Raw genomic sequence first — 57419 nt, forward strand, 5'->3', positions numbered from 1 at the left:
CCTGCATCTTCTATTTCTAAAAGTTCTGGAATAGTCACAAAGCGATAGCCTTGCTTTCTAAAGTTGCTAATAATTTCTGGTAAAGCTTGTACAGTTCGAGAACGGTTCCCACCACCATCATGCATTAGCACAATACCACCAGGTTTTGAATCTTTAATTACGTTATCGATCAACTTTGGTACAGTCGGTAATTTGTAGTCTGTTGAGTCAGCCGACCACATGATCACAGCATACTTCTGTCCTCTAGCATAAGCAGACAATCCATTGTGCAGATTCCCACCAGGCGGTCGGAAGAGATTTGTTTTAGCGCCTGTGATTTGATAGATTAGGTCTGTTGTGCGATCAATTTCAAAAGCTGCTGCTTGTTGATTAAAAAAGTGATACCAGTGATGCCAAGTATGGTTAGCAATGACATGACCTTCTGTTACAATTTTTTTTCCTATTTCTGGATAATTTTTTAGGTTCTGTCCAACAACAAAAAACGTTCCTTTGATATTATTTGATTTCAGAATATCTAGCACTTGCTCTGTAGTGTCAGGCCAAGGGCCATCATCAAAGGTCAGAGCAATCACTTTTTCACCCTGAGTTAGTTTTGCCTCTTCAATTATTGCCCCTTGAAAACGTGATGGCAAAGCGTAGGATAGCCCTTTTGTTTGTGCTTCTTGCTGCCAACTTGTAAACATCGCCGCTTTTAATTTCTCAATGCGCTGCTGAGTTCCTACATTTGCAGCCACATCCTTGACATCGATATTTTGTCTACTCTGAGCCTCTGAGGTATTTGGTCTGAGAAGCATCATGAAAGCAAGGCTAAAAACACCACCTAAAGCAAGCAGTGCAATTAATATTCCTTCTGGCCACAGAAACGACTTATTGTTTTCCACCTCATAGCTCCTTCAAAGATCCAACCATCAACCACGGTTATGACGGTACGTTATAGCACATTTTTTTTAGATGTCTTAAATACCAGTTAGTTACTGGTAAATTCTGAAAATTGGAATTGGGGCTAACGAAGATTCACAATAGACTATATGGCTTTAACTGAACCTACATACTTGAGATTTCAATGAGAATGAATGCTTACACAGTACCAAGTATTGTGTAATATCAACCTATTCATAAAAGGCAAGGTCTGCATTTCCACATTCTTACCTCTAGTTCTAAGAAGGAGTACAATTAGATAATTAGCCACACCCCAAAATCCTCTTAACAGGAGTTATGAATTAGTTTCTGTCTTTCACTTCACAGCGAAGACAGCATTATCATTTCAAGTTTTATAGCTTTACAAATAAGATGAGCTAGACTGTCGCGTATAAAATTTGCAGTTTTCGCGGACTGAAGTTGTTATCTTCAGATATTCGGACAGGAAAGTTGTAAATTATACAACTTAGTGAATTATTTGATTAACATACAAAACTACTTACAAGGGGCGGGGTATCTTTCAAAAATGAGTCTAGCAAACTGTTAGTTCTATTGTTGATAAGATATATTCTACTGCCTGCTGCTATTGCTTCTTTTTTAAGAAAAAGTTAAATTTTCAACTGACAGAATATTACCTTGTATTTTTTAGGAAATAGATTAGACGAAAATCGATTCAATATAGTTTCTCATTGCCAAGGGGCAGTTATTCGTTAATTTAGATACTTTTGACCAATTTAGCAAAAATAATTTTATCGGCAGTTTAATTCTATTTTTAATGCTGATAATTTAGACTAAATTGCTAATGACTTTTGTCGATTAATGTTTTTCCCGATAATGATGGATATTTATATCTTATTAATAGTACACTTTAATATCTACTGTCACCGTGTAATTACGGAAAAATTTGCATATTACAGGCTAAGTTATTAAAATCATCATAATATTAGGAATTCGCTTCGATTTCTGAGATTTCTGAATTTACCTGTATACGTAGGCAATAGTCAATAGGAAAGAAGGCTTTGTCAGCTGTACTGAGTCTTTGAAAAATCAAATATGAGTTTTAAATAGCATTTATACTATTGAATTCTACATTTAAATGTAATATTTTTTACTGCTATCACTTGTTAAGGCTGTAATTCTGTGTTTAAAATTACATTGTAATAGTAGTTAATTTTATGTAATATGACTTAATAATACATATCAAATATATTTAATTTTAACTCAACTACTAAGACTGACCTTGGCCTTTTTTCACTGAAGTGAAGCACATACTGTCAGATATGTCGTAAGCAGTTTTGCTACTTAACGACCAATTGTCTGCTCAAATAAAAACCGACTGTATGTATAGCTTTATCAATTGATAACTAGCTTTTTTAGCAGAAGGCAATAAAACTGAAAATTATCTAATAACTTGCCTTATATTATAATTGCAGCAATTAGAATTAGGATTCTTAAATTATCGAGGAATCTTAATCATTAACTTAATATTGCCTTAAAGAGGTCATAGTTTATTTACAGCACTTTGACTTGTGTTTGGTAGATGTAATAACTGTATTGTTTAATATATGTATGGGTTTATGCAGAACCTAGATTGTTTATAAGTATACCTTTTGAGTCAAAATAATCAAGGTATTTGTCCCACTTCTGAAACTGGCTACAAATTTTTATGATTCCTCACGAAAGTGATGCAAAAGAAGAACGTGCTTCGTCAAAAGTATGGCGTAGTTGGCAAGAAAATCTGATTTTAATTGCGATCGCATTATGTTTAGCATTTCTAATCAGAACTTTTATCGCCGAACCTCGCTATATCCCTTCGGATTCCATGCTGCCAACCTTACATACTGGCGATCGCTTGGTAGTTGAAAAAATATCCTACCATTTTCACCCTCCCATAACTGGAGATATTATTGTTTTTCAGCCACCCGCAGAACTACAACGTCGGGGATATCCTAAAGACCAAGCTTTTATCAAGCGGGTTATTGGCCAGCCTGGTGAGGTAATTAGTGTTGATTCTGGCAAAGTCTATCTCAACGGTCAACCCTTAACAGAAGACTACATTGCTGAACCACCAAATCAACCATACCAAGCAGTGAAAGTCCCAAAAGACGAATTTTTTGTCATGGGAGATAACCGCAATGATAGTAATGACTCTCGCTATTGGGGCTTTTTACCGAGAGAAAATGTCATTGGTCGAGCAACGTTTCGTTTTTGGCCTCTCGATCGCATTGGGTTCATTTAATTAATTTTGGATTTTGGATTTTAGATTTTTCTTTCAATCCAAGTTGCGCTGTAAGCGCACCAAAGGTTCGACTCAAAATCTAAAATTAGCAGAGTTAGAAGTTTTAAAATAACTTCTAACTTAAAATCTTAAATAATACATCAGTTGAGCGATCGCATCACCAGGTAACTCTAGCCGTCGTTGAAAATCAGCTAGGTTACGGTAAGGCCCGGCTGATTGCCGATTTTGAACCACTGCTTGCGCTAAAGATAAATCTATAAATGGAATTTGTGCTAACTTTTCGACTGTTGCTGTATTCGGATTGACTAAATGCGTAGCACTTTCTAAAGATTCATGGTCATAGTAAATAAAATTCAGCAGAGGCTTTAATGGCTCCAGGCGCGGCGCTGGTATAGCCAAAGCCGCAGCGATGTCTTCAATACAGTAAAATTTAACACCAGAATGGGAAAGTTCTACAAGCGATCGCGCTTGGTGAATTGACAACCCTGGTAAGCGTAACCAATCGTCTACAGTGGCTTGATTAGCATCAATGCGAATACCTAACTTGGCCGCTATCTGAATTTCTTCCCCAGATTGTAGGCGATAGTAGGGATCGTTGAGGAGCTTGGCGCGGAGTTTTTGCAACCTGGGGTTCAAAGGTAGCCAGTTATTCATGTCGCTTACTTTAACCTATATTTGGGTCAAGTCCCCATCCCATAAGGGTTAATTCTAATGCGATGGGGGTTGAAATCCCCTTTTCGCTTACATAATTACGAATTACGAATTACGAATTATTTAAGAAATCTGGTCTAGCAATTGGCGGCGCTTTTGCTCAAACTCATACTCTGAAATCAGTCCATCCTGACGCAAAGCATCTAATTCTCGCATTGCGTCAGCCATCGCTCCTACTTGATTACTTACCTTTTGTGAGTTCCTTGTCGCTGACTTGCCTAGATTAAAATTACGATCAAAAGCTTCTTCGTCTTGAGCTAAATACCAAACTCCCTCAATAGCACTAGCTACCTTGGGGATAGGTGTCCAGGAAAGTAATACATACAAAACACCCCAAAAAGGCTGTCCCAGATAGAATTTATGTAATCCTGAAATTGTCAGCGTGCCAGAAAAAGCTAAAACAGCAGCAACGCTTCGACTTTTGCGCTTAGTTAACATATTTCTAATAAATCTACCAATACCACAGTTCCTACAATCAGACAGTCAACTACCCTGGCTTGCCCTTCAGACTTTTGAAATTTCCCACACAATTTTAGTATTTGAAGAAATTTGAGTAAGTTTCACATGACTGTGCATTGAGCTTTGATGCTAATTTTAAGTTTTTAACAGCTTTATTACTACTATGTCACAGACCTTACTACCGCCAGGATGGCTTGAAAAGCTTTGTGATCCTTACGCTGTGCTAGGAATTTCTGTAATTGCTGATGATCGCCAGATTTTCAAACGCTATCACACTTTAGCGAAGCTGCTACATCCCGATCGCCATGCCAAAAACTGCAATCCAGACCAAAAGTTAGCAACGGCAATATTTAGCCATTTAATCAACCCAGCTTATCAACAACTGAAACATCGACAGAAACGCTTGATTGCGATCGCTATGCTGCGATCGGATGCAAGAGTTTTAGAGCAGAAGCCTTTGTCTTCTCAAAGTGCCATAGCTCAGGAAATTATGAAAATGTCTACACCCGAAGCAGAATTGTTTTATGAAGAAGCGATTGCCTGTTATGCAGAAGCTCAATACAAATCACTAGATCAGTTTTATCAGGTGACGCAACAAATTACTATACTGAATTTAGTATACTTACGGTTCCATAAACCAGACCTCTTCCTACCGCAAAAGGCTGTTCCCATAATCTCTGAAGTAAAAGTTAACCCAGTTGAATTGACATTAACTGATGTCAAACCAGTTTTGACAAACTACGCTCAACGTCACTACCAGCGAGCTATTGAATACGTCAGGCTAGGAAAGTGGCCCCTAGCCGTGCAAGAACTGCGCGATGCCATCAAGTTAGAGCCAAATAACAGCGACTATTATGCCTTATTAGGTTTGGTGCATCTCAAACAGAAATTTATGGGGATGGCTAGAGTTTACATCTGTCAAGCATTAAAACTTAACCCAAAAAATTCACTAGCTTTAAAATACGCTCCCGAACTGAAAATTCAACTAGGTGAAAACACCAATCCTAAATCAATGGCTAAAGCTATGAGTATTGCGGCTTTATTAAGTCGCTTTACACAGCGAAAAAGTTCTCAAGTCAAGTGTTGAAATTTCGGTAACAAACCGTACTAAAACCGAAGCTTCGTCACTAGATTACTCACCTAGACTAAAATAATAAATAGAAGTAAAACTATTAAGCTACTGAGTCTGGGCGCTCAGTTTAATATAAGCAATATGGGATTCTTCGATTCTGAGATAGTTCAGCAAGAAGCAAAACAACTTTTTGAAGATTATCAAGCGCTAATCAAGCTTGGTAACAACTACGGCAAATTTGACCGGGATGGCAAAAAGCTGTTTATTGAGCAAATGGAAGCCATGATGGATCGGTATCGCATCTTTATGAAGCGCTTCGAGCTATCAGAAGATTTTATGGCACAAATGACGGTAGAACAACTGAAAACGCAATTAGGTCAATTCGGTGTCACCCCGCAACAAATGTTTGACCAAATGCACCTGACTTTAGAACGGATGAAAGCCGAGCTAGAAAAACAGGCTTAGTAAATTTTAGATTTTGGATTAATTGCCAATCCAAAATCCAAAATTCAAAATCTCAAACTATTGTGATTTGGGGCGAGAAAACTGGGAAGGTGGTTTGAAGTTTTCCACTGGTACATTCTTAAGTGCCTTCTCCATAAAATCTTTCCAGATGGGAGCAACCATACCGCCACCCGTGGCCCGGCTAGCTAGTTGTCTGTTGTCGTCTCTCCCTACCCAAACAGCAGTGGTTAGTTGTGGCACAGTGCCCACATACCAGATATCCTTTTCTGAAGAAGTTGTACCCGTCTTCCCAGCGCTTGGACGAGCGATCGCAGCACCTTTACCTGTACCATTAGTCACCACGGTTCGCATCACATCGATAATGGCTGCCGATGCCCAAGGATCTAGAACTAGCTGGGGTTTCGGGGTATTATCCAATAACACGTTACCACTACTATCGGTGACACGGGCAATTACAGTGGGTGGAGATTGCCAGCCATAATTAGCAAAGGTAGCATAAGCACTAGCCATTTCTAGGGGAGTGACACCAATCGCACCAAGAGGCAGAGAGGTAACAGGTTCCATCGGACTCATGATCCCCAAAGTACGGCAAGTTTCGATCACTCGATTCATGCCAACAGCCTTACCAATCTTAATCACAGGAATGTTGCGCGACTGGGCTAAAGCCGTGCGAATTGGCATAGGGCCGCTAAAACCCCCATCATAATTTCTGGGAAAGTACCGACCATTACCATCTTGATAGCTGACTGGAGAATCTACCACCGTTGAGTCTGGCGCATATTTACCAGTAGCGAAAGCAGTATAGTAGACAAACGGTTTAAAGGAAGATCCGGGCTGACGTTGAGATTGGGTTGCACGATTAAATTCACTGATTTTAGGATCTACACCACCCACCAGTGCTTTAATAAAATGTGTGCGCGGATCAATTGCTACCAAGGCGATTTGATTCTTAGATAATCCCTGCCCAAGAAGTGATTTATGCCACTTAACAACAGTTTCCTCTGCCATAGTTTGGAAGTTGGCATCAACTGTAGTTTGTACGCGCATTCCGCCTTTGAGTAATGTCTCACGCCCAAACTTCTTAGCCAACTCCTGCGCTACGGTATTGGTTATATAAGGTAGGGCACTACCTTGAAAGGATTTGATTCTACCAAGTTTGATTTCTTGTTTGAGGGCATTGTCATACTCTGACTGGTTGATCCAGTTTAAATCCAGCATCCGCCCCAGCACTTCTTTTTGTTTCTGTTTTGCCAGCTTCATGCTCACAAAGGGGCTGAATTCTTCTGGTGCTTGGATCAAACCCGCCATCATTGCTGACTCACCCAAGCTTAAATATTCTGATGACTTATTAAAGTAACTGCGGGCTGCCGTTTGTACACCATAATTGTTATGACCCCAATAAACTTGATTGAGGTACATTTCTAAAATTTGGTCTTTAGTGAGAATTTGCTCTAACCTGATTGCCAGCACTGCCTCCGCTAATTTCCGGGTAAAGGCACGCTTTTGAGACAAAAACAGGTTTTTGACCAATTGCATAGTAACAGTAGAGCCACCCTCTTTGACTCCACCTGCTACAGCGTTAACTACTATAGCCCGACCAACACCACTGGGGTTGATACCGTGGTGATCGTAGAAGTGGCTATCTTCACTTGCTAATACCGCCCGTTTTAAGTTCGGAGAAATTCTATCCAGGGGTACGACTTCCCGGTTGGCTTCCCCGTGGATACTCGTTAAAAGTTTACCCTTAACGTCATAGATGTAAGTTGTTTCTGAGGGAAAGAAGTTACGTAGCTGTCTGACATCTGGCAAATTACGGAAACTAATGGCTAAACCAACCAGTCCTCCGGCTACAATGGAACTTGCCAACATGGTAATTGAGAGGAGAGTACCCCCAGTTACCTGACCAACTCCTTTCAAAAACTCAAAACCTGATGAAGCCCGACGTTGTGGCTGTTTATCTTCAAAAGTCCTAGAAGACGACACGGCGATTTCACTTCCTCACTTATAAATTTAACTGTAATTGATTGGACGAAGCAAGGCGGTTAATTTTTTGCAATTATAGTAGTTTGGCAGATGAGAAAGTGGATAAATTGCAAGTGTTTATAACCAACTTAACTTCTAGTGTGCAAAACATAGCTAACAGTGGATTTTCTAGTATGACGCAAGATTTTGCTTGGCTGCGTCGTGGTGTTGTAGAAGTTTTTCCACAACCAGTTGATGTTAACAGTGAAAGTCTAGAAAAGCTTTTGGCAACTACAAATAAACCTTTGAGGATAAAGTTGGGCATTGACCCTACTGGTACTGATATTCATCTAGGTCATAGCATACCAGTACGAAAACTGCGAGCGTTTCAAGATGCAGGCCATATAGCAGTTCTAATTATTGGCGATTTTACAGCACGCATTGGCGATCCGACTGGAAAATCTGAGGTGCGCCGCCAGCTTACAGAAGCAGATGTTGCCCAAAATGCCCAGACTTATCTTGACCAAGTACGTCCTATCTTGGATTTTGACACACCAGGAAGGCTAGAGGTACGTTATAACTCCGAATGGCTTTCTAAGCTCAACTTAGAGAAAATTTTAGAGTTACTCTCGACGATGACAGTGGGGCAGATGTTGGCGAAAGAAGGATTTGCCGATCGCTATAAAAAAGAGAATCCGATTTTTATCCATGAGTTCCTATACCCGTTAATGCAAGGTTTCGATTCCGTTGCCGTGGAAGCAGATGTGGAATTAGGAGGGACTGATCAGAAATTTAACATCGCTGTGGGTAGAGATTTACAGCGTCATTTTGGTCAAAAGCCCCAGTTTGGGATGCTGCTGCCTATTTTGATTGGTACAGATGGGGTGCAAAAAATGTCCAAGTCTCTAGGTAATTATATTGGGTTGTCAGAACATCCGGGTCAAAAATATCAGAAGTTGCAAGGGGTTCCAGATAATCTGCTGTCACAATATTTTGAACTGCTGACGGATTTACCTTTGGACAATCTGCCAGAAAATCCCCGCGATCGCCAAACACTTTTAGCTTATGAAGTTGTTAAGCAGTACCACGGCGAAACAGCCGCCCAAGAAGCCAAAGAAGCAGCCCAAAGTGGCGGAAAGGAAGGTGCAGTTCCCGAATTTTCTCTAGCTGAGATATCGCATCCCGCTAAATTAGCTTATATTCTCAATGTCACTGGCTTATGCAAAAGTACAGGGGAAGGTAAGCGGAAAATTCAAGAAGGTGGAGTGCGTATAGATGGCGATCGCATTACCGATGTTGACACTACTTTTGCTGATTCTGCCCAGTTACAAGGTAAGGTTTTACAAGTTGGGAAAAATAAGTTTGTGCGTTTAGTGCCTTAAATGGGGAGTAGGGAATGGGGAATAGGGAACAGGTAGAACAGCGAGTTATTGTGGCATTGGATGTACCAGATGAACAAAGTGCGATCGCTCTTATAGATCAACTTCCGCAAGTCGGTTTTTGGAAAGTCGGCTTAGAGTTGTTTACCAGCACTGGCCCCAAAATTCTGGAAGTCCTAAAGTCTAAGGAAAAGCGCATTTTCTTAGATTTAAAGTTTGATGATATCCCCAACACTGTTGCTGGTGCTTGCCGGAGTGCAGCTAGATATGGAGTGGATTTGCTGACGATTCATGCTACCTGTGGTAGAGATGCCCTGAAAGCCGCAATTGGAGCGGCACACGAAGGGGCAGCCCAAGCGGGTGTACAACCACCAAAGTTAATTGCTATTACCCTGCTGACGAGCATTTCTGCTAGGCAGTTGGCGTTTGATTTAAAAATACCCCTTGAATTGCCAGAATATGCTCTAGAAATGGCCCTGCTGGCTCAAGAATGTGGTTTGAATGGGGTAGTTTGTTCGCCTCAAGAGGTGGCACAGCTACGAGAGACTTGTGGAGATCACTTTTTGCTAGTTTGTCCCGGCGTTAGACCAACTTGGGCGGATAATGCAGATCAAAAGCGATCGCTCACTCCAGCACAAGCCATAAAAGCTGGTGCAGATTATTTAGTAATTGGCCGTCCCATTACTACTGCTACTGAGCCAGAGTTAGCCTGGAAGAGGATTTCTGAGGAGTTAACCACAGTGGCATGAAGCTAACAGTCAGCGAGAGACAGGGAGACAGAGTGGAGGGTGTAGGGGAGAAAAATATTGCCTCTTCACTCAAGAAGAAAAATTATAGTTGGCTTTTAGCTTGTGGCTTTTGGATTTTAGTATCAAATAGCCTTATTTACCCAGCGTTCTCGAAAAGCCTCACCCCTAACTCCTCGGCGCTAGCAGAAAGGGAAAATATCAACGATGGGGCGAAGTCTTTCTGTTCCAATCAAAATTTAGAAACATTAACTCCACAGCTACTTCAAGATTTACCTAGTTATACTAATCGCGCCAGTCAACGCGCCCGTCGCCTCAGCAGAAGCAGTGATATTTACAGTTATATGCTAGTTGCAGGAAGACCTGAATTTACTCCTCTGCCCCTTAACCTTGAAGAATATAGTGCAGATGCGTCTAAAAGCTCTGCATCAGGAGTTGAGCAAGTTTTCTTTACTACCTTGGAGCGGCAATATATAGGAAAGAAAGCAATCGAATTGCAGGAATTCCACTGGCTATTGTTGACTAAAACTACAACTGGTTGGCATTTAGTAATGATGTTTTCTCAAACTGGTTCCAATTCAGCACAGCAGCCATTATCCCCACCACGCAATAGTAGTAATGGCACTGTTGCCCAAGCAGTGAATACTTGGTTACGCGATTGCCAAGCAGGAAGTGTCCGAGGGATGCGTGCTGTGAATGGTGGACAATAATCCTGCCCAAAACTGAAGTTATGAGTTGATAGCCAAAGTCCACTTAAGTGGACTGAATTCATCTGATCATTTATAGGACTTATGCACAAGTTACGGGATAACGAAATAACGTAGACGCGTAGCAGCTTCCCGCAGGCTAACGCAGAGAAGCCAGTGCGTTGGGTGGGTTGCCCGACTTCTCTAGCGAGACGCTACACGTAGCTTGCTTCGACTTAGGAGTATGCGGTTCGTTCTTCTTTCTTCTTTCTTTCTTGTACTTAAATTAGGTTTAGCGCATCTTCTATACAGAATTGTTATAAGTGTCGACTTCAGTTATGAGACTCGAAATTCATCCCGAGGGAGGATGACAACCAGTACGAGATTTCAAAGATATGGCTGTGGAATTCTTGTGTTTACACTGTAGCCTTTTAGCAGAGAGAGCAGAGTTTATTGCATACAAACGAAAAGTACTAAAAATAGCTCTTGCAGAAAGGAGAAAGAGATTTTTATTACCCTTTTCCCTTTTCTCTACTTCTGCAAACAGTTGATTTTGCTCTCCATCAATTTCCGAGCTAGATACTTGTTTCAAACAAAATAAATGTACATCATCCAACTAGCTTGTATCAGTGTAATTGCGCCTATGTCTTTGGGAAGATTTTCAGCAATTTTAGCCAATAAACAGCGAAAAAAAGCAGACATTATTTAATAACAAAGGCTGGCTTGAATTTATGCGTTGTAACTCCTGTTTTTTGGCGATAACATAGAAATAAGTTTATTTCCAGCTTCTCAAACCGCCTTTGGCGTGAGTTTTTTTTATGGAGATTCAATTAATCAACATCGGCTTTGGTAACATTGTGTCTGCTAACCGAGTAGTTGCAATTGTCAGTCCAGAGTCTGCCCCGATTAAGCGGATTATTACCGATGCGCGGGACAGAGGTCAACTGATTGATGCAACTTACGGTCGTCGGACTAGGGCTGTAATTATCACCGATTCCAGCCACGTAATTCTGTCAGCAATTCAGCCGGAAACGGTAGCGAATCGCTTTGTAATTTCCCGCGATCACCAAACTGTAGATAATTAACACTAAATTATTCCTACTCCTCTTTGTACCGTATCAGCAGTACGATGTGAATTAGATAAGTTTTCTGTCACCCATGCTACAAATTCCTTAGTCACTAGTGGACTTGGCCGGGAACACAAGACTAATGAATAATATCTATTGATTGATTCACAGGTTGAGGGGATAATGCCAGTTTTACCCATACAGAGTAGTGCTACCACAGAAGAATGCTTAGATTTAGGCAGGTTGATTGTTTTGACTGGCCCTAGCGGGGTTGGTAAAGGCACTTTAATGCGATCGCTCCTACAACGTCATCCAGAACTTTATTTTTCCGTATCTGCAACGACTCGTTCTGCCCGTCCAGGAGAAATCGATGGCAAAAATTATTATTTTGTCAGCCTTAGTAAATTTGAACAATTAGTGGCTGAAGGTGAGTTTTTAGAATGGGCAGAATTTGCTGGTAACTATTACGGCACTCCCCGTGAAGCTGTACTTAACCAAATTCAATCTGGCAAGTTGGTAGTGCTGGAAATTGAGTTAGAAGGCGCAAGACAAATTCGTGCTTCCTTCCCCAGTGCCCTCAGCATTTTTATCTTACCGCCTTCTTTTGATGAACTGGAGAAACGGATACGCTCTCGCGCCCAAGACTCTGAAGAAGCGATCGCCCGTCGTTTACTCCGCGCCCAAGAAGAAATTCAAGCCGCAGATGAATTTGATATTCAAATCGTTAATGACGATTTTGAAACTGCTTTAAATGACATTGAAACGGTTTTGTTTAAATAAGTTTGGAGAGACGCGATTAATCGCGTCTCTACGGGAGTTAGAAGTTATGAATTTTAAATCCCAACTCTTAACTCCTAACTCTTCATTTCTAAATTAACCAAATAAACCTTGAATTAGCCCTAGATTGCTAGTCAAAAAGTAAGCAACTACTGCACCACCAATACCACCAATCAAGAAAGAACTGGCAAAATTGTTCCAGCTTTCTTTAGAGTTAAAAGCATCTACCGGGGGATTGGGTACGGTAACACTGACAAGCGCTTTCGGAGGATTGCTATTCGCATAGAGGGATAGACCCGCTGTCAGAAGAACAACCAAGCCAATCGCTGCTAATAAACCAGCTAAATTCGCATTATCTGTATCCCGCAGGGGGCCCAATTTGGCAAAGGGGCCAAATATCCAGTAACCATGAGCCATGCCAACTTCTAAACCGCGTCTAGCAGGAGACAGACCTGGGCGATAGGCAGGTAAGTTATTAATGAACCACTTGCTCAAGGGAGAAGCATTAACCGGGGTTTCTAGGTTTCCCAGTTGCGGATCGCGAAATGCAGGGAAAACAACTTCCCGATTTCTGGGATCGCTGGGGAGATTCTTTGATGCATCTACAGCTTGTGCCATATTTTATGTTCGCCTCTAAATTTAAAATGGTGGCATTTTTATATTAATAATAATTGTAGCTAAAGATGTCTTTTGGCTAAGAAGTTTAGAAAAATTAATTTAGCTACTTTTAATAGTGTGAAACTCGCGATCTGTAAACAGGATCACGAGTTTCAAAAAACTCTTTGTGCTGCCTATTTTGGTGATAATTCTGCTTAACTAAGCTGAATACATCAACTACATAATTTTAGGAAAAACACAAGAAATTCAACTATGCTAAATTCCATTTTCCACTTATGGCAGTGGGTGGAAAAGTAAGTCGGGGAAAAAGCGGTTGAATTCAATCAAGATACCTGCTGTGATTGTCAGCCAGAGGGTAGCTGCCACAGGTGCTGTGGAAATAAACTTAATCAAATATGATGATTGCTCGCCTTTGTCTGCCATGAATTTATTCTCCAAAACAAATGAATTAATTAAGCTGATTTAGCGTGGGGAAATAGGGATTTCTGAATCCTTCGCTGTTAATTTTCCAGAGAGTAATTCTTGGAGTGCTGCGACTGGCCAAGTAAAGCCTGACGCAATTATAGGGAGTGCCAAACCAAGATCGATTTGGATTTCTTTTAATTCAGTGTCAGATTCCTTTTTGACCGCTTGCAGATAGGAACGACCTACCCAGCCAATCCAACCAGCAATATATAGAAACAGAATGCTGGGGATCAAAAAGTCACCAGCCCGATCTAGACGACCATCAACAATTAAGTGGGGATAGCCTTCAGGGCCGCAGAGCGCCTGAGAATAACGCTCAAACCGCTTTTTCCCTGATTGGGGGTCAGCGGTTGTATTACGGGCATTAGCTGCTAGCTCTTGAAAAGCGGGATTGTCCTTGCACGGTGTCAAATTAGCCCCTAAAGCTTGTGCTGGGGAGGCAAAATTGAACCAAAGACAAATCGCTAACATCAAAGCAAACAATCGTCGCATAGAGTTGTTTCCTTTTATTACAAAACAAGAAGTTCTTTGTACAAAACGAAGCGGCTTGTACAGCTGTTTATTTGCATAACTAGGAAGTCATCATACTCTTGGGTGGGAACCGAGTAAAGTTTAAGTAAATAAAAGTTAAAGCTTCTCAACCAAAATAGAGTGTGAAGTCTTGAGTGCTGAGTATAAGAATTCTTGTTGTAGGGTAGTAAAGAAGCAAAATTTTCTCTTGATTACTCTGGACTTCAGACTCAGCACTCATTACTTTAAATGACAACCGTTTTAGCAATAGAAACCAGTTGTGATGAAACTGCCGTCGCAATTGTTAACAATCGTAAAGTTTGTAGCAGTATTGTCGCCTCGCAAATTCCAGTCCATCAACAGTATGGTGGGGTAGTGCCGGAAGTTGCATCTCGCCAGCACTTGGAAACGATAAATGTTGCGATCGCACAAGCCTTAGAGCAAGCCCAGCTAGACTGGGGACAAATTGACGCAATTGCCGCCACTTGTGCGCCTGGACTTGTAGGAGCGCTCTTGGTGGGGTTAACTGCTGCCAAAACCTTAGCGATGGTACACAACAAGCCATTTTTGGGAGTTCATCACCTCGAAGGTCACATTTATGCAACTTACTTGAGCGAATCAAGTCTAAATCCCCCTTTCTTGAGTTTATTAGTTTCTGGCGGACATACAAGCTTGATTTTCGTCAAAGATTGTGGTACATACGAAACACTGGGGCAAACCCGTGATGATGCTGCGGGTGAAGCCTTTGATAAAGTAGCGCGATTATTAAAGCTAGGTTATCCCGGTGGGCCAGTAATTGACAAGTTGGCACAACAAGGAAATCCCCAAGCCTTTCCTCTCCCAGAAGGAAAAGTTTCTTTACCTGGTGGGGGGTTTCATCGTTATGATGCGAGTTTTAGTGGGTTAAAAACGGCTGTATTGCGTTTAGTGCAGCAACTAGAAAAAGATGGTGGACAAGTGCCAGTGGCAGATGTAGCAGCTAGCTTTCAGGAAACTGTAGCGCGATCGCTAACCAAAAGAGCGATCGCCTGTGCCCTAGACTATGGTCTAGATACAATTGCCATTGGTGGCGGTGTAGCAGCTAATAGTGGGTTGAGAAAAAACCTCCAAGCTGCCGCCGTTAAACATAACCTCCGCGTCCTATTCCCGCCTCTGAAATTCTGTACCGATAACGCCGCTATGATCGGCTGTGCCGCCGCCGATCATCTATCTCATGGTCATACGTCGCCTCTTACACTAGGCGTTGAGTCTAGATTAGCGCTGACCCAAGTGATGAAGTTATATCAACCTCTTGAGTAGTTATTTGTCCCTTGTCCTTTGTCATTTGTCCTTTTGTAACCTACCAATGACCAATGACCAATGACTAATGACCAATGACTATCGACCGAATGCGATCGGCTACTTCATCCGGCTGTTCCAACATAGCCAGATGTCCGCAATTAGGAATTTCCAGAACATTGTCACCACAGTATTGGAACAGTCTGTGAAAGCTAGCTAAATGGCGTACATACTTGGGTTCCATAACCTTATCTTCAGCACCAGCCAAAAAATAAACTGGCTGCTTTAGGTGGGATACTAGCTCAGGTAAACGATTGATTTCTTCCTCCGTTGTGGAATCTAACAGAGTTCCTAACGCTGCTTCTGGATCAGCCACAACGAAATCAATCAGCCTCTGACGTGCCCAATGGCGGTCTAAAGGACGCACTACACTGGCTCTCGTAAACAGCAAATCAATCAAAGGCACTTGGGAGAGCCAACGTGGGCGGACTTGCAAAAATTTCTGGCCCGCCGAGCGAAACTGCTCAAAAGCTTCTTTCAGGTAAATACCACCGCCAGCATTAATACAGATAACTCCCTTGATACAATCAGGTATTTGATCTGCTCCCCAAAGAGCGATCGTACCTCCCAAGGAGTGACCAATTAGCCAAGCACTAGTAATATTCAGCTGTTTTAGGAGAATGGCTAAATCCTGAGCATAAGCAACCGGAGTATAAAGAGAATCGATTGGTGAACCAAGCGCACTATTCGAGATGGGCATCAGACTTAGAGACGCTTGTGCCCGACTAAAATCGGTTTGTACCTGGGACTGAGATTCACCAAAACCCCGCAAATCATAGGAAAGGCACTGTAAATCATCTGATAAGCGGGAAATCACAGGTTGCCAATATCCACGGCTATTGAGCCAACCGTGGATAAATACTAAAGCGTGGGGGCAGGAAGTGGGAGCCGTTAGCTCGTATGCGTGTGGAACGCCCAAGATTTCGATAGTTGCCATGTTTATATCGTACCCCGAAGGGCGGGTGCGACTAAATAGGGAATAGAAAGAGAGACGTGATTAATCGCGTCTTTACAGGAGTTAAGAGTTAGAAATTTTTAATTACGAATTACGAATTATTTAACTCATAACTCCTCACTTTTCTCATTTCCCCAGCAACCTCTGTCGCACTCCTTCGGCAATTTTGTGACCGAGATATTCAGGAATAAGGCTTTCATTTGGCCCCAATAAGTAGAGAATTAGCCGTGTACGTCCACGCCAAACCAATAAATTGGCATTGACTACTAGCAGGTCTTCCTGCCAGATGGCGTACATCACTTTGTAGAATAATCCTGGTTGATTATCGGCTTCAATCACCAAGGCAGGGAGATGAAAGACCGGATCGACATAGAACTCAGTTTGTACCTGCTCTAAGCCAGTATCAAGATTAAATTCTACAGCCAGCATCTCTTCTACCTCAAACCGACCTCCTAAAGCCTCTCTGATGGCACGACAGACATTTTCTGCGGTTTTCTCGGTCAAGGCTTTACTACCACGAGATACCAACAATTTGATAAAAACTAACATTGGTGGACGGATCTGACCGTATAGGCTCAGACCGTGAATAGTCAACCCATAAGCTGCTAGTACACCAAAAATATCGCTGAGGAGAAAAGACTGGTTACGGTAAGCAAAATGCAAAGCACTTTTACTACCTTCCGGTTTCAGTTCAATCACAGCGCGTCTAGTTTTATACAGACGGTAGGCTAGGCGCAAATTTTGCAGTTGAATCTCACTGCTGACGAATTGCTCATAAAACTGGGGAAACGCTCGGTTAAAGCGCTTTAGAAGTTCCAGTGTTGAAGATTTTAAACCAGAAGCCATTGTTAAGGGTAAGACTCGCTTGCTTTCATCACCTGGGGACTAGGGGCTGGGTGTTGGGGACTAGGGAAGGATTTTCCCAAATACTCAATCTCTTGTATACAATTCACTCCTAAGCTAACCTGCATTTAAGCTCTATACGAGCAATTATCAGGATTTGGTTTTCCATATTAAATTTTGCATTCTAAGCAGAGACTTCTGACCATCATAACTTCGGTGTCCAATTCCTTTAGCCAACAAGAGGATGAGTGAATAGGGAGTGATTTTGAATTTTGAATTAGTTTATATCCTTACTTTTGGGGAAATTCTCCTAGCCTTTACAACAAAATGCTAAAGTTGAAAATGATTGGTGTGAAACACGCTCTAAATAGCTGTTACCATTGCAAATCCCGAAAACAACCGAAAAATTTTGAGTGTAAGGGGTAGCAAATGGAGGTAGCTATGTTAAACGTGAATCAACACTCCTGAGAGTGGAAACCAATTTAGTTATACTACCCGAACCACGTTGGCATGGGTTTTTGGAAAACTTGGTTTAGTACTCCTGAATCTGTAGCGACAACTAGGACAAACCCTTTTGAGGAACGTGTCGATGCTGCGGGCAACTCCAACTCCAGCAGCATTAGCGAAGCTTCTTCAAAGGAAACTCGCATCGTCTTCAGTACGGAGCGAGATATTGACCTGTATGAGCTAGAAGAACTCTGTGATGCAGTTGGTTGGTCGCGTCGTCCTCTAAGAAAAGTGAAAAAAGCTATTGAGCATAGTTTTCTTGTCGCCTCAATGTGGCAGGTGAGAGGAAACCAAAAGCGGCTCATTGGTTTTGCCCGCGCTACCTCAGATCACGCGTTTAATGCCACTATTTGGGATGTCGTGGTTCACCCAGACTTTCAAAGTCAAGGACTGGGTAAAGCACTGATGAAATACGTTCTCAAAAAACTCAGAAGTGAAGAAATTAGTAATGTCACTCTCTTTGCAGATCCCCATGTTGTAGATTTCTACCGGACTATGGGGTTTATGGCTGATCCAGAAGGCATTAAAGGCATGTTCTGGTATCCTCACTAGCGATCAATCAAAATAAAACCCGATTTGCATTAAGAAAATCTATTATTTTGATATAGTTTTGAAAGGTTCAGCCGACAAGGGCGCAAGTATATATCTTGTAGAACTTAAGTCGGCATAAACCTTTATCGGTGTAAAAATCTAAAATCTAATCTATCTTGTTCTTGGCAAAGGAAAAAAGATTAGGCATAAGCCATTATGATGTGATATAGTGACCTTAATGCTTTTGGTAAAGCGCAATCGCTTTAATGGGATAAAACCAAACTCCCAAAAGTAGATGAGTATAAACGGGATGTAGCGCAGCTTGGTAGCGCGCCTGCTTTGGGAGCAGGATGCCGCAGGTTCAAATCCTGTCATCCCGATTTAAGTGATATGTTTAACAGCTAAAGTAAATTGACAAAGTTTACTCGCAATTAAATTGGATATTTTTACGGAAAATAGCAATTTGCCTGTTATAGTTTTGGGTTAAATGTTGAAGCCTAACAAGCAAATTTTACCCTGAAGCAGTAAGATATTGCTGATAATGGACTTTATATCGATTTGAGAAGATATTAAAACAAGCACGATGGAACGATTGATTAAGTGATAGCGTCACCCGATCTTAGAGAAAGCCGATAGAATGGCGTTTATCATATCTAAGGTTGAGAGACTAAGAAACTTTTCACCGTTTGAGAAGACATATACTAGGCATCTACAGCATTTCGTGGTGAATAGCGAACCGAAATTGAGAAGAACACAACTTTAGTACTGTCAATTTGTGAAAACGATACCATAGCAACCCTCAATAGCTGGGGAATATTGGATTTTGACCGTTGATGCTTAACACTAAACCTCAACGCGCACAATGAATTTTTCCCAACTGAAATAGATTGCTATATAACTAAAGCTAGTTGGTGCTGTGCAAATCCAACCATTTGTTTAATTTAATTAGATTATTGATGCGAGGAGCAGTCATGAAATCATTTATTCGCTTAGGCGCAACATTGGGTATAGCTGGCAGTGTATTTTTAGCGGGACTTTCAGGAATAGGCAATCTACCGGGAATAGGCAATCTAGAGGCGGTAGCGTTGCCACAAGATCAGATAGTGAAAAAGCTTCAAGAAGTACCTGTATTCACCCTTACTAATCCTAAAGGCGAATTCGTAGTTCTTTCGAGGAAAAACAACGCGTCCAAGCCGATCTCACAAGTAGGATTTTTTATTAGCAAGCAAGATGCTCAAAAATTCCTTGATAATCGGCTCAAAAAAGAAAATCCCCAATTGGCAAGCACTTTACAGGTGAGACCTTTATCCCTGGCAGACTACTATAAAATAGTCCAAGAAAGCAAAAAGAAATCAGACTCTGTAATTTATACTTTAGTCCCGACGCAAGCACAGGTAGCTTCAGCAACCAGTATGCTGAATCAAAATGGTAAAAAAGGGGAGCAATTCAATGGGATTCCCTTATTTGTACCCAAATTTAAGAAAGATAATAGCTATTTGACCATTCCCCTGGCAAAAGGCAACGAGCGATTCATCCCATTCTTCTTTGAAAAAGAGCAAGCAGTGGCTCTGTTAGACCAATTCAAAAAAGCCGTGCCCAAGGAAGCAGAGAACACTGAAATTCAGGTAGTAGATTTGTACGGTGTTATGGAGGCTCTCAATAGCAGCAGCGACCCTAGTATCAATAAAATTGTTCTGTATCCATCACGGGAGTCCATCAATTTTATTCGCTCACTTGCGCCGAATCAATCGCCTGCTGCTGCGCCCGCTCCGAAAAAATAACGGTTATGCACTCCAAGGTTGAGGCATGGGGGAGAAGCATCTGATAGTTTCTGGTTTACAACTTTGGCAGTGGCGAAATGCAGCCCTTGAAGCAGCGATCGCCACTGATGTCCCAATAATCGAGGTAGATTGGCTACTCTTAGAAGTTGCTGGGTTAGACCGCTTGGCACTGCGTTTGGAGTCTTTTAAAAACTGGCCGCAAATTCAGCTGCAATTACCTCTAGAAAAGTTAGACCAGCTATGGCAGAGGCGATTAAACGATCGCTTACCAGTGCAGTATATTGCCGGAGTGACACCTTGGCGTAACTTTCAAATCTCGGTGTCAAGTGCCGTTTTGATTCCCAGACCAGAGACAGAGAGCTTAATTGATTTAGCTTTAGCAGCAGCTAGCGGTGTCTCAGGACATTGGGCAGATTTAGGTACTGGGAGTGGAGCGATCGCCATCGGATTAGCAGATGTCTTGCCAAAAGCAACAATTCATGCTGTTGATTATAGTTTAGAAGCTCTAGCGATCGCCCGAACCAACGCTGCTAATTTGGGTTTTGTTGACCGGATTAAATTTTATCAAGGTTCTTGGTGGGAGCCACTAGCATTTCTCAAAGGTCAGTTTAGTGGTATGGTGTCGAATCCTCCTTACATACCCACCAGCACTTTACCTACACTGCAACCAGAAGTAGTTAACCATGAACCACATCTAGCTTTAGATGGTGGCGGTGATGGCTTAGATTGCATTCGCCATTTGATAGAAATTTCTCCCAGTTATTTACAATCTGGCGGTGTCTGGTTAATTGAAATGATGGCAGGACAGGCGGATGCAGTGCGAGAACTTTTGCAAAATCAAGGTAGCTATTGTAAGATTCAAATTCACGCTGATTTAGCTGGAATTGAACGCTTTGCCCTTGCCTATAAAAGTTAGGAAATAGGGTATGGGGTATGGAGCATGGGGCATAGCGCATAGGTAAAATGCTCCATGCTCTATATCTGTACCCATAAAAATGACACAAGTTTCTTTAACAAATCTAATAGCTGGCGCACAGGCTGGTCTTTTGGTAAGCTTTCCTACTGATACTGTTCCTGCACTTGCGGCGATACCAGAAAAAGCCGGGTTAATTTTTGCGGCGAAGCAACGCAGTCAAGATAAACCTTTGATTTTGATGGCTGCTAGTGCTGAAGATTTGTGGCTCTATGTTAAAGGTAGTGAAAACGAGTATAAAGTTTGGCAAGAACTAGTTGAGAAACATTGGCCAGGAGGGCTGACATTAGTTTTGCCAGCAAGTGAACGATTGCCAAAAGTCATGAACCCTGTTGATCCAACGACAATTGGTATTCGAGTCCCAAACAGTGCGATCGCTCGAACTATTTTGGCGCAAACAGGCCCCCTTGCTACAACTAGCGCTAATTTTTCTGGTCAGCCACCTTTGCAAACGATGGCAGAAATTGAGACTCAGTTTCCCCAGGTTTTGACTCTAGCAACTACAGAATGTCAGGGTGAAACAGCAGCAATGGGCATACCTTCCACCGTTGCTAAATGGACAGGCATAAATTGGCAGATTTTACGACAAGGTGCGATAAAGTTAGATTTTTCGAGTGATAAATAGATACAGGTAGTTATAATGTTGTTTTCCTGATTTTCACAACAGAGAAATCTGGAACTTTAGTTTGCGCTGTTGTGGTCAATTAACAAGTTAATAATTGCCAAATTATGAATTGGAACAACTGGATATATCTAGGAGCAGGACTTGCACTAGGTATGGTTTTCGATCGGTTATTTGTGCGATGGTTACGCCCGCCGCAGGCATCAGCAAATTTTTCATCTAGCTCATCCCTAATAGCGCCATTAGATCAAGAGGAGATGCCACCGATATCACAACAGCTACAGCAAACGCAGCTGGCATACTTTATGGCAAGGGAAATGAGCCAGTTTAAAGCTGGTTTTTTGGCACGAACTACCCATGAATTGCGATCGCCTCTCAATGGTTTGATTGGCTTGCATCAATTAATTTTGTCAGATTTATGTGAAGATCCGGCTGAAGAACGAGAATTTATTGGCCAAGCTCACGAACGAACGCTGAAGCTACTCAAGCTGATAGATGAAATTCTCACCGTTGCGAGAACGGAACACGGTACTAATAAATTAGATATTCAGCCCCTACCATTAGCGCAAATTTTGGAAGAAATTCATAAATTAACTTATATGCTAGCGGCTAATCGCAATTTTCCCTTGCAATTGTTACCCGCCGATCCAGAAATTTATGTTTTAGCAGATTATCTCTGGCTCCGCCAAATATTGATCAGTTTAATAGACACTGCCATTACTCAAATGGAGGAAGGCAGTATTTGTATTTCTAGCAATATCTTACCTACAAATAATTTTGTAACCATTTGGCTGGATGTTCCAACTCATGCTATATCCTTGAGCGAGCCGATTGATTTGCTCAAATCTGATGGGCAGCAGATCCAAATTGATCAAAAGGCTGCTCTTTCCCCAGGAATGAGACTATTAATCAATCAGACTTTAATGGAAGTTATGGGAGGAAAGTTAGAAATTTTGCCTTCGACCATTGCCAAGGAAGCACATGAGGAGATTACCAGACTACAAATTTCTATCCCCCTAGTGATTCCTGAAGCTGAACTTCTGTAGCCTGAACGAAAGCAAGATTAGCTAGATTGTGTAACACCATCGTAGTGGTGGTGTTAGGCTGGAAACCAATCTTTTTGTAAAATCCCTGCTGGTGAGTAGTCATCAGGTAAACGCGCTCAACCCGTCTCATGCGGGGATGACTCAAAACAGTTTTCACTAAATTGCTTCCCAACCCACTACTTTGATACTCTGGATGAATGACAACATCCCAAATTGTGGCGCGATATATGCCATCAGATGTTGCTCTAGCAAAGCCAATGAGTCGATCGCGATCGCAGATAGAAATCACTGGTTCACTATTGGCAATGGCTATACCTAAATCTTCAATACTGCGTCCCTTTGCCCAGAAAGCTGAAACATTTAACAGTTCTTGAAGTTGGTAAAGGTCAATTTCAGACTTGCAATCGCTAAATTGAATCTGAGACTCGTTCATTTATGGCATCCACCTTTGGCAGTATCTCTGTATATTTAAGCCATATTTTGCTAAAAATTGCTGTACGTGTATATGTATATGCAACGAGAAAGAAAAATTAATGACAAACCCACTTCCACAGAGGATGGCTTGGCCCCTGCTGACGTATCCGATAAACTTGTTTTTCTAAACGTTGTTTTTCCGGCTTTGGTAGTCCAAATAAGATATTCCGACTTTGCCAAACCAAAACAGCAGCAGTCATCCCAATACAAAAGGCTAAACCCAAGGTAGACAGTGGATTGTAGAAGAGTCCATATCGCACTGCTACCCAGGTAAAATATTGTTGCCACAGAGAAATTTCTGTACGTAGACCCCACAAACTAACAGGTGCAATGGTGAGCCACAAAAAAGCGACAAACAGCCATCTGCCATATACTGTAAGTTTGTGTAGCCTTTGTACTTGTTGAATAAAGGATGGGTCAGTTATTGACGATTGTTCGGATTTATCCATAGGCTGTGGGAAGGTGGAAGATGACGAAGATGAGGGGAATGAGGGGGACAAATAGAATAACCTATACTTCTCTACAAGAGGCTGCGCCCTAAGTTATAGCTATAGCTATGCCGCAGGCTTTGCGGTTTACCTCGACTTCGCTCGATACAAGTCGTTTAGTACAAGTGCCCAAGACGCAATAACCAATGATTAATTACCAGCAGATGTATCAATCGACTCAGCACTGACTACCACGCTTTGACCGTTGCGCTCTCGCCACAAAGTTAGAAGAGTACTGGCGATGAAAATACTTGAATAAGCCCCCGCGGTAAAGCCAATAATTAGAGCTAAAGCAAAGTTTTTCAGAGTTTCGCCGCCAAACAGAAAGATGGCAAACAATGACAGCATTGTAGTAAAGGTCGTGTTGATTGACCGTCCTAAAGTTTGGTTAACTGCATCATCCACAATGTCAGCAATCGCTCGGTTAGGATTCGTCTTGAGGGTTTCACGGATGCGATCGTAAATTACCACTGTATCGTTAACTGAGAAACCTGTAATTGTCAGTAGAGCAACAATGAACAGGCTATCTACTTCAGTACCAAATACTAAACCAAAAATCGAAAAAATCCCTGCCGTGATGAATACATCATGTAATAGAGCAACGATCGCAAACACCGCATAATCTAACTGGAACCGGAAGGTCAAATAAACAATGATGCCTGCAAAGGAAACTATCAGAGCGATTACACCAGAAGTAAATAATTCTTGCCCCAGAGTAGGGCCAACACTATCAAATTGGTTTTTTTGCTCGTCAAAAGTACCGACTTTTTCGCTTAAGGCATTTTCTAAGTTGCTACGCTGATCGCCAGTCAAATTTTTTGTGCGAATTAATATCCCATTTTCTGCACCAGTGCCTCTGTCAGCGACAATTTGGATGCTACTATCACCCAATCCCTGCGCTTTAGCTACTTCCCGGACGACATTGATATCAATTGGCTGGTCGCAGTTACCGAGTTTGGTACAATCGCGTTCAAACTGCAATCGTGTACCACCGATAAAATCCAAACTGGGACGTAGGGGTGCTTTGATGTTAGGGTTTTGCCAAGAAATCACCATTGAGATGATACCAGCAAGAATGATGGCACTAGAAATAGTCCACCAAAGCGATCGCGATTTGTTAATACTTAGTTTCATTGAGCCACCTCTGCCTGATTTGTTGGCAGGTTCGGACAGAAAAGTTCTGGTTTCTTGAGCGCGGGAATTGTATATGCTAAAAACATCAAGGTGCGAGTACAAGTAATTGCTGTAAACATACTCACTGCTACGCCTAACGCTAACGTTAGGGCAAAGCCTTTCACCAAACCAGCCCCTAGCCAGAATAGTGCAGCACAAGCAATGACAGTAGTCACATTGCCGTCTAAAATACTCGAAAAGGCGCGGTAAAAGCCAGATTCTATAGAACGATACAGGCTTTTGCCTGCTTGCAATTCTTCCCGCGTCCGTTCAAAAATTAACACATTTGCATCAACCGCCATCCCAATACTGAGAATAAAACCAGCAATTCCTGGCAAGGTTAGGGTGACACCCAACAAAGCAAAGGTAGCCCAGGTTAGCAGGGCGTAGATCAAAAGTGCGATATCGGCAATCAGCCCTGGTAATCTATAGTACACTACCATAAATATTAATACTAAAGTCAGACCACCTATACCAGCGTAGATACTGCTAGTAATACTGTCTTTACCCAAGGTTGCCCCAACAGTGCGAATTTCAGCAATTTCTACTGGTACGGGTAATGCGCCACCACGTAACTGTACACCCAAGTCATTAGCTTCTTGTGCGGTAAATCTTCCTGTAATTACGGCAGAGCCACCAGCAATACCTGCGGCGGCAAATTCTATACCCACAGTAGGAGCGCTAATTAGTTCATTGTCTAGAAAAACACCAATACTCCGCCCAGTACCAGCGAGATTTTTGGTCAAATTGGCAAACAGTTCACCACCCTTTTGGTCGAAGCGAATGGTAACGTGCCAATTGTTACCTTGAGTGGGTTCACCATAAGCATCCTTGAGGTATTTGCCACTTAGTGGTGGATTAGTGCTTTCAAACAATTCTGCGATCGCTTGATTACTTTTTTGTAAATCTTCTTGATTCTTAGCTATTGCTGCTTTGTCAGTACTCTTTCTCAACTCTTCTTGCTTGACTTTCAATTCGGCTCTAGATGTTTGGAAAGCACGCAGTGGGATTTCTGTATTTGGCTTTTGGGTACGAAATTCTAACTGCGCCGTCCCCCCTAGCACCCGTTCAGCTTGCTCTGGATTATTTACCCCTGGCAATTGTACCAATATTTTATCTGTGCCGACTGTTTGGATTACTGGCTCAGAAACACCCAAACCATTAATCCGGCCTTCGACAACTTTCTTCACACCTTCCAATTCTCGTTCGGTGATTTTGGGAATTTCTGCTGATGGTTTCACCTGAATTGTTAGCTGTGAACCTCCCCGCAAGTCCAGTCCCAGGGGTATCGGAATTGTCGCAATCACCGTAATCGCGGCAATTATCAGGACTAAAATCAAAATTAATAGCGATCGCTGTCTTTGCATACCATAACTCGCAACTGACAAAGGCTATAATAGCGTTCTTTTGAGGAGTTAGGGCATTGGGCATTGGGCATTGGGAATTGGGAATTGGGAATTGGGAATGGGAATTATTATTCTTCTCCTGTCCCTTTGGCTCTTATATCCCAGTCCCCAGTCCCCAGTCCCCAGTCCCCAGTCCTTAGACTCGCAACGCCACCATTTTTTCCACAGCTTCTACGATTTGTTCTGGTTGGATGATTGTTAGTCGTTCCAGATTGCCGTTGTAAGGTGTGGGGATATCTTGAGAAGAAAGCCGCAGTACTGGCGCATCTAATTCATCAAATAAGCGATCGTTTATTGAAGCGATGACTTCTGCTCCAATACCCGCAGTTCGCATCGATTCTTCCACAACAATCACTTTATGGGTTTTACGTACTGATGCACCAATTGTATCAAAATCTAATGGTTTGAGGGATATTAAATCAATAACTTCTGGATCGTAACCTTGTTTTTCAAGTGTTTTTACTGCTTGCAGCACATGATGCCGCATCCGAGAATAAGTGATAATTGTGACATCCTTTCCTTGGCGCACAACTTCGGCTTTATCTAAGGGTAGTAAATATTCTTCTTCTGGTAAATCTTCTTTCAAGTTGTAAAGCAAAACGTGTTCAAAGAACAACACGGGATTATCATCGCGGATAGCTGATTTTAGTAGTCCTTTGGCGTTTCTTGGTGTCGAGCAGGCAACAATCTTCAAGCCTGGCACAGCTTGGAAGTAAGTTTCTAATCGTTGGGAATGTTCTGCACCTAGCTGCCTTCCCACACCACCAGGGCCGCGAATTACCATCGGAATTTTAAAGTTACCGCCGGAAGTATAGCGCAGCATCCCAGCGTTATTGGATATTTGGTTGAAGGCGAGCAATAAAAAGCCCATATTCATGCCTTCGATGATGGGACGCAACCCTGTCATGGCTGCCCCTACTGCCATACCAGTGAAGCTATTTTCGGCAATGGGGGTGTCTAGAATGCGGAGTTCGCCATATTTTTGGTACAGGTCTTTGGTAACTTTGTAGGAGCCGCCGTAGTGTCCTACGTCTTCACCGAGAACGAATACGCTGGAGTCACGGGCCATTTCTTCATCAATGGCTTCCCGTAAGGCGTTGAAAAATAGTGTTTCTGCCATTTAGACCTTTTAGTACGATTATAGTTTTAGAATTTTATCGTGCTGCTGTCGCAAATACGGTTAGCGATCGCACTAGTTAGAGATTGGGTTTTTTAAACGAACTGCCCCAAACATAGAGCGAGTAATTGCCATAACTATATCAAAGCTATTTAATTTAGATTTTAGATGTTTTATGAGCTTGATGAGCGATCGCCTCACCCTCTGGCAAACGATAAAATCCTCTATAGATTATGTACTACAGTATTGACAAAATCCGCAAAATGTGCATCAGACAGCTCCAAGAATCAACCATTTCGTAGGACAGGTAAGATGCGTGTCCTACAAGATTCAAATCACTAAGAATTAATTACCACCAGCCAACTTATCTAAAAAATCGATTTTTACAGCCAGATTGGTTATATCCTGATTTGTTGCCAAGTTCTTAATTTCAGCATTATTCAGGGCAACAATATAGGGTTGTTCACCAACCCAGGCAATAAGAGGCCCGCCAGAAGAACCACCTCCAGTAGCGCAATCATGGTAAAGTACTCCTGACTTCTCCCCAACAATGCTACACCCAGCTTCAAAGCTTGCAGTCCACCCTCTACCAGCAGTCAGGTCTTCATAGCCTTTTTTCTTGGGATTGGGAAAATCGCCAGAGTAGCCAACAAAAGATAACGTTTTCGGGTTATTAATGAGAGTCGAAGAACGCAAAGATTTCCAGCCTAAATGACCATACTTCCGACCGAGAGGCTGATTAATTTTGAGAAGTGCCCAGTCGTTTATCTGATTTGTGAGCTTGTCATCAGTAAAATCTGTACCGTAAACAACTTGCTCTACTAAAACTTCATCCTGCACAACACCATTAATTACATTTGGCATAAACAGAATTTTTTGACTTAATTTATGGGTATCAGGGTCAATAACGCAATGGGCATTTGTCAAAACTATATCATCATCAATTAAAGTTCCTGTGCAATGATAGCTTTTGGAATCAGTTGTTGTACCCTGGACTCGACCAATAGTTGACCAAGGATATTTTCTGCTAGTCATGGGGATACGGTCATCGATACCGCGAGGTATTCCCCGGCTGGCTTCATCTGCTTTTTTCGACTGATTGAGGTCAGAAGGTTTAAAAGGCTTTCCATTCGCGGGTAGTTTGAATTGAGATGCTTCTTGAAATTTGCTGAATTTTGGTGGTTTAATTTGTTGAGTTTCTGTCTGTGCTTGTGCATGAACTGATACCCAAGCACCCAAAGTTATCGCACCAATAATTCCAGCAAAAAATTGCTTGTAGATATGCTTATTAGTCATTGATAAAATTCCTTAGTTAATTAATACTTGCAAATTCATCATTAATTACGAATAGCATTAGCGTAACGGTAGGTCGTTCGCTTTTAGCATCTCGTAGAGAGCGTCATCACGAATTATTTTGCCATTCGCCTTGCACAGTAAAAGCAGCCCAGAAATAAGGATTTTTCCACTCTTTCTGTTGCCACAAATATAGTTGTGCTGCTCTAAGAGCAGCAGTTGGTGATTTACCTTGCTGCAACATTTGACGATAAAATTCGCTCATTAATTCCTTTGTTCCCTCATCGTTCACACTCCATAAAGACACCACAACTCGTTGTGAACCTGCATACATCAATCCTCTTGTTAATCCCACCAAGCCTTCTCCCTGAACTTGCTTACCGCGTCCGGTGTTACAGGCACTTAGCACCACTAAATCAGCAGGTAAATCAAGATTGAAGATATCGTTTAGTCGCAGATAACCTCTTATGGGTTTACCTTGTTTATCTATCAACGAAAGTACGATTCCTGATAACTCTGGATTGATGTTATCAGCAAAGCCGTGAGTAGCAAAATGAATGATGCGGTATTGACTCAGTTGTGGGTTAGTTACCCAGTTGTAGTTAGCATCAAAATCAACAGCTTGCAGGCTATCTTTTGGCGATACGAGTTTGAGAATTGCCTCTGCTTCCAGGCGAGTACCATCAAGTGGGGCCCAACCATCGCGGTTGAGATTTTTGGCAGCCCTTGCTAGGGCAGAACGTTGTTCGTCGAATTCGGGAGTTGAGGAATCATCATTTAGTTTGCCTGTCACAAGGCAATTATCTTTATGAGTTACGCGACAATCATCAGCACTAAATACGGGATTAGCAAGGATAGCTAGGGCTTTGGGTGCTGCTTTGCGCCCTTTGGTTTCTTGTCTGAGGATAGCTATGGTTGAAGCAGAAGGGAGATTAACAATTTCATGATTGACTAGCAGGGGTTGATAAGATTCTTGAGAGGTTAAGTCAGTTAACGCCGCAAAGGGAATATTTTCCAAAGCACCATCAGCCACAATTACCAAACGTTTTTTTCCTAACTTGTTAGCGACAGGGGCGAAGATGATTTGACTAAGTTGTTTTGCTGCTTTGAGGTTTTGATCAAAACCTCTATCTAACAGAGATTGACGAAAATCATTTGTAGCATTCTCTATCTTTTCCTGTCCGGGTAGTTCATAAGTATCAAGAGAATTCGGAGTGACAACCCAAAGATAGCTATGTTCTTTACCCAAGGAATATTGCAATAGAAGGGTGTCTGAATCTAGTTGTTGCTGAATTTGAGTTAATTTCAGAGGTTCGGGATATTTCAGCGCTGCATATTTGGGGCTACTTGTACGGATTTTGGTTTGCAGTTCTTCGTATTGTCTACGGAGGTCGGCAATTTCTTTTTCGAGCTTTTGTATTGCGGTTGTGGGTGCTGTTTTATTCACTAACTCTTGACGCAGTTGATCTCTAGCATCAAGTTGCTGCTGCAAGTTTTGTTCTTCTACTAGTAGTTGCGGGTCAATGCCTTTACGGATTTTGGCATTGGCTTCTGTTAATAGTTCTAAAAGACCTCTGGCGCGAGAACGTTCACTGATGTGCAATGCTTCAGCAGCGTATCCTTTTGATGGGTCTTTTTTGTGCAACTGCATCAACAAATCGATGTAAAACTTGTAATAATCTTGCACTGTGGCAAAGTAGGAAGTACGTAAGTCGTTACTGTTGACTTTGCTGCGCGTAGTCTCAATGATGTTTATGGCTGATTCTATTTGCGTCTTGGCTTGGTTGAGATTGCCTCTGTCGCGCTCAATAATGGCTATTTTATAAAGTGGATAAGTTTGGTGGTCTGTGTCGCCTATTTGCTGCGCTAGCTTTAGTTCTTGGTTATAAACCTCTATAGCCTGCTGCGGCTGCTTCATAGAGATGTAAATCTTACCTTGAATTTTGTAGACGGTGGCTTGCGATGTTAAATCTCCTAGTTGCTGTGATAGCGACAAACTTTGTTTACTAGCATCAAGAGCCTTTTGATGATCCCCTGCGCCTTCATAAGCGGCGCTTAATAAAGCGAGAGCAGTCTCTTCCTTATCCTTAAGATTATATTTGCGAGATAATTCCAAAGCTTTTTCGGCATTTTCTATCGCTTGGGGATAATGCTCCAATAATTCATAAGCTTTGGTAATACTTCCAAGAATGCTAATTTCGTCAAAAACAGAAGCTTTTTCGTGCGCGTATTTTAAAGCCTGGTTAGAATAATCCAATGTTTGACGGCAATCTTCTGGTTTTTTTTGATTAAAGCAGCTTGCTAGATAAGCAACACCTATGTAGTCGAGAGCATTTACGACTAAACTCGGATTACTTTGCTGATATATTGCCAAAACTTCTTTGCTTTTTTCGATACTTAATCCATAAGCCCCTAAATCTCTGTAAACATCGCTGATGTTAGAGAGAATTTCGCCTTCTAGAGAGGAGTCTTGTTTTTGCTTAGAAATCTCTAGTGCTTGGTTGAGTATATCTAAGGCTTGCTGAAATTCTCCTGATTGTCTATGGATAGAAGCAATATTTACTAGCGTTTTGGCTTCTCCTTGAAAATCTTTAATTTCAGTTTGTAGTTTTAAAGCTTGAGTAAAATTATCTTTGGCTTTTTGAGTCTCACCTAGAAGATAGTAAGCCAAACCAATACTGGAAATAATATCTGCTTCTTTTTGAGTTTTACCTAGCTCATGGGCTATAATTCGTCCTTGATTTAAGTAATAAATTTGCTGCTGTGTATCGCCTAACCAAAAGTAGCTGATGGCAATCTTCTTGAGAATAATGATTTGTTTTATTTGAGATTTTACGTCCTGTTCTAATTCTTTTTGAACTGTCTTTTGTAACTCTAAAGCCTGCTGGATATATTTTTCTGCTGAAGAGCTATCGCCTCTTGAACTATAAACTAAGCCTATGCTACTGAGTGTGTCTGCTTGTTTAAATAAATCTTTTGTTTGGCGATAAATTTCTAGTGCTTGTCGGTGATAATCAAGGGCTTTCTCTGTTTCACCCAAATTTTTGTAGTTTAATGCAATGGATGTCAGTGTACTTGCTTGTCCTGGTAAATCGTTATTTGCCTTGTGAATCGCTAAGGCTTGATCTAAATACTCACGCTCCTTTTTGGGTTCGCCAAATTCATCATATACTCCAGCAATTCCTGATAGTGCTTGAGCCTTTGTCTCGGATTGATTTTCAGCATGATACAATGACAGTGCTTGGTTGTAAGCATCAAACGCTTTTTGCTTTTCCCCTAATTCTAGATAAAATACACCCAGTGCTAAGAGCGTTACACCTTGTTTGGAGCGAGCTTCTGGTTCTTTGGATTCCCGCAAGATAGTTAATGCTTGTTCCAAATATCCCACAGCTTTTGTGTATTCAGTCGGGTTGAAGCCGTAGATATTGCCGATTGTCCAAAGCATACGAGCTTCAAGAAGACGATCCTTTAGTTCTCGCGAAATAGCTAATGCTTGCTCCAAATATTCCAGAGCTTTGGTATTTTCATTCAGATTACCGTAGGTATTGGCGATCATATAAAGTGTAGAAGCTTCATCGGATCGGGCTTCTTGAGGTATTACGGCACGTACTTCTGGTAATCTCGATATTTTTAGTATTTCTTCGTATTTTATAATTGCTTGTCGCTGTGATGCTGCTGATGGTTGCTTGGATAGTTCAATTGCTTCTTTCCAGAGTTGAGATGCTTTATCTTTAAGTGGTTGGATTGGGCTTGGCGCAGAATTTTGGTTTTGTGGTTTTGTAACTTCTGACTGGGCTATTTGCAGTCCTAAGCTTGCAGTGTTAACACTAGTAAAGACTTCCCTGGCTACATTTTCTGAAAACGAATCTGCATACGCTGGTTTCGCCGCCACAGGAATAGCGTCTTGAACAATTGGTTCTACTTGTTGTGCTATCTGTAACTCTGTATTTTTCGTTGCCTCCACTGCATCAGACAACACAATTACACCAAAAAATGCAGTTAAACTGTAGCAAATAAAATTTTGCATAAATTTGTAAAATAACCACTAATAATTTGCACTCTTAATCATTCTTAAGCCTTATTTCATTAGTATTTATAGCGATATTCCTGTCTGAACGAATCTCGCTTACTATTAAACTATTTAATTGTTAATTGTCTCAGGGATAGTGCTGAAACTATATGTAGATTTTATGGGTGCGGTTTAAAGTTTACGGTCGTGGTTTCTGTTTTTGTAACAAACTTACTCGATAAACCCTGATTTTCTCGTTCTCACACTTCCTCGCAAGACGTGGGTAGATAATAGCTATAGGACTTACGCCTTGTACATAAGTACTACATGCAATTTGGGTACTTCAGCGATGTTTAGCAGCCAGTGATGTCTACGACGGGCTAGGCCTACGCTTTCTATGCGAGTCAATTAGGATTATGGTAAGCACCTGAAACAACTAAATACCATAATTCACATTATGCTTAATTTGTACAGTGCGTAAGTCCTAAGTTATTAAATGAGCAAAGGTAACTTTGATATGTCGTATAAAGTTAGCATCGTTATCGAAAAAGATGAACATGGATATTATGCCTATTGCCCTGAACTACCTGGTTGTCAATCTCAAGGTGATTCCCTAGAAGAAGTACAGGCAAATATTAAAGAAGCAGTTGAACTTTATATAGAAACCTTGTCAAATTCAGAAAAAGAGGCGCTTCATAACAAGGAAATATTCACAATAACCTTGGAGGTAAAAGTTGCCTAAACTGCCACGTATCACTGCAACAGAAGCTGAAAAACTCTTATTAGATGCAGGCTTTATTCAAATTAGAAGTAAAGGAAGTCACAGAATTTATTTTCGAGAAGAAGTTAGAGTGGTTATTCCTTTTCATTCAGGAAAAATATTGCACCCAAAAATAGTGAAGCAGGTTCTACAAGCTATTGACATTACTGATGATGAAACCACAGCAGAATAAGTAGTAACTGAGGCAGATATTAGACAGCAATTATATTTAACGAACGAGCAGGTAATGAAAATTTGATAATTTATAGAACTGTCACCACTGGAAGTATTTGGCAATTTTTAAAATTAGAAGGGCAATCTATCCAGATAGACTTAAGTGAATATTATCTTAAAGATGTCAATAAAATTTTAGGAATTTTAGCTAGTGGTGTCAGGTGAAAAAATTATAATTAAGTAGCGTAGGCGTAGCCCGTCGTAGACATCGCATCCCTAAAACACCCGCTCAAAGGGCTTTTTCCGATAACGCCGATAAATATCAAAATCACTGTCCAAGGTGGCGATAGCAGCAATATCTAAGCGTTCCGAAATGACAATCAAGGATAAATCTGCAAAATCCTCTAGTAAATCTCTGTACTGAGTATTCAATTCAGCAATGCGCGAAAAATCTTGCAGCAATATTTGCTCACACTCATAGAGGTGTTTAGCAACATCTAGAAGAAACTCGGTTTGTGTACGCCAATCAAAGTTCAGCAACCACACCACTTCTGCAATACAAATGGGTGTAGTTACCAGCCTAGAAGTACAGTTTTCAAAGAAGCGACGCACCTGTTGGTGATACTGATCTCTGGCGCTGTAGTACGCAAATAAAAACCCGCTATCCGCAAGTATAAGCGGATAGTAGGTCATGGATGGCGCTTGTTGAGATATTGAGCGATCGCTTTTTTACGGTTTGAGCGTTCCGATAAATCCGTTGGTGCATCTTGTAGCAGATGTTCAGGGTGTCCACCCCGCCTCTCTAGCAAAGTTTTACCTGCTTGTAAGGTTAGCCAGCGTTCAGCAATCAAGCGTCGGATCAATTCACTCTTTTCCGTTTGCTCGTGAGCTAAAATATCGGCTAGCTGCCGTTCTGTTTCTTCATCCAGTCTGACACTGAGTATAACTTTTATTATCATTGTCATACATGTATTACAATGATAATGCGGATTAGTTAAATTTTGCTTGAATTTCGCACTAGCTAAACCCAAAATACAAAGAATCTCACGCCCAAACACCAAAACACAACTGTGCGTCTTCGCGCCTCTGCGTGAGATTTCCCACTAAATTAGTATTCAATATGCCTAGCCTACTTTAACCATCGCGCCGCATCTTTGGCATGGTAGGTCAAAATCAAGTCTGCACCAGCCCGTTTAAACCCAGTTAAAGTTTCCATAACCACGCGCTCTTCATCAATCCAACCATTGAGAGCCGCAGCTTTTACCATCGCATACTCACCAGAAACATTGTAAGCCGCAACGGGTAAGTTACTCGCTTCCTTCACGCGCCAGATAATATCCATGTATGCCAAGGCTGGCTTAACCATGAGCATATCAGCACCTTCAGCGATATCCAAGTCAATCTCTTTAATTGCTTCGCGGGCGTTACCTGGATCCATTTGGTAAGTTCTTCTGTCGCCAAATTGCGGTGTCGAGTCTGCTGCATCCCGAAATGGGCCATAGTAACCCGAAGCATATTTAGCAGCATAAGACAAAATCGGCGTGTCTTGAAATCCTGCTTCATCCAAACCCTGACGAATTGCTTGCACAAACCCATCCATCATCCCTGAAGGCGCGATGATATCGGCACCGGCTTTGGCTTGAGAAACTGCTGTTTTCTTCAACAATTCCAAAGTTGGATCATTTAAAACTCGTCCTGTTAAATCACCAACTTGCAGATAACCACAATGACCGTGGCTAGTGTACTCACACAAACAAGTATCAGCAATTACAATCAAATCTGGTACTGCTGCTTTTACCGCCGTCGCTGCTTTTTGGACGATACCGCAATCATGCCAAGCACCAGTTGCATCTACATCTTTATCAGCCGGAATACCAAATAAAATAATAGAAGGAATTCCTAAGTCGTAAACTTCTTTTGCTTCTTCAACGATTTTATCTACCGAAAGTTGGTAGACTCCGGGCATGGATTTCACCTCATTAGCAATTCCCTCACCTGGTACGGCAAATAATGGGTAAATTAAATCGCTTGTTGTTAAAACAGTTTCACGAACCATCCGGCGCAGTTGAGGATGGGTACGCAGACGACGGGGGCGGTGTGTAGGAAACATAAATTTTATGAAGAAAAACAACGCAAATGGACACAAAATAAAGCGTCACAAAAGCAGGCTAAAATTTTCCTGCCGTCAGACAGACTACAAACAGTGCTTAACTGTCCTTTGCCCTACTCTTAATCAAGTTGTGGGGCAATTTTGTATTCTACAGCTTGGTTGCACCTATCCAACGGACTGGGAAAAAAACGACATAATAAGCAATTCAAAATTCAAAATCGTCAGACCTTCTGTTGGCAAAATTCTGGCGATTGGTTGTGTGCAAATTCAAGACACAACAGCTAAATAAAAATAACTAACAATTCCCAATGCCCAATGATAATTTCTTCTAAAGAAATCGGAAAATGTAGGGATAACGGAAGGGTATATCAGGATTGCTGAAAACTCCGATGAGCGCCCAAATTGTTAATCCCCAGTGTAATAGATATCCCAGACCAGCTAGTGGCCCCAGTAATAATAGAGGTAAGACTAACCAACCGAATAGAAAAAACAGCGCTCCCAGAATTGCACCATAAAACCAGACATTAAAGTGGAAATTAATGGATTCTTTGGCGTTTTCTTTAACAACAGGATCGTCAGATACAAGCAGTATGGCGATCGGTACACCGACAGATACCAATGTTGTGCTGAAAAAAATGGCTCCATGCGACAAGGCTGATAGAAGCTTTCGCTTGTCTGTGTCGTACATTGCTTTCTCCTCTTTAGTTAGATTGTTGGTTATACTACGACCCTATCACGAGCATCGTTGTCTTAAGATTAAAAGACTTGCCAGAGTCAAAAAAAATTAAGCTAGTAACAAACAAATACAATTATGTCTACTGAACTTCAGTCTGAACTTATTCAAGCGGTTGAACTGCGCCGCAACTTTGCGATTATATCTCACCCCGATGCGGGTAAAACGACACTAACAGAAAAGTTACTCCTGTACGGAGGTGCAATTCACGAAGCTGGGGCGGTTAAGGCGCGACGGGCACAGCGTAAGGCTACCTCTGACTGGATGGCGATGGAGCAACAACGGGGTATTTCCATTACCTCCACAGTGTTGCAATTTGAATACCAAAAGTGTCAAATCAATTTATTAGACACTCCCGGACACCAAGATTTCAGTGAAGATACTTATCGTACTCTCGCCGCTGCCGATAATGCAGTGATGTTAATTGATGCGGCAAAAGGCTTGGAACCCCAAACCCGCAAATTGTTTGAAGTGTGTAAGTTACGCGGTATTCCGATTTTTACATTTATCAACAAGCTCGATCGCCCCGGAAGAGAACCTCTGGAACTGTTGGATGAAATTGAGCAAGAATTGGGATTGCAAACCTATGCGGTGAACTGGCCGATTGGGATGGGCGATCGCTTTAAAGGTGTTTTTGACCGACACAAGCAACAAATTCACCTGTTTGAACGCAGTGCCCACGGTAGCCGAGAAGCCCGTGATACGATAGTCGAGTTAGGCGATCCAAGAATAGAAGAGAAGCTAGAACAAAGTCTGTACTACCAACTGAAAAATGATTTAGAACTGCTAGAAGGAGTTGGGCCAGAGCTAGATTTACAGTTGGTACACGAAGGCAAAATGACACCTGTGTTCTTTGGTAGTGCCATGACCAACTTTGGGGTAGAGTTATTCCTCAAGTATTTCCTCGAATATGCCCTCAAACCCGGTTCTCACTACAGCAGTGTTGGTGAAGTTGCCCCTACATACCCAGAATTTTCGGGGTTTGTCTTTAAACTACAAGCAAATATGGACCCGAAGCACCGCGATCGCGTCGCATTTATCCGGGTCTGTACTGGTAAGTTTGAAAAAGATATGATGGTGAATCACGCCCGCATTGGTAAACTCATCCGTCTATCTCGCCCGCAAAAACTCTTTGCTCAAGAGCGGGAATCGATTGATGTGGCTTATCCTGGCGATGTGATCGGTTTGAACAATCCCGGTGTTTTTGCGATCGGGGATACAATTTACACGGGACAAAAGCTCGAATATGAGGGGATTCCGTATTTTTCGCCGGAACTGTTCGCATCTCTGAGGAATCCCAACCCCTCGAAGTCTAAACAATTCCAAAAAGGCGTTGCGGAATTGCGAGAAGAAGGTGCTGTGCAAATTATGTACTCAACTGATGAAGCCAAGCGCGATCCAATCTTGGCGGCGGTGGGTCAGTTGCAATTTGAAGTAGTGCAGTTTCGCTTACAAAACGAGTATGGTGTAGAAACCATATTAGATTTATTGCCCTACAGTGTCGCCCGTTGGGTTGAGGGTGGTTGGGAAGCATTAGAAAAGGTGGGACGAATATTCAATACCACTACAGTTAAAGACAGCATGGGACGGCCGGTGTTGCTATTCCGCAATGAATGGAATTGTCAACAGTTACTGGGCGACCATCCAGAGTTAAAATTAAGCGCGATCGCTCCAGTATTTTCTAGTCAACAACCAGTGAAGGAATGAAGAAGAATACAAAATTCAGAATCCAGAATTCAGATGAAGACTCAACTGAATTCTGACTTCTGACTCCTGAATTCAATCTTTATCATTCACTTAGACAAGCAAAACTTGGGCGCGGTTGATTTCCACGGCATCCGAGTTCGCGCTTTTGCACAAACGTGGATTACTTAGAAGAGATTGGAGTGCCAGAATTTGTATGCCTTCACATGCCAAACCGTCTTTGGAGGCTGGTTTAATTGCCCTCAAGCAGGGAAATTACCAAACAGCGATCGCTCAACTAGAACCTATTGCTAGCAGCCAAAATAATGGTACTGCTAGCTTACAAGCCCAGGTTGGTTTAGTGATGGCTTATGCTCGCACTGGCGAAGTTCCCAAAGCGATCGCTATTTCCCAGAATCTCATTGAGAGTAACAATCCGCAAGTTCAAGAGTGGGCAAAACGCGCTCTCGAACACCTGACAAAACGTAAGAAACGCGATCAAGAATCAAAAAATGTCGAAACTGGATTTGTAGCGTTTGATAACTCAACTCCAGATCCTCCTCCAGATTCTCCCCCAGTTACCCCCCCGGAAAATCCTACATTAGAAGAAAAGCCAGAAGACCAAGTAATAGAAACTAAGAGCGACAACACCCCGCCGATGGTGCCACTACCTAGACTCAAAGCTACGGTAGCTACACCATTACCACCACCGACTGCACCTTTAAACGGTTTCATGGGTTCTGTTACCCGCACCCAAGCTAAATTATTTGGTGTTATTTATTGGCGACAAGCACAACGCGCCAAAGCATGGCAACCTCTACGTAAACCGAAATTAATTCCTTTACGATTGCTGACAGCAGGAACATTCATTGCCCTATTTTGGGTGATGCGAGAAATCCTCAAGTTCGCAATGGGATTAATCAACCTGACTTTAGTCAAACTACCTTATCTGGAGCCGTTGCAGCTTTTATACAGCAACCCTACTAAATTGTTGCTAATAGTATTGGTGATTTTGATCGGAGTATCACCTTGGTTACTGGATCTGCTACTGGCGAACTTATATGGTCAGCGAGAATTTCCCAAAGATGTATTGAATGCCCATAGCCGCGAAGCTGTGCGGGTGCTACAACGTTGTTGTCAACAGCGCCACTGGCCGTTACCAAAACTGCGGATTTTACCAATGGCTGCACCAATTATCCTGACCTACGGTAGTTTACCACGTAATGCCAGGATTGTTGTGAGTCAAGGGCTGTTAGAGCAACTAGCAGATGATGAAATCGCGATTATTTACGCCACGCAGCTAGGGCACATTGCTCACTGGGATTTTTCTGTGATGTCTTTGTTGCTGCTGGTGACACTACCAATTTATAAGCTTTATCAGCAAATATCAAAGTTGGGAGACAAAATATCAGGGATTTGGCATTGGCCGATGACAATTTTGGCTAGTCTCGTTTATGGACTTTGGGCTTTGCTAACTGGGACTGGATTGTGGTTGTCGCGGTTGCGGCTTTATTATAGCGATCGCGTCGCATCTGAAATCACCGGTAATCCCAACGCCCTGATTCGCGCTTTACTCAAAATTTCCATTGGCATTGCAGCTGATATCCAAAAAGAAGAACAGACCAGTTGGCAACTAGAAAGCTTAAATCTATTGACACCAGTTAGCCATCAACAGAGCCTTTCTTTGGGCACTATTGCCAGCAATTTATCTTTTGAATCATTTTTGAAGTGGGATACTGCTAATCCCTACCGCCAATGGTTTACGATTAATAATAGCCATTCTTTGATGGGCGATCGCATCGAACGCCTCTGCAAAATAGCCCGTCACTGGCATCTAGACACCGAACTACATTTTGCTAGCGAACCATCAAGAGTTAAGCGTCAGTCTTTCTTATTACAAATCGCTCCTTGGCTGGGAATTCCTTTAGGATTTCTGTTTGCAGCTTTGGTCTGGCTAACCTGGCAACTAGCATTCGCACTCAAGTTTTTAAATCTAAAGTGGATATATGAAGATTGGTCTTTCATTACAGGCTGCCTTCTAATTGGCTTTAGCATCGGTACAGTAATGCGGATTAATTCTTTTTTCCCTGACATCAAATCCGCCACTGTGCAAACTGATGACTACCTACCCAACCTATTAGCTGACCCTTGTGCCTTACCTATTGATAGCGTCAGCGTGCGCCTGGTGGGTAAACTATTAGGTCGTCAAGGTACTAGCAACTCCCTAGCACAAGATTTAATCCTCCAATCCAGCACGGGCTTGGTGAAATTACACCACATTTCTTGGCTAGGACAGTCAGTGAATCACCAGGATCTAATCGGTCGGCAAATTATCGTCACAGGTTGGTTCCGGCGAGGAGCAACACCTTGGATCGATGTCCACACCTTAGAAACTCAAAGTGGTAAAACTATTCATAGCCCTCATCCCATCTGGTCTACTTTTTTGGCAGTTGCAGCACAGGCTTTGGGCGCATACGTTTTTCTGACTGGTTAGTTATTGGTCATTGGTCATTGGTTATTTGCAAAGGACAACTGACAAATCGGAATGTAAACAAAAGTTGCAGATTATCTTTCAAAGTGTTACATTTATTTACACAAACAATAGCAGCCAACATAACTCAGCACTACAGCTTAGTCATGAATTCGGATGCTTTTCCCCCCTCCATACCTTTTTATCCTCCCAACACAGCAGGAAATCAACCAGCCATTGGCTGGTTTTTGTTTCAAATTATGCTCCCTTGAATAAAAAAATGTGTTTTATGTTACGATCCAGTAATACTAACGTTAGAAATGTATGCGCTAAACTAGCTACGTAGAAAATACCGTGGTAATGTAAGGAATGGTATTTGATTCTGCGAAAAAGGCATGGAAGAAAGCGTGTACTTTAGCAGGCAATAGGCTATTAAATTTACAATTCTTAGAATTAAGGTGTTATTAGCTCACCATTGTGTGGGCCTTTGGATTAAACAAGCTTGATCCCGACGAAAAACTGTATTGTATAGGTTGACAGTTTCGAGCAAAAAATTGGTTGATGGCAGTCTTGGTCAATAGCATCTATTTAAATTAAAAGCCAAAGCCAAGTGATTGTTTTCTCGCCTTGCCATGTTCATTTAACTCTGGAGGTATAGTTCATGTCCGTTCGCCTATATATAGGTAATTTGCCTAAAGAAGAAATCGATCGTCAAGATTTACAAGCAGTTTTTGCAGCAGAAGGTGAAGCTGTAACTACTAAATTAATTAAAGACCGCAAAACAGGCAAATGCCGTGGTTTCGGTTTTCTTACCGTCAACAATGACGAACAAGCTGACGAAATCATTGAAAAGTATAATGGTCAGATGTTTAAAGACACTGCCATTAAGCTAGAAAAGGCATTACCTCGGACAAAGGGTGAAGAGGGCGACGAACAAGCTCCTAAACCAGTTAGTCTGGCTGGTAGTAGTACGCCCACTCCTGCTGTTAATAGAGAAAGTAGAGAAGGTAGCCGTCGGGAGAAAAGCTCTAAAAAGCCCCGTCGTGGTGGCGGTGGCGGCGGCTCCCGCGACAACAGCACAACAACAACTACCGATTCAGACGCTATTCGTCCAGATCCTCGTTGGGCTTCGGAATTAGAAAAGCTGAAGCAGATGCTAGCTGCACAAACTACGAACTAATCCTTAAGGAAGAAAAATTAAAAATTAAAAGTCAGAATTTTTTTGATTTTTAATTTTTAATTGTTGATTATCATCTGGCTGCTTAGTTAAAAGCTACTTGCAGCTATTTTTGTAAGTACATATTGATACAACGTAACTTGTATAAAGTTCCTGTTAAAGCCTGCGTATAAAAAAATTAAATTTTTGCGGTTAGACGCATTAAAAAGGTAACTGAAGATAAGTGCGATGCCTACGGCGGGTTGCGCCTACGCAGGAATTATCTGGATTTGACAAGTTATAGTCAATAATAGCTAGCTTCATACTGCCAAAAGAACCAGAGGCGCGTAGGCATAGCCCGCCGTAGGCATCGCTCTCCAGATAATTTACACTCAAGGTAAGACCGATCATTTGCAGCTTCTGTTATGTCCTCAACTCTAGATTCTTTGCCACCTGCGCTTGCTAAAATTGTCCAGCGCTTTCAACGCGCTTCCGAACCGAAGCGGCGCTACGAACAGCTAATCTGGTATGCTCAGAAGCTTAATGAGTTCCCAGAAGCTGATAAATTACCCGAAAATAAAGTTCCTGGTTGCGTGTCTCAAGTTTTTATCACCGCAGCTTTGAATGACGGTAAGGTTGTGTTTCAGGGCGAGTCTGATTCTCAGTTAACCAAAGGATTAGTAGGGCTGCTAGTTGAAGGATTACAGGGACTAACGCCAACTGAAATTGTCCAACTTACCCCAGATTTTATTCAAGAAACAGGCTTAAACGTTAGTCTGACACCTTCTCGCGCTAATGGGTTTTACAATATTTTTAAAACCATGCAAAAAAAAGCGTTGGAATGTAAGTTAGATTTGCCTAGCTAAACTTGGTTATTGGTCATTAGTCATTGGTCATTGGTCATTGGTCATTTGCAAAGGACAAAGGACAAATGACAAATAAGGTACAACTACCAAAATTTAGTGTCATGTCAACTAATGTATTATCTACCTCTGCTGCTACTGGCTTTGGTGGAGTAGTTCAAGAATATCTCTGGAATTTTGAAAATCAGCAATTGCGCGTTGTTTATGAAACCCTCGGTAAAGGTTCACCGCTGTTGCTACTACCATCTTTCAGCAGTGTTTCGACGCGTTTGGAAGTCGGCGAACTTGCCAAGTTACTAGCTCCCAATTTTCAAGTTTTAGCCATAGATTGGCCTGGATTTGGTGAATCTTCTCGCCCTAGCTTGAATTACCGACCGGAAATATATCAGCATTTTCTGGAAGATTTTGTCAAAGCTGTTTTTAATACTCCCATTACTGTAGTAGCGGCTGGTCATGCTGCTAGTTACGTTTTACAATTAGCTGTCAAACAACATGCTGCTTTCTCAAAAATTGTATTGTTGGCTCCTACTTGGCGTGGGCCTTTGCCGACAATGGGGGCAAGTCAGCAAATAGCTGGCATTGTGAGAGGATTGGTGCGATCGCCTATACTTGGTCAAGCTCTCTACAAACTCAACACTACCCCATCCTTCTTAAGTTTGATGTATCGTCGTCATGTATTTACCGACGCAGCTAAAATTACACCCAGTTTCATCGAGAAGAAGTGGCAAACAACTCAACAACCAGGAGCGCGATTTGCATCTGCTGCTTTTGTAACTGGTAATCTCGATGCTGTACACGAACAATCTGATTTTCTGGGACTTGTGCAGTCTTTAACTGTACCGCTCATGGTAGTAATTGGGGAATCCAGTCCTCCTAAATCACGAGAAGAAATGAACGCTTTGGTAGCTTTACCAGGAGTGAAAAGCGTTGTTATTCCTGGTTCTCTGGGACTACATGAAGAATACCCAGCAGTTGTTTTAGAAGTAGTTCAAGATTTTTTGTTATCCCCAGAAAATTAAATCTTCACACCAAAACGCTGTGTGTATACTGTAGCTTCGTAGGAGAAAGGCTTTAAGTCTTCCTCCCCAATGTTAGTAGGGAAGTCTTCATCAAAATATAACTTCTGTGTGATAATGATTATCATGCTTTCTGCGGAGATGTTAAGGTACTAACCTGCGACTCCCCGCAGGAATGGGTTGGCTTGTATGCAATATTGCTACTAGCTACCCCAAGTTATGAATATTTATTACTTATTACAGATGCATAAAAATAAAATGTTTTTTGATTAAATTATGTGACTATTTTGGTGAAACCCAAAATAATAGCAAGTTCGCACAAAAATATAAAAAGATTTATCATAGGCGATAATGATTATCCATAAGGTGAGACAAGAGGAATTTAGAGTATGGTGGCTGACGTAATCAACAATTCAGTTCCCGTTACTGTTCTTACAGGCTATTTGGGAGCAGGTAAAACGACTCTACTCAATCACATCCTCACCTACGAACACGGCAAAAAAGTTGCTGTGATTGTCAATGAATTTGGGGAAGTGGGTATTGATAATCAATTGATTATCGATGCAGATGAAGAAATTTTTGAAATGAATAATGGCTGTATTTGTTGTACAGTGCGCGGCGATTTAATTCGCATCATTGGTAACTTGATGAAGCGACGCGATAAGTTTGACCATTTAGTAATTGAAACAACTGGATTAGCCGATCCTGCACCAGTAATTCAGACATTTTTTGTGGATGAAGATTTACAAAGCCAACTATCTCTAGATGCAGTGGTGACAGTGGTAGATGCCAAACATATTTGGCAGCACTGGGATGCAGACGAAGCACAAGAACAGATTGCCTTTGCTGATGTAATTTTACTTAATAAAACAGATTTAGTAGCGCCAGAAGAGTTAGATGAATTAGAAAAACGGATTCGGGCGATGAATGCGATCGCAAAAATCTACCGTACCCAAAATTCTGAACTCGGAATGGATGCTTTATTAGGTGTAAAAGCCTTTGATTTAGAACGCGCATTAGAAATTGATCCAGATTTCTTAGGCGAAGATGCCCACGTACACGATGAAACTGTCTTTTCTGTGGCTTTAGTAGAAGCAGGCGCAGTCGATGGAGAAAAATTAAACACTTGGCTTTCGGAGTTACTGCGTACCCAAGGCCCAGATATCTTTCGGATGAAAGGCATTTTAAATATTGCTGGAGAAGAGAATCGATTTGTATTCCAAGGAGTACACATGATATTTGATGGCAAACCCGATCGCCCCTGGAAACCAAGCGAAACCCCCAAAAACGAACTAGTCTTCATCGGTCGCAACCTTGATGCAGCAAAACTCAAGCAAGATTTTCTCGCTTGTCTAGCTTAAATAGGGAGTGGGGAGTAAGGAATTTACCATTTCCCATTCTCTATTCCCCATTCCCCATTCCCCATTCCCCTTTACAAATATGAACTCCACAACCAAATCTAAGGAATTTGAACAACACTATTCCGGGACACTTTCAGATTATGTAACTGCGATCGCTTGGTCGCCACAAGGTAAAACTTTAGCAGCAACTTCCGCCGCCGGTGAAGTCGTTCTGTGGAATGATGGCGAACTTACAACTTTACAAGCTGGTAACGGTAAATCAGTAGACTGTCTCGCATTTTCCCCAGATGGAAAATTTTTAGCTGTTGGCGGACAGGATGGACAAGTAAAAATTTGGCGTGACACTGAATTAATCGCCACTTTGGAAAATGCCCCCGCATGGGTTGACAAGCTAGCTTGGAATTACACGAGTAACCAACTGGCTTTTAGTTTGGGGCGTTACGTCCAAGTTTGGGATGCAGATACTCGTGAAATTGTTGTAACCCTGAATTTCGACAACTCTTCCGTATTGGGTATAGATTGGCGCATTGACGGACAATACTTAGCCATTAGTGGTTATAAAGGTGTCAAAATTTGGCATAGTCAAAACTGGGATGAAGAACCATACAACCTAGATATGACAACTGTCAGCGTTGCTATGGCTTGGTCGCCTGATGGTAAATTCCTGGCTTCTGGCAACATGGATCGTAGTGTTACCGTTTTAGAATGGAACAATCCTGACCCTTGGGTGATGCGCGGCTTCCCTGGTAAAATTCGCCAATTGGCATGGTCAGAAGCTATGACTAAAGTGGGTGCGCCAATACTGGCATCTTCCAGTGTTGAAGGTATTGTGGTGTGGGAAAAGCTAGAGGATGATACTTTAGGTTGGGAAGCACGAGTATTAACTAATCATGTGGGTGTGATTAATGCGATCGCCTTTGCACCTAAAAGTTTCCTTCTCGCTTCTGTTGCTGCTGACGGCTGGTTATGTTTGTGGAACAAAGCTAAAGAAGTATCCCAAATTATCACAGGTGTCTCAGGAGGTTTTTCGACCTTAGCTTGGCATCCCCAGGGTAAGTTACTAGCCGCAGGTGGTGAGCAAGGCGAATTGGTTATTTGGTCAAAGGTTTTGCGGGGTCAAGGATTCGGGCGTAGTTAAAAGTTGAAGCTCGGCAATTTATTGGTTATGCTGTATCACCAAAGGTATTTTTGTGTAAATTTATGAACATAGTCAAACTGGTTTTACTTGCTTTTTCTACCCTCCTGGTATCCATTATGCTGGTAGTTAACCCAGCAAATGCATCCAGCCTAAAATCTCTAGATGGTACACAAATTATTACCGTAGTATCTACACAACAAATTCCTGAACCGACAATACTGAACTTGATTCAAACATCCAATCCGATTAGCGATGGAGTTGGTTGCAATTGTGCAAACTGCGTTCCGTCTAAATTTCAGTCGTTACAAGGTCAGCTGCCATCAGTCGGTTTTTAATAAAGTTAGAAGTTATGAATCTTGTAGGGGCACAGCATTGCTGTGCCCTTATTAATTATTAATTAGCTTTTTGTAGATAGCGATCGCACCTGCGGCATCATTATCTATGTAATCAAGATATTCACTGAAGGTCACGCCTTAAAAAACAAGTAGGAAAGTTTTTAGGTTAATTCCTAAATACTAGGAAACCTGCTGGTAAGCTAGTGAAGTTGGTGCGAACGCGAACAGCGTGCCGTAGGCAGTCGCAATCTGCACCCAAGCTGTTAAGCTCTTGTTCAAACAGCTAGTCTGGGGATTAGAAAACTTGCTAGAGTGAACAGAGTTAGCCTTAATGTCTAATCGCCAAAACCTATACATATCATGGATTTTGCTAATATTGCATCCCAGTTGAACGCTGGAACGATTTTGCCAGAGGGGATTGTTATTCTCACCCTCTTGGGGGTTTTGATTGTTGATTTGATTTTGGGGCGTACATCCGCACGCTGGATTGGATATCTAGCGATCGCAGGTTTATTTGCTTCCATTGTCGCCCTATATTTTCAATGGGACAATCCTAATCCCATCTCTTTTACCGGTGGCTTTAATGGTGATGACCTAAGTATTGTCTTTCGCGGCATCATTGCCTTGTCTGCGGTTGTGACTATACTGATGTCAATTCGCTACGTCGATCAAAGCGGCACTCCTTTAGCCGAATTCATCGCTATTTTGCTGAGTGCTACTTTAGGAGGGATGTTTTTATCCGGGGCTAGTGAGTTGGTGATGATTTTCATCTCCCTAGAAACCCTGAGTATTTCGTCTTACTTGCTAACAGGTTATACCAAGCGTGACCCCCGCTCCAATGAAGCGGCACTGAAATACTTGTTAATTGGAGCTTCCAGTACAGCAGTATTTTTGTACGGTGTATCGCTGCTGTATGGATTATCTGGAGGACAAACTGAATTAAGTGCGATCGCTAATGGCATTGCCACAGCGAAACTGGGACAATCTTTAGGTTTAGTGATTGCCCTGGTTTTTGCGATCGCAGGTATTGGCTTTAAAATCTCCGCTGCACCCTTCCACCAGTGGACACCAGACGTTTACGAAGGCGCTCCCACCCCAGTCATCGCCTTTTTATCTGTTGGTTCCAAAGCAGCTGGATTTGCCCTAGCCATCCGCTTGCTGACAACAGCCTTCCCTCTTGTTGCAGACGAGTGGAGATTTGTCTTCACTGCTTTAGCAGTTCTCAGCATGATTTTGGGTAACGTAGTCGCCCTAGCCCAAACCAGCATGAAACGAATGCTAGCTTATTCATCCATTGCCCAAGCTGGGTTTGTGATGATTGGCTTGATTGCTGGCACACAAGCTGGGTATGCCAGTATGATATTTTACCTACTGGTCTACTTGTTCATGAACCTGTGCGGCTTTACCTGCATCATCCTGTTCTCACTGCGGACAGGAACCGACCAGATTGCCGAATACTCCGGCTTATATCAAAAAGACCCACTCCTAACATTGGGGTTGAGTATTGCCCTGCTTTCCTTGGGTGGTATTCCACCATTAGCTGGGTTTTTCGGCAAGATTTACTTATTCTGGGCTGGTTGGCAAGCAGGACTTTATTGGCTAGTCTTGCTGGGCTTAGTTACTACTGTCGTCTCTATCTACTACTACATTCGCGTAGTTAAGATGATGGTAGTTAAAGAACCCCATGAAATGTCCGACGCGGTAAAGAATTATCCACAAGTGCGTTGGGATTTGCCTGGACTAAGACCTTTGCAAGTCGGGTTGGTGGTAACATTAATTGCCACTTCCCTAGCAGGGATTTTGTCAAATCCACTGTTTACATTGGCTAACAATTCCATCTCCAATACCCCATTTTTGCAAGCAACAATCAACAGTCATGTAGAAGCACAAAATCTGCTGCTTTTGCCAAAGTTAGATTCGGTTAGTCAGTCTCAACCCTCGGTTGATTCTACCGCTAAGATTTAACCGATTCTCAATATAACTTTGCATTCAAAGACACGCCTGTTTGCTAATTAGCAGACAGGCATTTTTAATATCTCTATAATACCAATTCCGCATGAGAATGCACCTATAAGACTTACGCAAAACAATGCCCCTATAAGTGTTCTAGCTAAGTAAGTGGCACAATAAAATCAAACTATATAAATAAAAATGAACCAGGCTAAAACCCTTATAATTATTGCCTATTGCCTATTGCCTATTGCCTATTGCCTTATCCCAACGACAATTATTTATGCTCACTTACTTAAGTCCTAAAATTAGTTAACAGGTATCTTAATCACAAATTCCGCACCTTCTCCTGGAACAGAAAAACAGGTAAGTTGTCCGCCATGTTTTTCAACTATAATTTGATAGCTTACGGATAGTCCTAGTCCCGTGCCTTTACCCACAGCTTTAGTAGTGAAAAATGGATCGAATACCTTTGAGTGAACTTGTTCATTTATTCCCAAACCATTATCAGCAATACTAACCGTTATCCATTTGTCATCGATTACTTCAGTTGTGATTTGAATTTGGGGATTATTATTTATCATCTTTTGATTGTCAGTTGTTTGTGAATTTCCCACCAGCGTCTCCAGTGCATCGATTGCATTAGCAAGAATGTTCAGAAACACTTGGTTAAGCTGACCAGGATAGCAAGTTATATTAGGTAGCTGACTATATTTTTTGATGACTCTGATTTGTGGGTACTCATGCCTAGCTTGCAGTCGATGTTCCAAAATCATTAAAGCACTATCAATTCCTTCGTGAATATCAACTGTTTTAAGTTCTGCTTCATCTAGTCTCGAAAAATTACGTAGTGATTTAACAATTTCCTGAATTCTCTCTGTTCCCACTGTCATTGACTGGAAGAGTTTAATTATATCTTGAATCAGAAAATCTAAGTCTATTTCTTCTAGTTCCTGTTTGATTTCTAGAGGAGTATTTGGACAAATTTGTTGATAAATTTGCACCAATTTCAGTAAATCATGAGTGTATTTCTGGGCGTGGTGGAGGTTCCCATGAATAAAACTGACAGGGTTATTTATTTCATGAGCAATACCAGCAACCATCTGACCTAAACTAGACATTTTCTCAGCTTGGATAAGTTGAGTTTGGGTCAGTTGTAGTTCCTTTAATGTTTCTTGTAAAGCAGTTGTCCGTTCCTCAACCCGAATTTCTAACTCTTGATTAGCTTTCCAGAGCGCTTCCTCCGCTTGTTTACGTCTCTGAACTTCTTTTGCTAACTCATCGATTTTCTGGTTTAGGAGAACAAAATTACTGCTGGCTAAAGTTCTATTTTCTAAACGTAAGAGAATTAAAGCTGAAGATTCAGGAGACCAAGGTTGAATAACGGCTCCTTGGCTACGACATATTAGCGTTTGTCCATCATTCTTTCGTAAAGTCAAGGAGCCAATAACCATTGCTCTACTACTTGAACAAGCTTGCAGGTACTTTACAACATCGTCAGTAGCCTGAGTTACAAGTTCAATAAGCATTTTTCCCCGCAGTTCCTGACGACGTAATCCCAGCATATCTGCTACTGGTTGATTGGTCGCTAACAACTGACCCTCTCCACTCACCAGGAGCAAAGGTTCTGGTAAAACTCTGGCAAATTCAAGAAATTGTTCAGGAGTCATGGAGCTTCCCATTTCAGGGTTAGATTCTAATTTACATATCTGCACTCAAGCTTGTATCCTATGGTTATTTTAGTGAGGCAGAGTTTACACAGATTCTAGTCCCCTAAAGTATTCTCGACCTTCTGCATCTTCTGCCTCTTCTGTAAATTTTAAGTAAACAATAACTCTACATCCAGAAGCACCCTGTGCTATTGTCTCTTGCAATTCTACTTTCGCATATCCCAGATTATTAGCTGCGATCGTCCCAAAGACGTTTGAAGTCATCATACACATGGCAGGGCGATTAAGCACTTTTTCCCCAAATGGGCAGACGCGGTTGCCAAAGACAATTTTTTCATCATCCTGCTCAATAACATAAAAATCGCCCTGAATGCGTTTTTTTAAATCGATCAAGACATCAGCGACCTGCTTACGTGAAAGTTTGGAGACTTCCAGAGCAGATTTGTAATCTTGGTCAAGCTGCGTAGCCATCCTTTCACCAACTACACTAATAAATCCAGAAGCTTCTTCTAAGCCAACTACATCCTGCAAAGTGCCAGATAATTCTCTGATGAGTGTACGTAAAAATATATCGCGTTCTAAAGAAACATTAAGCGTAGCTATCGAATGATTAAGTGCATTGGTCATAGATTTTCAGCACACAATTGGGGAACTACAGTTATAGAGTTCCCCAAAATGACCATAAAGTAACTGCTTGATACCTTTCTTTAAAGAATTTGGTGCTTGCTTGTGTTTCTAGTAAATTGTGATAGCGATCACAATTTATAAATCTTGTCGTTGCGATAGTTCCCGGTTTTGCAAAGTGTCTTCTAGCTTCAATCCAATTCTCACTCTGCAAATAAACCAGGTCACTTACAATCAGGATAAAGGTTTTCTGTTTTCAATAAATTAATTTTATTCTTCTAAAAGCGTAGTTAATTACCAATTATGATCCACAAATATTAGTCCCAAATCGCCTAATTTTAAATTAAACATTTATTTTAAATAAGATTAATTTGAATAATTGATAGATTTCCTCTTTTAAAAGATGGGAATGCTGATGATAAACTCTGAACCTTTTCCTAGCACAGATTTTACTTCTAGAGTTCCCCTATGTTTTTGAACAATTATTTGATAAGCGATTGATAATCCTAATCCTGTTCCTTTCCCCACAGGTTTTGTTGTGAATAAATGACTAAACATTTTTTGCTGAATATCCGGCGACATTCCTACACCATTATCTTGAATACTGATCAAAGCCTGATTCTCATCTTTGTTTCGAGCAGTATGAATTATAATTTGATTGGGACTTTTCTTAATTTCATCAAAACCCAATCCAGAATTCGACTCATCTAAAGCATCAATTGCATTTGCCAAAAGATTCATAAATACCTGACTCAATTGTCCTGGAAAGCATGGTATGGGAGGAATATCACCGTAACTTTTAACTACTTGAATAGTAGGACGAATCTTATTATCTTTCAACCGATGCTTGAGAATAAAAAGAGTGTTGTCAATACATTCATGAAGGTTAAATAAAACTTTTTGCTCTGTATCTATTCTGGAAAAAGTTCGCAAGCTACTGCTAATATTAGAAATGCGATTAGTGCCTTCTCTCATTGATGAAATTAGTTTAGGTAAATCCTCACGCACATACTCTAAATCCATTCTTTTGATTATTTCTTGAATTTCTTGAGATGCTTGAGGATAGGTTTCCTGATAGAGGTCGATCAAATGTAACAAATTCTGAATATACTCTTGAGCTGGAGTCAGATTACCTTCTATAAATCCAAGTGGATTGTTAATTTCATGGGCTACATCTGCAACAAGACTTCCCAAACTAGACATCTTATTCTGCATTATCTGAAGATTAAGAAGCATCATTTCTAGTTCATGGCTTCTTTCTTCTAGATTGTTTTGATATTCTTTTAATTCAGTAATTACTTTTCTGAGCAAATATTCTTTTTTTTCATTTGTCTCTTCTAGTTTTACCCGATCTACCTCAGAACGCTCTAATTGCTTTTGAAGAATTCTATTCGCTTTCTTTAGTTCCTTATTTTCTTGTTGGTAATCCAAAAATTCCATAAAATTCTACCGAGTTCCCAAAATTAAAGTTACAAAAGTTTCATTGTGGAATTGTGTCTGGCTCATTCCATTTATAGGAGCAATTTCTCCATAAGAATAAAATCCACACCCAGGTAAATGGTAAGTCAAACAGAGTTTCGTATTCTGATACTCTTCTTGTGTTCTCGTACCAAGTATTTGCCGACGAGCTACACATGAAAAAAATAAAACAGCACTTGGCTCTGCACCTGGGTAATTATTTAAGGCATTCATAAATGATGCTTTGGAAGCTGCCAAAATATCTTCATAACATGCTTCCGCAATTTGAATTACAGCTCGATCAGGAATATCTGCAAAAAAGGTGATGCTACCAGATTTCTGATTGTAAGCAATTGGCGCTCTTATATAAAAATTGTCTCTATTCTGATCAAATACTGCTAAAGGATATTCTATTGAAGGAGGAAGTAAACCTAGATAATGATGATAAAAATCTAAAGCTGGCTTACCATCTATTTCATAGAGTATGTTCTTATCTACCTTAGTCACTTGGCTTATTTGACCGATAGGATGCCAACCACTTGCAACACCATGAGAAAATAATATTGTGCCAGAAAAAAGCAGAATTGGTACAGAATCACTTAATACTTCTGTTTGAAAGAATTGATATGTATTTTGGTATCTGGACTGATCGCCTGCTAAACCACCGAATATCGGCACATTTTGACCAAGAGCTAATTTTAAGCCATCCAATATAGATACACCACTAATTGTAAGACTCTCTGGATGAGTTAAACATAGCCTTGGAGTTTCAGTAGTTTTTGCTTTGGCTTGCTGTACAGCTTGTTTAGTTACAGCAATTGGATCGCCTGAAACTTTGCGTCCAATTCCTGCATTAATTTCAACTTCGTCTGAGCAAAACAACATTAAGGTGATTGAGTCTTGCTGAAATTCTAAAACTGAAGAAATTTCTCCATCTGTTGTTCCACCAATCAACTCAATCCCCGGAAAAGCCTGATGAATTTGCTGCAAAATGAGAGCATGTTCAAAGTCAATTGCAGAAAAAAGAATCCCAGCTTTTGGTATATCTCCTCCAAGGGAACTGACACATTGCTGAAGAACTTCTTCAATTGCTGACAGAGAATCTGGATCGTTACTGTGGCCTACTGCTGTTTTAAACATAAAGATTCCGATAACATCACTTAGTATGATTAGGAAATAGGAAGTTTAATGATGAATTCTGAACCGTGTTCAAGTTCTGAATTTACCTCCAGGGTTCCTCCATGCTTTTCGACAACAATATGGCGAGCAATTGATAACCCTAATCCTGTACCTTGACCTACAGCCTTAGTGGTGAATAAATGGTCAAAGATTTTTTCCTGGACATCAGCCGACATCCCTAACCCATTATCTTTAATCAGAATTAAAATATGATTATTGTCTTCCGTAAGAGTGGTCTGAATCAGAATTTCATTAGGATTTTCTTCAATTTCAATATAAGTTCGTCCTATATTAGACTCCTCTAAGGCATCAATAGCATTAGCTAATAAATTCATAAATACCTGGTTTAATTGTCCGATAAAGCATTCTAAATCTGGCAAAATATCGTAATTTTTAACTATTTTAATATCGGGTCGGTTCTCGGATGCTTTTAAGCGGTGTTTGAGAATCATAATTGTACTGTCGATGCCATCATGAATATTGCAAGAAACTTTGCGATCGCTATCTGCACGAGAAAAAATTCTCAGACTAGTACTAATATTACGAATGCGCTGCACACCCTCTTTCATTGAAGAAATTAAGTTAGGTAGATCAGAAAGCATATACTTCAAATCTATCCCTGCAATTTCCTCTTGAATTTCTGCTACTGGATTGGGATAGTACTGCTGATAGAGGTTAATAATATTAGCCATGTCTTGGAAATATACTGAAGCGTGTCCGAGATTGCCATGAATGAAACTAACTGGATTATTAATTTCATGAGCAACTCCTGCTACTAATTGACCAAGAGCAGACATTTTTTCTGTCTGTACAAGCTGAAGTTGAGACTCTTGTAGGTCTTTTAATGCCCTAGACAAAGCTGCTGTCCTTTCTGCGACTCGTTTCTCTAAAGTTTTTGTAAGATTTCGTAATTGTAGATGGGTTTTAATTCTAGCGAGCAACTCTTCTTCATGAAAGGGTTTAGTAATATAATCAACTGCGCCTATACTTAGACCCCTCACCTTACTATTAGTATCCGAGTTAGCTGTCATGAAAATTACTGGAATATCACAAGTAACTGAATTTTCTTTCAGCTTTTGACAGGTTTCAAATCCATCTATTCCTGGCATCATTACATCTAAGAGAATTAAGTCGGGCAGTATATCTTCAGCCTGTTGAACTGCCCTGTTTCCATTATTTTCTGTAACAACTTTAAAGCCGACATTCGTTAATATGCCTAAGACAATTTCTAAGTTTGTAGTGGTATCATCCACCACTAAAATTAAACTATCTTCTGGGAGATTAAGCATTTGTAGGTATGGCTTGTAATTCATGTATTTAAATTAAGTTAGCTCCTTGTTTATTGTTTACTATTACCTGCGATCGCAGCGAAGTCACATCGATTTTGCAAAGTGACTAGCAAATTTATCCTCTGACAACCATATATATAGTTCCCAAAAACTCTGATAACAGCAACATTCTTAGGTTAAATTGCTCTATGCGAATACGGGAGCGATCGCTCCAACATGGCCATCAACTACAAATCTGCACTTTCACTAGAGTCGAAGCTCCTCTTTCATGAAGGCGATCGCTCTAAAATTAGTCATTATTACCCTTGTCTTTTTATAAAATTGTGATATCTCAGAACAATTTAGTTAATGACATAAGTTAATTTTTTCAATTAGTCAACAGTATTTATTATCAATAAACTCTGAGATTACTATTTTTATATAAAAAATATAATTACGTGTAATAACGGTTATGTTCTTTCAAAGAAAGTTTAACAATACTGCTTAAGTTTTGAAATATTCAGATAGATTTACGTACCAATTAAAGCAACGTAAATATCATTTCCATGCTGTGGATTGTATAGTTTTAATCTGAATTTATTTCAAAAAGATTTATATAGGCTCTATATGAGTCTATTAATTTTCTTCTTCCGTAATTCATGTTCGTTACTTATAACTAATATATTTTTATGAAGGAACTACTTACCTCTAATTTATATTGTCCATTTTCATCTCATATCAATGAGTATGTTGATATCTTAGAAGAGTATGCTCTTGAGTGGGTAATGCGTTTCAATCTCCTGAATAATAAATCAAGTTATAAGCATTTTTGCAAATCTAATTTTTTTTTATTAGCTGCAAGTGCTTATCCAAACTGTGATTTGGAAGAACTTAAAATTGGAAATGACTGGCTTAGCTGGGTGTTTATTTGGGATGATCAATGCGATATGTCAGAGTTCAAAAAACAACCGGAAGCGCTCAAACTTTTTCAGCAAAGATTTATGGAAATATTGAAAGGATCAGAACCAACGAGGGAAGACATACCCATCAATCATGCCTTGGCTGATTTGCGACAACGAACACGCGAAAGAACGAGCGAAAAATGGTTCAATTACTTCCTCTACTGCTTTGAGCAATACTGCCACGGATGTGTAGAGGAAGCAGCTATTCGTGCCCAAGGGATTGTACCTGATATTGACACTTATATGAGGTGCAGAAGATTCAGTGTGGGAGGATATCTTTTCCTGACGGTAAGTGAATTTTGCAATAATTACATGCTCTCTGATGTTTTAAGAAATAATGAAATTGTGAAAAAAATAGAAGTGATCACAATTGATATTCTTGCATGGTGTAATGATGTTTTTTCAGCATCTAGGGAAATGGACAGTGGTGATGTTCATAATCTAGTACTGGTACTACATTATCTACAGCAACTACCTTTGAATAAAGCAATTAATCATGCTGCTGACATGCATAATGAAAAGGTCAAAGCTTTGATAGATTTAGAAGCATCTATTCCCTCTTTTGGAGAAGAGCTAGATGTGGAACTGGCAAAATATATATCAATAATGCACTCCTGGATTAGTGGCAATCTTAATTGGTATTCTCTTACTGGTCGCTATGAGACGATAGAGAAACTGGATCTAGTTAACTGTGAAGTTCATTTTCAACTTTCAAATAAGCAAATTTCACCGTTTCACTTAGGGGCATAATTTCGAGATGAAAAAACAAATTCCACTACCAAATATTCTCAAAACCCCCCCTTTTCTGCAAAAGCTTCAATGGGTCAGTGACCCTGTTGGATACATGGAAAAAGCGGCTCAACAATATCCTGACATTTTCACTGCTAGGATAGTTGGTTTTGGGGATACCGTAGTTTTTGTGAACCACCCTCAAACAATCCAAGAAATTTTAACCAACGATAGAAAGAAGTTTGCTGCTGTTGCTGAGGTGAACAAAATTGTCGAACCCTTAGTAGGGAAACATTCAGTTTTCTTGCTGGAGGGCGCTGAACATAAACAGCGACGACAACTTGTGATGCCGGGCTTTCATGGAGAGCGAATGCGAGCTTACGGTCAGCTAATCTCAAACCTTAGCGAAAAAGTTTTTAGTCAAGTACCAAAAAATTTGCCCTTTTCAGCCCGTAATACAATGCAGGAGATTTCTTTGCAAGTCATCTTAGAAGCTGTTTTTGGCATGTATGAAGGAGAACGTTGCCAAAAACTTAAGCATCTACTGGGATCTTTTTTGGACGACTTTTGGTCACCACTTACTTCTAGCCTATTCTTTTTTTCATTTCTACAACAGGATTTAGGAACTTGGAGTCCGTGGGGAAACTTTCTGCACCGACGGCAGCAAATAGATGAATTGATCTATGCTGAGATTGCTGAACGCCTACAGCAAACTGATCTAGGCCGCATCGATATCCTTTCCATGCTGATATCAGCTCGGGATGAGGCTGATGAACCGATGACAGATCAAGAGTTGCGCGATGAGTTGATCACCCTGATGATTGCTGGGCATGAAACTACGGCAACGGCAATGGCTTGGGCACTATACTGGATTCACCAAAACCCAGAAGTCCATGAAAAATTGCTTCAGGAACTTGATACTTTAGGTGATTCACCAGACCCCATGAGCATTTTCCGATTGCCTTATCTCACGGCTGTCTGTAATGAGACTTTGCGGATTACTCCTGTGGTAATGTTGACTTTGCCAAGGGTAGTGCAAGAACCTGTTGAACTACTAAAACATCGCTTAGAGCCTGGTACGGTAGTTGTTGGTTGCATTTATCTGACTCACCAACGTCAAGATTTATATCCCCAGCCCAAGCAGTTTCAG

56 protein-coding genes and 1 tRNA gene (1 of these 57 running past the window's edge) are annotated in these 57419 nt (G+C 41.2%); 30 read left to right on the forward strand and 27 right to left on the reverse strand.

Annotated elements, in window-relative coordinates; all coding sequences use genetic code 11:
- A partial coding sequence (locus GNF10_RS06475) for a polysaccharide deacetylase family protein (RefSeq protein WP_185607131.1) occupies positions 1-881 on the reverse strand: 881 nt, incomplete at its 3' end.
- 1703 nt (positions 882-2584) lie between these two features.
- Here GNF10_RS06475 and lepB point away from each other — a divergent pair.
- Entirely contained in the window at positions 2585-3157 is a 573-nt protein-coding gene (lepB, locus tag GNF10_RS06480; RefSeq protein WP_185585055.1) for a signal peptidase I, read from the forward strand.
- A gap of 120 nt (positions 3158-3277) precedes the next feature.
- Here lepB and GNF10_RS06485 read toward each other — a convergent pair whose 3' ends face one another.
- Positions 3278-3811, reverse strand: a complete 534-nt coding sequence (locus GNF10_RS06485; protein WP_185585056.1) for a ComEA family DNA-binding protein — start codon at positions 3809-3811, stop codon at positions 3278-3280.
- Positions 3812-3931: 120 nt separating this feature from the next.
- The gene (locus GNF10_RS06490) at positions 3932-4306 is read right to left on the reverse strand and encodes an NINE protein (RefSeq protein ID WP_185585057.1); all 375 of its coding nucleotides are present in this window, start codon (positions 4304-4306) and stop codon (positions 3932-3934) included.
- A 184-nt stretch (positions 4307-4490) separates the two neighbouring features.
- On the opposite strand from GNF10_RS06490, the gene GNF10_RS06495 reads away from it, so the two are divergent.
- Positions 4491-5414, forward strand: a complete 924-nt coding sequence (locus GNF10_RS06495; protein ID WP_185585058.1) for a DnaJ domain-containing protein — start codon at positions 4491-4493, stop codon at positions 5412-5414.
- Positions 5415-5540: 126 nt separating this feature from the next.
- Entirely contained in the window at positions 5541-5864 is a 324-nt protein-coding gene (locus GNF10_RS06500; protein WP_012410226.1) for a DUF1825 family protein, read from the forward strand.
- A 57-nt stretch (positions 5865-5921) separates the two neighbouring features.
- On the opposite strand, the gene GNF10_RS06505 is transcribed toward GNF10_RS06500, so the two are convergent.
- Positions 5922-7847, reverse strand: coding sequence for a transglycosylase domain-containing protein (locus GNF10_RS06505; protein ID WP_185585059.1), 1926 nt, complete (start codon positions 7845-7847; stop codon positions 5922-5924).
- Between the two features lie 173 nt (positions 7848-8020).
- Between GNF10_RS06505 and tyrS the strand changes: the two genes are divergently transcribed.
- The 5 genes from tyrS (at position 8021) to gmk (ending at position 12484) form a co-directional block, all read left to right on the forward strand.
- On the forward strand, positions 8021-9208 hold the full coding sequence (gene tyrS / locus GNF10_RS06510; RefSeq protein WP_185585100.1) for a tyrosine--tRNA ligase: 1188 nt from the start codon (positions 8021-8023) through the stop codon (positions 9206-9208).
- 14 nt (positions 9209-9222) lie between these two features.
- Complete coding sequence (pyrF, locus tag GNF10_RS06515) at positions 9223-9954, forward strand: orotidine-5'-phosphate decarboxylase (RefSeq protein WP_185585060.1); 732 nt, start codon at positions 9223-9225, stop codon at positions 9952-9954.
- On the forward strand, positions 9951-10661 hold the full coding sequence (locus GNF10_RS06520) for a hypothetical protein (RefSeq protein ID WP_221643399.1): 711 nt from the start codon (positions 9951-9953) through the stop codon (positions 10659-10661). Before pyrF ends, GNF10_RS06520 begins: the two co-directional genes overlap by 4 nt.
- A 794-nt stretch (positions 10662-11455) precedes the next feature.
- Entirely contained in the window at positions 11456-11722 is a 267-nt protein-coding gene (gene remA / locus GNF10_RS06525; RefSeq protein ID WP_012410221.1) for an extracellular matrix/biofilm regulator RemA, read from the forward strand.
- 165 nt (positions 11723-11887) lie between these two features.
- Positions 11888-12484, forward strand: a complete 597-nt coding sequence (gene gmk, locus GNF10_RS06530; RefSeq protein WP_185585061.1) for a guanylate kinase — start codon at positions 11888-11890, stop codon at positions 12482-12484.
- A 93-nt stretch (positions 12485-12577) separates the two neighbouring features.
- On the opposite strand, the gene GNF10_RS06535 is transcribed toward gmk, so the two are convergent.
- The 3 genes from GNF10_RS06535 to GNF10_RS06545 all read right to left on the reverse strand — a co-directional run bounded on the left by GNF10_RS06535 (position 12578) and on the right by GNF10_RS06545 (position 14056).
- Positions 12578-13099: a photosystem I reaction center protein subunit XI gene (locus GNF10_RS06535; protein ID WP_185585062.1), complete on the reverse strand. Its 522-nt coding sequence runs from the start codon at positions 13097-13099 to the stop codon at positions 12578-12580.
- A 273-nt stretch (positions 13100-13372) separates the two neighbouring features.
- Positions 13373-13522: a photosystem I reaction center subunit IX gene (gene psaJ, locus GNF10_RS06540; RefSeq protein WP_185585063.1), complete on the reverse strand. Its 150-nt coding sequence runs from the start codon at positions 13520-13522 to the stop codon at positions 13373-13375.
- 39 nt (positions 13523-13561) lie between these two features.
- The gene (locus tag GNF10_RS06545; RefSeq protein ID WP_185585064.1) at positions 13562-14056 is read right to left on the reverse strand and encodes a Photosystem I reaction center subunit III; all 495 of its coding nucleotides are present in this window, start codon (positions 14054-14056) and stop codon (positions 13562-13564) included.
- A gap of 267 nt (positions 14057-14323) precedes the next feature.
- Here GNF10_RS06545 and tsaD point away from each other — a divergent pair, with 267 nt between their 5' ends.
- Complete coding sequence (gene tsaD / locus GNF10_RS06550) at positions 14324-15373, forward strand: tRNA (adenosine(37)-N6)-threonylcarbamoyltransferase complex transferase subunit TsaD (RefSeq protein ID WP_185585065.1); 1050 nt, start codon at positions 14324-14326, stop codon at positions 15371-15373.
- A gap of 64 nt (positions 15374-15437) precedes the next feature.
- Here tsaD and GNF10_RS06555 read toward each other — a convergent pair whose 3' ends face one another.
- The gene (locus GNF10_RS06555) at positions 15438-16349 is read right to left on the reverse strand and encodes an alpha/beta fold hydrolase (protein ID WP_185585066.1); all 912 of its coding nucleotides are present in this window, start codon (positions 16347-16349) and stop codon (positions 15438-15440) included.
- Between the two features lie 144 nt (positions 16350-16493).
- Positions 16494-17213 (reverse strand): hypothetical protein, encoded by a 720-nt coding sequence (locus tag GNF10_RS06560; RefSeq protein WP_012410214.1) that lies wholly within the window; start codon positions 17211-17213, stop codon positions 16494-16496.
- 507 nt (positions 17214-17720) lie between these two features.
- On the opposite strand from GNF10_RS06560, the gene GNF10_RS06565 reads away from it, so the two are divergent.
- The 6 genes from GNF10_RS06565 (at position 17721) to GNF10_RS06590 (ending at position 22670) form a co-directional block, all read left to right on the forward strand.
- Complete coding sequence (locus GNF10_RS06565) at positions 17721-18269, forward strand: GNAT family N-acetyltransferase (RefSeq protein WP_163929243.1); 549 nt, start codon at positions 17721-17723, stop codon at positions 18267-18269.
- Positions 18270-18554: 285 nt separating this feature from the next.
- Positions 18555-18628, forward strand: a tRNA-Pro gene (locus GNF10_RS06570).
- A gap of 591 nt (positions 18629-19219) precedes the next feature.
- Positions 19220-20029, forward strand: coding sequence for a Tic22 family protein (locus tag GNF10_RS06575; RefSeq protein ID WP_159402533.1), 810 nt, complete (start codon positions 19220-19222; stop codon positions 20027-20029).
- 25 nt (positions 20030-20054) lie between these two features.
- Positions 20055-20945 (forward strand): peptide chain release factor N(5)-glutamine methyltransferase, encoded by an 891-nt coding sequence (gene prmC / locus GNF10_RS06580; protein WP_185585067.1) that lies wholly within the window; start codon positions 20055-20057, stop codon positions 20943-20945.
- A gap of 79 nt (positions 20946-21024) precedes the next feature.
- Positions 21025-21627 carry an L-threonylcarbamoyladenylate synthase gene (locus tag GNF10_RS06585; protein ID WP_185585068.1) on the forward strand — a complete coding sequence of 201 codons (603 nt, stop codon included), beginning with the start codon at positions 21025-21027 and terminating at the stop codon, positions 21625-21627.
- A gap of 104 nt (positions 21628-21731) precedes the next feature.
- Positions 21732-22670, forward strand: a complete 939-nt coding sequence (locus tag GNF10_RS06590) for a sensor histidine kinase KdpD (protein ID WP_185585069.1) — start codon at positions 21732-21734, stop codon at positions 22668-22670.
- On the opposite strand, the gene GNF10_RS06595 is transcribed toward GNF10_RS06590, so the two are convergent.
- From GNF10_RS06595 to GNF10_RS06625, 7 genes are all read right to left on the reverse strand, one after another.
- Positions 22633-23103 (reverse strand): GNAT family N-acetyltransferase, encoded by a 471-nt coding sequence (locus GNF10_RS06595; protein WP_185585070.1) that lies wholly within the window; start codon positions 23101-23103, stop codon positions 22633-22635. The genes GNF10_RS06590 and GNF10_RS06595 overlap by 38 nt on opposite strands.
- Positions 23104-23200: 97 nt before the next feature.
- Positions 23201-23593, reverse strand: coding sequence for a hypothetical protein (locus GNF10_RS06600; RefSeq protein ID WP_185585071.1), 393 nt, complete (start codon positions 23591-23593; stop codon positions 23201-23203).
- Between the two features lie 189 nt (positions 23594-23782).
- On the reverse strand, positions 23783-24766 hold the full coding sequence (gene secF / locus GNF10_RS06605; protein ID WP_185585072.1) for a protein translocase subunit SecF: 984 nt from the start codon (positions 24764-24766) through the stop codon (positions 23783-23785).
- Positions 24763-26172 carry a protein translocase subunit SecD gene (secD, locus tag GNF10_RS06610; RefSeq protein ID WP_185585102.1) on the reverse strand — a complete coding sequence of 470 codons (1410 nt, stop codon included), beginning with the start codon at positions 26170-26172 and terminating at the stop codon, positions 24763-24765. The genes secF and secD overlap by 4 nt, the downstream gene beginning before the upstream one ends.
- Before the next feature lie 175 nt (positions 26173-26347).
- A complete protein-coding gene (locus GNF10_RS06615) occupies positions 26348-27331 on the reverse strand; it encodes an alpha-ketoacid dehydrogenase subunit beta (RefSeq protein ID WP_012410204.1) in 984 nt (327 codons plus the stop codon).
- A 342-nt stretch (positions 27332-27673) separates the two neighbouring features.
- Positions 27674-28624, reverse strand: a complete 951-nt coding sequence (locus GNF10_RS06620; RefSeq protein ID WP_185586753.1) for a serine protease — start codon at positions 28622-28624, stop codon at positions 27674-27676.
- A gap of 106 nt (positions 28625-28730) precedes the next feature.
- A complete protein-coding gene (locus GNF10_RS06625; protein WP_185586751.1) occupies positions 28731-32648 on the reverse strand; it encodes a CHAT domain-containing protein in 3918 nt (1305 codons plus the stop codon).
- A gap of 499 nt (positions 32649-33147) precedes the next feature.
- Between GNF10_RS06625 and GNF10_RS06630 the strand changes: the two genes are divergently transcribed.
- From GNF10_RS06630 to GNF10_RS06640, 3 genes are all read left to right on the forward strand, one after another.
- Positions 33148-33372 (forward strand): type II toxin-antitoxin system HicB family antitoxin, encoded by a 225-nt coding sequence (locus tag GNF10_RS06630; protein ID WP_185586749.1) that lies wholly within the window; start codon positions 33148-33150, stop codon positions 33370-33372.
- On the forward strand, positions 33365-33583 hold the full coding sequence (locus GNF10_RS06635) for a type II toxin-antitoxin system HicA family toxin (protein ID WP_185586747.1): 219 nt from the start codon (positions 33365-33367) through the stop codon (positions 33581-33583). The genes GNF10_RS06630 and GNF10_RS06635 overlap by 8 nt, the downstream gene beginning before the upstream one ends.
- 62 nt (positions 33584-33645) lie before the next feature.
- Positions 33646-33789 (forward strand): hypothetical protein, encoded by a 144-nt coding sequence (locus GNF10_RS06640; RefSeq protein ID WP_311774116.1) that lies wholly within the window; start codon positions 33646-33648, stop codon positions 33787-33789.
- Positions 33790-33840: 51 nt separating this feature from the next.
- Here the strand turns inward: GNF10_RS06640 and GNF10_RS06645 are convergent, their stop codons facing one another.
- The 3 genes from GNF10_RS06645 to hemB all read right to left on the reverse strand — a co-directional run bounded on the left by GNF10_RS06645 (position 33841) and on the right by hemB (position 35674).
- Positions 33841-34257: a type II toxin-antitoxin system VapC family toxin gene (locus GNF10_RS06645; protein ID WP_185586745.1), complete on the reverse strand. Its 417-nt coding sequence runs from the start codon at positions 34255-34257 to the stop codon at positions 33841-33843.
- Positions 34254-34529, reverse strand: a complete 276-nt coding sequence (locus GNF10_RS06650) for a hypothetical protein (RefSeq protein WP_260446050.1) — start codon at positions 34527-34529, stop codon at positions 34254-34256. Before GNF10_RS06650 ends, GNF10_RS06645 begins: the two co-directional genes overlap by 4 nt.
- 164 nt (positions 34530-34693) lie before the next feature.
- Positions 34694-35674 carry a porphobilinogen synthase gene (gene hemB, locus GNF10_RS06655; RefSeq protein ID WP_012410203.1) on the reverse strand — a complete coding sequence of 327 codons (981 nt, stop codon included), beginning with the start codon at positions 35672-35674 and terminating at the stop codon, positions 34694-34696.
- Positions 35675-35681: 7 nt separating this feature from the next.
- Here hemB and GNF10_RS06660 point away from each other — a divergent pair, with 7 nt between their 5' ends.
- The gene (locus tag GNF10_RS06660) at positions 35682-35963 is read left to right on the forward strand and encodes a hypothetical protein (RefSeq protein WP_185586743.1); all 282 of its coding nucleotides are present in this window, start codon (positions 35682-35684) and stop codon (positions 35961-35963) included.
- A gap of 39 nt (positions 35964-36002) precedes the next feature.
- On the opposite strand, the gene GNF10_RS06665 is transcribed toward GNF10_RS06660, so the two are convergent.
- On the reverse strand, positions 36003-36362 hold the full coding sequence (locus tag GNF10_RS06665) for a DUF4870 domain-containing protein (RefSeq protein ID WP_012410202.1): 360 nt from the start codon (positions 36360-36362) through the stop codon (positions 36003-36005).
- Between the two features lie 123 nt (positions 36363-36485).
- Here GNF10_RS06665 and prfC point away from each other — a divergent pair, with 123 nt between their 5' ends.
- The 3 genes from prfC (at position 36486) to GNF10_RS06680 (ending at position 41740) form a co-directional block, all read left to right on the forward strand.
- Entirely contained in the window at positions 36486-38114 is a 1629-nt protein-coding gene (gene prfC / locus GNF10_RS06670; protein ID WP_185586741.1) for a peptide chain release factor 3, read from the forward strand.
- 193 nt (positions 38115-38307) lie between these two features.
- On the forward strand, positions 38308-40584 hold the full coding sequence (locus GNF10_RS06675; RefSeq protein WP_185586739.1) for a M48 family metalloprotease: 2277 nt from the start codon (positions 38308-38310) through the stop codon (positions 40582-40584).
- Between the two features lie 637 nt (positions 40585-41221).
- Positions 41222-41740, forward strand: a complete 519-nt coding sequence (locus GNF10_RS06680) for an RNA-binding protein (protein ID WP_185586737.1) — start codon at positions 41222-41224, stop codon at positions 41738-41740.
- Between the two features lie 198 nt (positions 41741-41938).
- Here the strand turns inward: GNF10_RS06680 and GNF10_RS06685 are convergent, their stop codons facing one another.
- On the reverse strand, positions 41939-42127 hold the full coding sequence (locus GNF10_RS06685; RefSeq protein WP_185586734.1) for a hypothetical protein: 189 nt from the start codon (positions 42125-42127) through the stop codon (positions 41939-41941).
- 14 nt (positions 42128-42141) lie between these two features.
- On the opposite strand from GNF10_RS06685, the gene GNF10_RS06690 reads away from it, so the two are divergent.
- Both GNF10_RS06690 and GNF10_RS06695 read left to right on the forward strand, forming a co-directional pair.
- Positions 42142-42582, forward strand: a complete 441-nt coding sequence (locus GNF10_RS06690; protein ID WP_185586733.1) for a SufE family protein — start codon at positions 42142-42144, stop codon at positions 42580-42582.
- 101 nt (positions 42583-42683) lie between these two features.
- On the forward strand, positions 42684-43598 hold the full coding sequence (locus GNF10_RS06695) for an alpha/beta fold hydrolase (protein ID WP_185586755.1): 915 nt from the start codon (positions 42684-42686) through the stop codon (positions 43596-43598).
- On the opposite strand, the gene GNF10_RS38395 is transcribed toward GNF10_RS06695, so the two are convergent.
- Positions 43595-43723, reverse strand: coding sequence for a hypothetical protein (locus tag GNF10_RS38395; protein ID WP_260446281.1), 129 nt, complete (start codon positions 43721-43723; stop codon positions 43595-43597). The two genes, GNF10_RS06695 and GNF10_RS38395, sit on opposite strands and share 4 nt — an antisense overlap.
- A 261-nt stretch (positions 43724-43984) precedes the next feature.
- Between GNF10_RS38395 and GNF10_RS06700 the strand changes: the two genes are divergently transcribed.
- The 4 genes from GNF10_RS06700 to GNF10_RS06715 all read left to right on the forward strand — a co-directional run bounded on the left by GNF10_RS06700 (position 43985) and on the right by GNF10_RS06715 (position 48394).
- On the forward strand, positions 43985-44956 hold the full coding sequence (locus GNF10_RS06700; protein ID WP_185582026.1) for a GTP-binding protein: 972 nt from the start codon (positions 43985-43987) through the stop codon (positions 44954-44956).
- Positions 44957-45035: 79 nt separating this feature from the next.
- Positions 45036-46094, forward strand: a complete 1059-nt coding sequence (locus GNF10_RS06705) for a WD40 repeat domain-containing protein (RefSeq protein WP_185581583.1) — start codon at positions 45036-45038, stop codon at positions 46092-46094.
- Positions 46095-46156: 62 nt separating this feature from the next.
- The gene (locus GNF10_RS06710) at positions 46157-46429 is read left to right on the forward strand and encodes a hypothetical protein (RefSeq protein WP_185581584.1); all 273 of its coding nucleotides are present in this window, start codon (positions 46157-46159) and stop codon (positions 46427-46429) included.
- Positions 46430-46789: 360 nt separating this feature from the next.
- Positions 46790-48394, forward strand: a complete 1605-nt coding sequence (locus GNF10_RS06715; protein WP_185581585.1) for an NAD(P)H-quinone oxidoreductase subunit N — start codon at positions 46790-46792, stop codon at positions 48392-48394.
- 293 nt (positions 48395-48687) lie between these two features.
- Here GNF10_RS06715 and GNF10_RS06720 read toward each other — a convergent pair whose 3' ends face one another.
- The 5 genes from GNF10_RS06720 to GNF10_RS06740 form a co-directional block, all read right to left on the reverse strand.
- Complete coding sequence (locus GNF10_RS06720; RefSeq protein WP_185581586.1) at positions 48688-50049, reverse strand: ATP-binding protein; 1362 nt, start codon at positions 50047-50049, stop codon at positions 48688-48690.
- A gap of 84 nt (positions 50050-50133) precedes the next feature.
- Complete coding sequence (locus GNF10_RS06725; protein ID WP_185581587.1) at positions 50134-50676, reverse strand: methanogen output domain 1-containing protein; 543 nt, start codon at positions 50674-50676, stop codon at positions 50134-50136.
- Positions 50677-51069: 393 nt separating this feature from the next.
- Entirely contained in the window at positions 51070-52113 is a 1044-nt protein-coding gene (locus GNF10_RS06730; protein ID WP_185582045.1) for a sensor histidine kinase, read from the reverse strand.
- Between the two features lie 6 nt (positions 52114-52119).
- Complete coding sequence (locus GNF10_RS06735; protein WP_185582046.1) at positions 52120-53271, reverse strand: FIST signal transduction protein; 1152 nt, start codon at positions 53269-53271, stop codon at positions 52120-52122.
- Positions 53272-53300: 29 nt separating this feature from the next.
- Positions 53301-54623: a response regulator gene (locus GNF10_RS06740; RefSeq protein ID WP_260446027.1), complete on the reverse strand. Its 1323-nt coding sequence runs from the start codon at positions 54621-54623 to the stop codon at positions 53301-53303.
- Positions 54624-55267: 644 nt separating this feature from the next.
- On the opposite strand from GNF10_RS06740, the gene GNF10_RS06745 reads away from it, so the two are divergent.
- Both GNF10_RS06745 and GNF10_RS06750 read left to right on the forward strand, forming a co-directional pair.
- Positions 55268-56290 (forward strand): terpene synthase, encoded by a 1023-nt coding sequence (locus GNF10_RS06745; protein WP_185592400.1) that lies wholly within the window; start codon positions 55268-55270, stop codon positions 56288-56290.
- A gap of 7 nt (positions 56291-56297) precedes the next feature.
- Positions 56298-57419, forward strand: the 5' portion of a protein-coding gene (locus GNF10_RS06750; RefSeq protein ID WP_221643555.1) for a cytochrome P450. Its footprint extends 282 nt past the window's final position; only the first 1122 of its 1404 coding nucleotides appear in the window; its start codon is at positions 56298-56300; its stop codon lies off the right edge, out of view.

This window comes from Nostoc sp. UCD121 (genome assembly GCF_014222285.1).
In the GTDB taxonomy this organism is placed as follows: domain Bacteria; phylum Cyanobacteriota; class Cyanobacteriia; order Cyanobacteriales; family Nostocaceae; genus Nostoc.

What these genes read in the sequence shown, in the direction of transcription:
- GNF10_RS06710 (WP_185581584.1), top strand. Translation starts at nt 46,157, where the DNA reads ATGAACATAGTCAAACTGGTTTTACTTGCTTTTTCTACCCTCCTGGTA.
- GNF10_RS06630 (WP_185586749.1), top strand. Translation starts at nt 33,148, where the DNA reads ATGTCGTATAAAGTTAGCATCGTTATCGAAAAAGATGAACATGGATAT.
- GNF10_RS06495 (WP_185585058.1), top strand. Translation starts at nt 4,491, where the DNA reads ATGTCACAGACCTTACTACCGCCAGGATGGCTTGAAAAGCTTTGTGAT.
- GNF10_RS06620 (WP_185586753.1), bottom strand. Translation starts at nt 28,624, where the DNA reads ATGACTAATAAGCATATCTACAAGCAATTTTTTGCTGGAATTATTGGT.
- prfC (WP_185586741.1), top strand. Translation starts at nt 36,486, where the DNA reads ATGTCTACTGAACTTCAGTCTGAACTTATTCAAGCGGTTGAACTGCGC.
- GNF10_RS06490 (WP_185585057.1), bottom strand. Translation starts at nt 4,306, where the DNA reads ATGTTAACTAAGCGCAAAAGTCGAAGCGTTGCTGCTGTTTTAGCTTTT.
- GNF10_RS06625 (WP_185586751.1), bottom strand. Translation starts at nt 32,648, where the DNA reads ATGCAAAATTTTATTTGCTACAGTTTAACTGCATTTTTTGGTGTAATT.
- gmk (WP_185585061.1), top strand. Translation starts at nt 11,888, where the DNA reads ATGCCAGTTTTACCCATACAGAGTAGTGCTACCACAGAAGAATGCTTA.
- GNF10_RS06545 (WP_185585064.1), bottom strand. Translation starts at nt 14,056, where the DNA reads ATGCGACGATTGTTTGCTTTGATGTTAGCGATTTGTCTTTGGTTCAAT.
- GNF10_RS06660 (WP_185586743.1), top strand. Translation starts at nt 35,682, where the DNA reads ATGAAGAAAAACAACGCAAATGGACACAAAATAAAGCGTCACAAAAGC.
- tyrS (WP_185585100.1), top strand. Translation starts at nt 8,021, where the DNA reads ATGACGCAAGATTTTGCTTGGCTGCGTCGTGGTGTTGTAGAAGTTTTT.
- GNF10_RS06685 (WP_185586734.1), bottom strand. Translation starts at nt 42,127, where the DNA reads ATGATCGGTCTTACCTTGAGTGTAAATTATCTGGAGAGCGATGCCTAC.
- GNF10_RS06730 (WP_185582045.1), bottom strand. Translation starts at nt 52,113, where the DNA reads ATGGAATTTTTGGATTACCAACAAGAAAATAAGGAACTAAAGAAAGCG.
- secD (WP_185585102.1), bottom strand. Translation starts at nt 26,172, where the DNA reads ATGCAAAGACAGCGATCGCTATTAATTTTGATTTTAGTCCTGATAATT.
- prmC (WP_185585067.1), top strand. Translation starts at nt 20,055, where the DNA reads ATGGGGGAGAAGCATCTGATAGTTTCTGGTTTACAACTTTGGCAGTGG.
- GNF10_RS06560 (WP_012410214.1), bottom strand. Translation starts at nt 17,213, where the DNA reads ATGGCTTCTGGTTTAAAATCTTCAACACTGGAACTTCTAAAGCGCTTT.
- GNF10_RS06665 (WP_012410202.1), bottom strand. Translation starts at nt 36,362, where the DNA reads ATGTACGACACAGACAAGCGAAAGCTTCTATCAGCCTTGTCGCATGGA.
- GNF10_RS06740 (WP_260446027.1), bottom strand. Translation starts at nt 54,623, where the DNA reads ATGAATTACAAGCCATACCTACAAATGCTTAATCTCCCAGAAGATAGT.
- GNF10_RS06700 (WP_185582026.1), top strand. Translation starts at nt 43,985, where the DNA reads ATGGTGGCTGACGTAATCAACAATTCAGTTCCCGTTACTGTTCTTACA.
- GNF10_RS06720 (WP_185581586.1), bottom strand. Translation starts at nt 50,049, where the DNA reads ATGACTCCTGAACAATTTCTTGAATTTGCCAGAGTTTTACCAGAACCT.
- GNF10_RS06575 (WP_159402533.1), top strand. Translation starts at nt 19,220, where the DNA reads ATGAAATCATTTATTCGCTTAGGCGCAACATTGGGTATAGCTGGCAGT.
- pyrF (WP_185585060.1), top strand. Translation starts at nt 9,223, where the DNA reads ATGGGGAATAGGGAACAGGTAGAACAGCGAGTTATTGTGGCATTGGAT.
- GNF10_RS06555 (WP_185585066.1), bottom strand. Translation starts at nt 16,349, where the DNA reads ATGGCAACTATCGAAATCTTGGGCGTTCCACACGCATACGAGCTAACG.
- GNF10_RS06680 (WP_185586737.1), top strand. Translation starts at nt 41,222, where the DNA reads ATGTCCGTTCGCCTATATATAGGTAATTTGCCTAAAGAAGAAATCGAT.
- psaJ (WP_185585063.1), bottom strand. Translation starts at nt 13,522, where the DNA reads ATGGCAGACAAAGGCGAGCAATCATCATATTTGATTAAGTTTATTTCC.
- GNF10_RS06535 (WP_185585062.1), bottom strand. Translation starts at nt 13,099, where the DNA reads ATGGCACAAGCTGTAGATGCATCAAAGAATCTCCCCAGCGATCCCAGA.
- GNF10_RS06675 (WP_185586739.1), top strand. Translation starts at nt 38,308, where the DNA reads ATGCCTTCACATGCCAAACCGTCTTTGGAGGCTGGTTTAATTGCCCTC.
- tsaD (WP_185585065.1), top strand. Translation starts at nt 14,324, where the DNA reads ATGACAACCGTTTTAGCAATAGAAACCAGTTGTGATGAAACTGCCGTC.
- remA (WP_012410221.1), top strand. Translation starts at nt 11,456, where the DNA reads ATGGAGATTCAATTAATCAACATCGGCTTTGGTAACATTGTGTCTGCT.
- GNF10_RS06745 (WP_185592400.1), top strand. Translation starts at nt 55,268, where the DNA reads ATGAAGGAACTACTTACCTCTAATTTATATTGTCCATTTTCATCTCAT.
- GNF10_RS06615 (WP_012410204.1), bottom strand. Translation starts at nt 27,331, where the DNA reads ATGGCAGAAACACTATTTTTCAACGCCTTACGGGAAGCCATTGATGAA.
- hemB (WP_012410203.1), bottom strand. Translation starts at nt 35,674, where the DNA reads ATGTTTCCTACACACCGCCCCCGTCGTCTGCGTACCCATCCTCAACTG.
- GNF10_RS06715 (WP_185581585.1), top strand. Translation starts at nt 46,790, where the DNA reads ATGGATTTTGCTAATATTGCATCCCAGTTGAACGCTGGAACGATTTTG.
- GNF10_RS06650 (WP_260446050.1), bottom strand. Translation starts at nt 34,529, where the DNA reads ATGACAATGATAATAAAAGTTATACTCAGTGTCAGACTGGATGAAGAA.
- GNF10_RS06690 (WP_185586733.1), top strand. Translation starts at nt 42,142, where the DNA reads ATGTCCTCAACTCTAGATTCTTTGCCACCTGCGCTTGCTAAAATTGTC.
- GNF10_RS06565 (WP_163929243.1), top strand. Translation starts at nt 17,721, where the DNA reads ATGGGTTTTTGGAAAACTTGGTTTAGTACTCCTGAATCTGTAGCGACA.
- secF (WP_185585072.1), bottom strand. Translation starts at nt 24,766, where the DNA reads ATGAAACTAAGTATTAACAAATCGCGATCGCTTTGGTGGACTATTTCT.
- GNF10_RS06600 (WP_185585071.1), bottom strand. Translation starts at nt 23,593, where the DNA reads ATGGATAAATCCGAACAATCGTCAATAACTGACCCATCCTTTATTCAA.
- GNF10_RS06520 (WP_221643399.1), top strand. Translation starts at nt 9,951, where the DNA reads ATGAAGCTAACAGTCAGCGAGAGACAGGGAGACAGAGTGGAGGGTGTA.
- GNF10_RS06590 (WP_185585069.1), top strand. Translation starts at nt 21,732, where the DNA reads ATGAATTGGAACAACTGGATATATCTAGGAGCAGGACTTGCACTAGGT.
- GNF10_RS06705 (WP_185581583.1), top strand. Translation starts at nt 45,036, where the DNA reads ATGAACTCCACAACCAAATCTAAGGAATTTGAACAACACTATTCCGGG.
- GNF10_RS06500 (WP_012410226.1), top strand. Translation starts at nt 5,541, where the DNA reads ATGGGATTCTTCGATTCTGAGATAGTTCAGCAAGAAGCAAAACAACTT.
- GNF10_RS06695 (WP_185586755.1), top strand. Translation starts at nt 42,684, where the DNA reads ATGTCAACTAATGTATTATCTACCTCTGCTGCTACTGGCTTTGGTGGA.
- GNF10_RS06485 (WP_185585056.1), bottom strand. Translation starts at nt 3,811, where the DNA reads ATGAATAACTGGCTACCTTTGAACCCCAGGTTGCAAAAACTCCGCGCC.
- GNF10_RS06645 (WP_185586745.1), bottom strand. Translation starts at nt 34,257, where the DNA reads ATGACCTACTATCCGCTTATACTTGCGGATAGCGGGTTTTTATTTGCG.
- GNF10_RS06585 (WP_185585068.1), top strand. Translation starts at nt 21,025, where the DNA reads ATGACACAAGTTTCTTTAACAAATCTAATAGCTGGCGCACAGGCTGGT.
- lepB (WP_185585055.1), top strand. Translation starts at nt 2,585, where the DNA reads ATGATTCCTCACGAAAGTGATGCAAAAGAAGAACGTGCTTCGTCAAAA.
- GNF10_RS06735 (WP_185582046.1), bottom strand. Translation starts at nt 53,271, where the DNA reads ATGTTTAAAACAGCAGTAGGCCACAGTAACGATCCAGATTCTCTGTCA.
- GNF10_RS38395 (WP_260446281.1), bottom strand. Translation starts at nt 43,723, where the DNA reads ATGATAATCATTATCACACAGAAGTTATATTTTGATGAAGACTTCCCT.
- GNF10_RS06595 (WP_185585070.1), bottom strand. Translation starts at nt 23,103, where the DNA reads ATGAACGAGTCTCAGATTCAATTTAGCGATTGCAAGTCTGAAATTGAC.
- GNF10_RS06725 (WP_185581587.1), bottom strand. Translation starts at nt 50,676, where the DNA reads ATGACCAATGCACTTAATCATTCGATAGCTACGCTTAATGTTTCTTTA.